The organism is Chryseobacterium takakiae, from assembly GCF_900129385.1.
Lineage (GTDB): Bacteria > Bacteroidota > Bacteroidia > Flavobacteriales > Weeksellaceae > Chryseobacterium > Chryseobacterium takakiae.
Genome location: NZ_FQVO01000004.1, coordinates 57,672 through 115,342, shown reverse-complemented (window position 1 = coordinate 115,342; position 57,671 = coordinate 57,672). Strand labels below are relative to the sequence as shown.

The window sequence follows — 57,671 nt, the reverse complement described above, 5'->3', positions numbered from 1 at the left end:
TTTATCCGTATAACCTACAAAATATTGAATTAGTGCATTTTTCCTTTTATTTAATTCATCACCAACACGTATAGTATATCTTTTACTATAAATTCTGTATAAACCAGAAAAACCATTTCTTTTTGCAACAGCACTGTTTACTAAAACTAAAATTTTGTCATTTTTTTTATTGTCTAAATGATCAAAAACCCAATTTTTAGTTTTTAAAATGGTTACAATTTTATCAAAATTTAAATTTTTTTGTAAATTAATTTCTCTATTATAGGCAGTTTTATTTTCATCTTCTACTTCTCGATTATTTCTATTAATTCTAGTTTTTATTGGCCTGTATTCACAATAGATAAATTTTACACTTCCTTGTAATTCAGTTTGAGCATGTTGTTTTATATTCGTTCTGAAGTTATTTAAAAGATTTACCACTGCTTTTGAAGATCGATAGTTTTCTTCCTTTTTTACAATGTGCAGCTTTTGATCATCAGAATTAATATAGTATTTTGTTAAATCGCCTACGCCATTATTGTAAATTTTTTGATGAGAATCACCATAAAATCCTATGACAATCTTAGCTTTATTATTTTCAAGTAATGAATCTATGAGTGCATTTATTGTTTCTGGTGCGGTATCTTGATATTCATCAATAAGTAAGTAGGGAAATTTTTGTGATAAAATATTTGTTAGTAAAGGGTAACTTTGAAACATCATTTTTGATAAAACAATAACATCATCGTGGTGAAGTTGCCCCTTTTCAAAATCTCTAAATGCTGTGTCGTTATAAACAACTGAATCGATTCCATTTAACCTTTCTACTAAATTCTCAATATATCTTGATTCTTTGCCTAAATCTATGTCTGCTTTATATCGAATCTCATTTAATTTACATAATTCAATTTTTAATTGTTTCTCGTAGGATTTTATGCATTCCCAAAGAAATTCGTGAATAGTAGAGACTAAAACTAGTGGGTGATTTTCAAGTCGTTCGATAATCTCATTTTTTGCAACATTAGTATAAGTAATACAAATAATCTTTTGATGGTTGTATTTTAAATCCTTACCCTTGTTCTCAATTAAATAATTCAGTGTTTGGATTAGAGTGTAAGTTTTCCCTGAACCAGCACCAGCTTCCAATACAAAGCTTTTTCCACTATCAATATTCTTTATAATTTGTTCGATTGCTGTCATATTATTCGTCTTTTGCTAACCATTCTAAACCTTCCTCAATATATTTTGGAACATCCCAGCTTAAATCTTCAATTCCAGATTTAAAGGTCATTAAATCAAAGGCAAATTGTGATTTTTCCTCTTTTTTTGGAGATAACTCATACAAATCCAATCCGTCTTCAAAATCTATTTTTTTTAGTAATTCGAATTTCGATTTTACTTCAACTTCTATCTCGAGATTTTCCGTATTTAAATCTTTAAATTTACCTTTGAAAAAAACTAAATTCCTATTAATAATAGCTTCTTCTAAACTTCTGGCTATATATAAATTTTCGGCATTTTCAGAAATCTGATAACATACCCGAATAAATTTTCCTTCAAACTTGTCCTTCACTTCTGTTGAAATTAAATCTGCAATCGTAGTTTTTTTAGGCAGCCAATTTTTCAAAGTAGCATTGGATGTTACAGAATCTGGAGTAGCCACTCTACAAGCCTTTCTGTTATTTTCTATTTGAACAGAATCAATATCTGTTATCACTAATGTTTTTACCTTTATAAAATTCAGTAATTCTTTGAACTTGTGAGTATATGCTCCACCAACCTCCAAAATAGAAATGTAATGTTTGTTTAAGTCAGGCGCGACTTTGTTAATCATTATTGGTAAAAGCATTTTCTCGGTTATACCTTCTACCATGATAACTTTGTCCGCAAAGAAAATATCACACTTGTGGAGATTAAGATATTGTTTCAAAAAGCGAAATGTTTCAGTATCACTCTTTTTATGTTTGAAGTTGTTAAAGTCATTGACCTCAAGATTTCCATTGATTTTATTAAAGTACCTGATTCTGTCAAAACCTTTATTGAGATCAATCCCAGCTTCCGCTATAATATGAGATGAATGTGTTGTAATTATAAGCTGGATATAGATACCATTTAACTTAGCATCATTAATTTTTTTTGTAATTTGCTTAATAAAAACCTGTTGCATTTGCGGATGCATGTGTGCTTCCGGTTCTTCAATTAAAATAGTTAGGAATTCAGATTTTTTTTCTTCGCTTGAATTTTTGAATCTTTCAATAAAGCTAGTCAGCTCCAAAACCATGAAAATAAGATTACTATAACCTAATCCATTATAACTTTCAGGTAAGTTAACATTATCATGTTTATAATAATATTTAATATTATTTTTGATTACAGCTTCTGAATTAAACTCTGAATCAATCTCAATCTGAGGTATTGTTATCGGTGTAGAAGCTCCAAAATGATTCAAATCGACAATAACATCATTAAGAACTTTCTCGTACTCATTTTTTAAGTCAACAGATACTTTTTTTAAAGTTTCTTCAAGTGTTTTAACGTCCTCTTTAGTTTTATCTCTCTCCCTATAATAATGGGAAAACCCAGTTGCTAATGTTTTATTTTTATCAGACTTAGTATCGTCTAAAGTTCTTGAAGCTTTTACATCTTCAAAGGAAACAATTTTTTCGATCTTCGATTTAAAATTTATCTCTATTTCTTTTTTAAAATCAGAATCTTTGTCAATAGCATAACATTTAAGTTGATAATATTTTTTAATATTTTCCTTTAACCAAGAAATCAAGTCAACTTCTTTTTTCTCTCTATTTAAAAATGATGAGTATATTCCCAGTGAATTTAGAGATTCGAAACTTACTAAAATAGTTGCATCGTTTCTCTTTTCATCTAAATCTGTGATAAATTCACTCAAGTTAATTAGGGAATCACTTTCTACATCATATTCAAATTCTATATATAATTGAACTTTTGGAGTTTGATTTTGAATTATTTTTTCAAAAAACTCTTTTCTTTTTTCGGAAATTTCATCGAAATTAATTTTATTTATGAAATCAATTACCCTTTTAAATTTGACGATTGTATTTAACGAGAAATCCTCAAAAGAGATTTCTTGGGAACTTTTTGTGAAAATATTTATAACTTCAAATAAAGAAGTTTTTCCGGTGTTATTTTTACCGACTATAAGAGTTATATCATCTTCAATGTTAACTGACAGATTTTCTAAAAGTCTGAAATTTTTGATTTGTAATTGTTTAATTCTCATCCGAGTTTATTAGTTTTTGATTGAAATATTTTTAGTTAGATTATATTTGGACATGAAATAATCAACTAGTAATTACTTTCTTTAAATTAGTTATTTCTTGATGTTAAAATATTAAGAATTTTAATTTTGCTGTTTTGTAAATTTATGTTAAAAATATATTAAGCTTAATCATAATTACTATATAAGTTATATCTTTGTTAAATGGTTAAATTTAGTACATTTTAATTCTGTATTGTTACTGTTTTCCGTAAATAATAAAAATAAAAAAGCACCACAATTTCTTGTTCAGTATTTCCCCTGAAATTTTAAGTACTGGTCTGAAATAGTTAAACAAAAAATCCCAACTCTCGTCAGGATTCTTAATATTTATTTCTTTTAAAGCCCAGCCATTTCAAAGAATTTAGACAATTTAATATTCTGGGCTTCACAAATTCTCATGATGGTAATTAAACTATTTTGATAATTTTCATCTTCCCAAATTCTTCTTCCCGTCTTTTCGTCAATATTATTTTCGTTAGCAAATTGACTGTTATTGTTCATAGGAACAATCCATTTATCCCGTATAAATTCAACGATCTTTCTATTTGCAATTTTCATAATCTGCTCATTACCATTTCATTTTTCAAAAAACTTTAGATACCACACAGGGTCATAATTATGGTAAAACCGTAATGGCGGTCTCTGTTTTGCTGTAAGTACTGCAACACCAATAAAAAAATATAATATGTTAGCAATGAATTTTCGCGGACCCTTCCGCGTACGGGCAGACCATAATATGCCCGAACCGAAAATAGAACATCCTGAAGACGCTATTGTGAAGGTATTGAGATCCTGCATCTGCGGTTCGGATCTGCATCTTTATCACGGACTGGTTCCCGATACTCGTACAGGAACGACTTTTGGTCATGAGTTTATCGGAGAAGTCGTTGAAATCGGCTCTTCCGTACAGAATCTGAAAGTGGGCGATAAAGTGATGGTCCCTTTTAACATTTCCTGTGGTAAGTGTGCCTTTTGCAAGCAGGAGCTGTACGGCAATTGCCATGAATCTAATCCGATGGCCACCGCAGTAGGCGGTATTTTTGGGTATTCCCACACCGCCGGAGGCTATCAGGGCGGACAGGCAGAATACGCCCGCGTTCCTTACGCAGATGTAGGCCCAACCGTCATTCCCGACTGGATGGATCCCGACGATGCCGTACTTCTTACCGATGTCGTACCGACAGGATATCAGGCGGCGGAAATGGCAGGAATTCAGAAAGGCGACACAGTAGTGGTTTTCGGAGCCGGGCCAATCGGTATTATGGCGGCTAAATCGGCATGGCTTTTCGGAGCAGGAAGAGTAATCGTGATCGACGAGCTGGAATACAGGCTTGATTTCGTGGCGAAATATGCCCAATGTGAAGCTTATAATTTTAACAGTATCGGCGATCCGGTGGTTTTTATAAAAACACAAACCGATTCTCTGGGTGCGGATGTCTGCATCGATGCGGTAGGCTGCGAGGCGAAAGGAAATCTTATGAATACGATCATGGGAACAAAGCTGCTTTTGCAGGGTGGTTCTACAACGGCGCTCCATTGGGCCATTAATTCTGTAAAAAAAGGAGGAATTGTTTCTATTGTGGGCGTTTACGGTCCTACGGATGCTTTGGTTCCGATAGGAAATGTAGTGAATAAAGGGATCACGATCCGTGCTAACCAGGCTGCGGTGAAACGCAACCTGCCAAAGCTGATTGAGCACGTAAAAAACGGAGTTCTCAATCCGAAAGCGATTATTACCCACCGTGTTCCGCTGGAAGAAGTAGCGGATGCATATCATATATTTTCAAGAAAGCTTGACGGATGTATCAAGACCGTGCTTATTCCGCCAACTGCTTAAAAGTTTTTTAACCCAAAAAATAGTACAACATGATTACAGACGAAACAAAGCCGTCCGATTTTAAAAAAAGCGAACAGGCAGATTATACGCATATCAAAGGTTGGGGAATCGATGCCGATCCTGAAAACGATCCCGTTTATCCCATGAAGAAACGTACCGACGAAGAACACGAGGGTTACACCTGGGAAAGGCCGGAAAAGCAGCCTGAAGATGTTGAAATTTTAAAATCCGTGGAGCGGCCCAATTTAACCGCAGCTTTTGGAACGGCGTCACCGCCGGAAGGCCTTAACGGAGAGATCAGAAAATTTGCTTTTAAATACAGTGAATCCAGCTATGGAAGATGGCTTCCGCTGGTATTGGCAGACCGTGTCGGCGCAATAGAAGGGATTATTGAAGACCTGAAAAAAGGTCATGTTCCCAATATTTTTGCCGAACGCGGCTGGGGAGCAGAATGGAAATACAACAGAAAGAATTTTCTGCTGAAGATCGCTGCTGCAGCGGCAGTAACGGCCATTACTATAAGCGTGATTTCGTCAAAGAAGAAAAACAAAAACTGATCTAAATGAGGCTGTCTGAAAAATTTCATTCTGAATGAAATTTAGTGAAGAATCTGATTATTGATTTTTAGAGATTCTTCATTGCTCTCAGAATGACAGAAGTTTAATTATCTGATTTTTCAGACAGCTTTATTTATTAACTGTAAAATCAAATTAATACTATTTCATCCATACCTGCAGGACATTATTGGGAACATTAATATGCACTGCTTAAAATAATTATGTTAAATAAATCAATGACTGAAAAGCAACTGAAAATCCGGCAACAGGCTTTTGCATTAACCGTCTGTACTGTTGTATTCATGGCTGTTTACAATCTGTGCACCTGGTATGCTACCTCTTTAAATGATCTTCCATCGTTTACCTTTGACTTTGAAAAATCAATTCCGTTCATCCCGCTGTCGATTATTCCGTACATGGCAAGCGGATTTTTTTTCTGCCTCGTATTTTTTTCATGTAAAAATAAACATCAGCTAAAAATATTAACGTGGAGGATGCTTTTTGTAACGATCATCGCCGGACTGTTTTTCGTTACGGTTCCTTTACGGTTTTCATTAACAAAACCAGATGTATCCAACAGCATCCTGAATCTTCCTTTTTCTTTTTTACAAACTTTTGATTCACCGTTTAACCAGTCGCCTTCGCTGCATATTGCTTTTGCCTTTATTTTCTGGTCGGTATTTAAAGATCTTACCAAATGGCGCACTTTTTTGCTGATCTGGCTGATCCTGTTGGGAATTTCTACATTAACGACCTTTCAGCATCATGTCATTGATCTATTAACCGGAGCCATTCTTGCACATGTCAGCTTTATCATCATCCCTTACCGGAAGAACGATCCGAAATACAGAAGCTGCTGGCTGGCCAATTACTATTTCATATCGGGATGGGTCTTCATTTTAGCGGCTTTATTGCTGGATAAATACTTTGGGTCTCAGGGATTAGTACTTTTCGTACCTGCCTGGGGAATGATGATGATCGGTTATTATTACCAGAAAAATACAGGTGTCATTTCTCCATTTGTGCTAACTGTGAAACAAAATATTCATCAATCTGAAAAAAACTAGTCGATCCATCTGACAATTTAATTTACATATAATAAAAAAGGTGAATCCATATGACTCACCTTTTTATACAGTAATCGTTTATTTATTATTCTTCAATAAACGCTAAGAGATCTTTATTAATGGTTTCGTGCTCGGTAGTCGGCATTCCGTGGGGGAAACCTGGATAAGTGATCAATTTTCCGTTCTTTAATAATTTAATGGATTTTAGTGCAGCGTTGGCAATAGGAACGATCTGGTCATCCTCACCGTGCATCACCAAAACCGGAATATCCACAGCTTTTAAATCTTCACTTAAATCGGTTTCTGAAAACGCTTTAATCCCGTCATAATGTGCAACGATTCCGCCCATTAATCCCTGTCTCCACCAGTTTCTCTGTACGCCGTCTTTTACATCGGCTCCTTCTCTGTTATATCCATAAAACGGAAAAGTAAGGTCATAGTAAAACTGGTTTCTGTTGTTCATGGTCTGATTTCTGATATCATCAAAAACCGACATCGGGACCCCATCCGGGTTATTTTCGCTCTGTACCATTACCGGAGGAATCGCGCTGATCAGTACTGCTTTTTTAGCTCTTCCGTTGGCATATTTGTTCACATAACGGATAACTTCACCACCGCCTGTTGAATGACCAATATGAACCACGTCTTTCAAATCTAAGAATTCTACCAGTTCTGCCGCATCAGAAGCATATTGCTCAATAGTATGGTTATAAATATTCTGGCTGGAACGTCCGTGGCCTCTTCTGTCGTGAGCGATCACCCGGTAACCTTTTTTAAGAAAGAAAATCACCTGGGCATCCCAATCATCTGATGATAATGGCCATCCGTGATGAAACATCAATACCGGGCCTTCACCTTGATCTTTGTAAAAAATTTCTGTTCCGTCTTTTAATGTAAGTGTACTCATAATTTAATTTTTAATGTGATTAATTTGTTTATTTTTTTGTTGTCTTAATTCTTTAGCAAATGTAAGAGGGTTTAAACCGTTTTTCGTTAATCTAGTTTAATATCGTACATCTGATGGTTTTTTTATTTTGTATTAACTGATGTAAAGCTACAAAGACCAATAAATGAATTGTTCTACTTTCTGTCGCAAAGGCAAAAACGGTCGTTGAAAAGACAAGATTGATCGTTGGAATCAAACTGCATTTTCCCTTACCAATCCGAGCAAATCTTCTGCACCGCCATTGAATTTATTCCCATTGATGAAAAATGAAGGCGTTCCGTTCACACCGCTGACAATACCGCTTTCAAAATCAGAATCTACTTTTTCTTCCAGTTCGGTTTTCTGAATATCTTCTTTGAATTGGGAAATGTTCAAACCTATTTTTTCGGCAAGCTGAAATAAGAAAATTTCATTCAGAGATTTCTGATTTTCATAAATGGCATCATGCATTTCCCAAAACTTTCCCTGAAGACTGGCAGCTTCAGCTGCAATGGCGGCAGGTCTGGCATATGGGTGCATTTCCGACAACGGAAAATTCCTGAAGACAAATGTTACCTGATCCCCGAATTCTTTCATTAATTCTTTAAGGACAGGATAAGCGGCTCCGCAATACGGACACTGATAATCGCCGTATTCTACAATCACAAGGTCGGCATTTTCATTACCTTGCATATGGTCAGTTTTACTGACTGATGGTTTTAGTGACATAGTTATTTTGTATTTAGGGTTTCTAAAGCTTCTAATATCCCGTCTGCACCGGGATTAATGGCAGTAGGAGAAAGGTAGCTCCATTCGATGATGCCTTCTTTGTTGATGACAAACAGTGCGCGCCTGCATTCTCCTTCTTCGTCATCATAGACTCCGTATTTTTTTGCGGTTTCTCCTTTCGCTTCAAAGTCTGCCAATAATGGGAAATGCAGGTTTCGGGATTCTGAAAAAGCCAGGTGACACCATTTGCTGTCCACAGAGATTCCGAAGATTTCGGCATCATATTTTTTGAAGAATTTCAGCATTTCGTTGTACAGGGCCATCTGGTCGCTGCAAACCGGGCTCCAGTCTGCGGGGTAAAAGGCGAGAATAACATTTTTTCCTTTAAATTCAGACAAAGTTATTTTCTGGTCTGGCGTCGCAAATAATGTAAAATCTGGGGCAACAGTTCCTTTTTGTAACATAATATTTAGTTTTTTTGGTTATTGAATTAAAATTAATCTACCACAAGTTAGCAATAAAACTACAGGTAAAAAGTATGGGCCGTTTTACCAATACATTAATTAAAATAGAAACCACCATAACACAGGATAGAATCCCATCCGGAATAACAAAAGATTTCGCCATCATAGGTACCGGTTCTCTTTTCTAATTGTGATTATTTATTTGCAGCTCTTAATTTCTATCATAAAGTTACTTCCAAATCGTGCATTTTTGAGACCTTATTCGGTGAACAGGCAAAATCAGTCGTTGGGTTTATGTATAATTACAAACAGGGTTGTTTTAAACCGGTAAATAAAAAATCACTGGATAACCAATGATTTAATAAATATATGTATTGTTAATTCTAAAAAGGCTGATTGTATTTTCCGGTCAATGCTTTATTTTCAATACTTTTTGCAAAGTTGGGCGTTTCTTCGTGGTTGTGTGCATCGGAAGCGGCTTGTCTGGAAGCGGCTGCACTTGCTAATTCAATGCCGTGTTCTTTCATATATTCGAACATTTCCGGCGTTGCGGTAGCATGAATTTCGTTGGTGTACAAAGTCGTGTTATCATCGATTTTTGAGGCCTTCAGTTCCCATAAAACCTGAACTTTCGTTCTTCCGTTTTTGGTAATGGAATCAGAAATTGATAGCATTCTGCAGTAATCGGGGCGATAGGCGGTGGCTACATAATGCTGAACCATCAAAGCATCTCCAATTGTTTCCACATTAAGCGAAACCGGCTCGCCGTCGAAAGTAGTAGAAATAGCCGCTCCGATATGCTGGGTTGAGCATCTCTGATATTCGGCATCCGGTAAGTTTAATAACCAGTCTGCGATGTTAACTTTTTCGAAGGGTGCATTGATAACAGCCGTTACACTTGAGTGAGACAATGCGTTTTCTGGTGTTTGTAGAATTTCCATAATGTTGGGTTTTAATTGTTGTGTTAATTTGTTGATGTAAAGCTACTGACAGCCTGATGGAAAATCAGTTGACGTTCGGTGAGCAGGCAGAAACTGTCGTTGGATAAGATCAAAAAAATTCAAAAGATAAAAGGGATGATATTTTTGGGCGAAAAAACAAAAAAATCACTGTGTTGTACAGTGATTTGTAGTGAATGGGTTAGATGATTGGTATTATTTAAAAAGCCATTTTCTGATCAGCTTTGTATAATTGGGCATAACAATGAAAACCATCAGGAAAACAATGGATGCGGAAATCAAAAGTCCGTCTGAGTAATGATTGGCAGGAATTTTTAATACTCTTAAAAAGGGGAGCAGCAGCAGCGGAACCACTAATGATAAAGGATAAATGGCTGACCAGGTTACCAAAAACTGTTTCCATCGTACGGGAACCTTTGTTTCGTTTTCGTTTTCAAAAAGAAAATCAAGGCCGGATTTTATTTTGTAATTATCATTTTTACGAAAGAGCGGACCGGCTTTTTCAATCAGTTTTTTTCTGTCATCGGAATCGATCCAGTTTTTGAGATTTTCAATCGTATCAAATCTGATGATCACCGTGTAAACGAAGGTCAGGCCAGAAATCGGTCTTATCATCTGCCAGTCAATAAAACCTTTAGAATGTCTGGTCAAAGGGACGATCTCATTCAGCCATTGTTCGTACTCTTGCTGTTTTCCATCCAGAATGTGATGCGAAATCACTACAGATGCACCCTGATTTTCCATAATGATAGTTTTCTTTAATGAATAGTTTGTAAAAATAATTCTGCTTCAGAAACTGCTTTTACAATAATCTCTTTTACTTCTTCTAAAGTCTGCTTTGAAGTTGGATTTTCTGCATTAGTCAATTCTAAGGTATTCAGTTTTTCCTCTAATAAAGGAAGTAATCCCATTATTGCGACACTTGATTTCAAGTCATGCGCTCTGAGTTTTACAATCTTAAAATCTGTATTTTCATAAGCCGATTCCATTTCCTTCAGATGAGCAGGAACTTTTTCTAAAAACTGCTTTGTGACAGTTCTTTCAAAATCTTGGTCACCACTGCTTACAGACTTCATATAATTGAGGTCAATATATTGATATGCAGTAATACTTTCTGGAGTTTTTGCTTTCTTATCATTTTTACCTTCTTTCAAACCGAAACCTGAAATCAATTTAAATAATTCATCTTCATTGACGGGTTTGGAAATATATTCGTTCATGCCACGGCTCAGACATTTTTCTCTTTCTCCAGCCAGAGCATGGGCGGTCATGGCGATGATTGGAAGATTGAGGTTCAATTCCTCGCGGATTTTTTGTGTTGCGGTATAACCGTCCATTTGTGGCATCTGAATATCCATTAAAACAAGATCACAGTCGTGATTTTTAAGATATTCTACTGCTTCCAGACCGTTGTTTGCGGTGTCAAAATCAATGTTCCATTGTGAAAGAAGATGTTTCAGCAGACTTTGATTGATTGCGTTATCATCTACAACCAGAACTTTCAATGGTGTATTGGATCTGTCTTTAAAGTACTGTGTATCATGTGTAGGAATTGCATGTATCTGTTCTTTTGCAATGGTATAAGGAATGAAAAAGTGAAAAATCGTCCCTTTTCCCTGCTCGCTTGTCACTTCAATATCTCCGTTTTGTAATTGAATTAAACTTTTCACAATCGATAAGCCAAGCCCGGTTCCGCCATAATTTCTTGTTATAGAATCTTCGCCCTGATTGAATCTTTCAAAAACTTCGCTGAGTTTTTCTTTATCGATTCCGATTCCTGTATCTGAAACTTTAAAACCGACTACGACCTCGTTTTCTGTTTGATGCTTATTATAGATCTCAATTGTAATGCGACCTTGATGTGTGAATTTAATGGCATTTCCGATGAGGTTGACCAGGATCTGGGTAAGTCTCGTGGCATCACCATTCAGCGTGTCCGGGATCGACGGATCTATTGTGCTGGAAATCGTTAATCCTTTTTCTTTTGCCCGTTCCACAAAAAAAGTTTCTACCGAATTCACCAATCCGTTGATGCTGAATAGTCCTTTGGTTATGCGCATCATTCCGGCTTCAATTTTTGATAAATCCAGAATATCATTAATAATGGCCATCAGATTTTCTCCTGAACGTTGAATGGATGATACAAATTCTTTTGAAGTTTCATCCAAAGGTCTTTTCTGTAAAAGGTTGGTAAAACCCAAAATTCCACTCAGAGGGGTTCTGATTTCGTGGCTCATATTAGCTAAAAAGTTTTCTTTGGTTTGTGCAGCAACCGAAGCTTTTTTTTCTGCAACATCCAATTCCTGAATCAGCAGTCTCTGACGTTTAAACTGGCGAAGAATATGATAGCCTACGATGGATCCGCTTAAAATCAGTAAAATCAATAATGAAATGTCATATAATCTTGCCTTTTGCCCCATTGTTTCAGTCTTTTTACTGAGTTCTACCATATGGAATTTACGGCTTTCATAGATTTTTGCCGTGATGGTTGTGATTTCATTTGATATTTTTCTCGCTCTCGGGTTGGCAATGGAGGTCTGATCATCCATATTTCCGAGTGTATGATAACGAAGCAACAATTTGTCTTTCGTTGTTTTCTTGTCCATTGCCAGAACACTCAATCTGTGAATTAATCTTTCTTCTTCCGCATCGGTATTGTCTTTGGAAAGGGAATCTAAAAAGTTTTCTATCTGGCTGATCTTTTGGTCGATCCCTTCAAGATGAGTGGTGTCATTGGTTGCAATGGAAGCCCGGATCCTGCTTTCAACCCCTAAAATATCACGGTCGATTTCACGCAAATGGTTGCTGGAGCGTAATTCTTCAAGAAGCTTATTGTTATTACGGATAAGTTCCTTCGTATTCTGTGCCGAATTGATCTGAACAGCGATCAGCAGAAGAGAACCTGCAATAAATGTGAGGATGATAAAATAGCTGAATCTCCTGTTGTCCATTACTGAGAATATTTTTTTCATAAGCCCGTTATGTTGACTTTAAAATTATTTTGTTGACCTCTGAACCGTTGCAGCCCGACTTGAACGGAGGTCTTTTTGTCATTGCAATTGCTGAATGGTTCAACAGATGGCTTCGTGAGCGTCGTTAGTGAACTTTCCGTTATGGCTGCAGTGACAAAAATCGGGAGCCCTTCGACTTCGCTCAGGATAAATGACAGGCGGATTAAGCTGCTCCAATAACTACTAAAATCTGCTTAATTTTAGAAAACATTCATTCTCGTATTGAGCGCTTTTCTGTAAGCATCTGCAACCGGGATAAATTTTCCGTTAATCATAATTCCGCCGTCCTGAAGTGTATCTATCTTGCCGACTGAAACGATGTATGAGCGATGAACCCTGATAAAATGATCTTTTGGAAGGCGCTCTTCCGCCGTTTTCATTTTGCCGTGGATGGCAAACATTTTTTCCCGGGTATAGAACTTTACATAATCGCCCATCGCTTCGGCATAAAAAATATCATCCAGTTTCAATCGCCTTGTGATATTGGAATCTCTTACGAAAAGGAATTCATCTTTTGTGACTTCAACATTTTCTTTTCTGCTTTCCAGAATCGCCTGCGCTTTGCTTACTGCCTGTAAAAACCTTGCCGGTGTTACGGGTTTCAGAATGTAATCTGCAATATTCAGTTCAAAAGCTTCCAGTGCATATTCCTTATTGGATGTTGTGAAGATGATGATGGTGCCTTTTCCTGAAAGATTTTTGGTAAGTTCTATCCCTGTCATTTCCGGCATTTCGATATCGAGAAAAATCAAATCGACGTGATTAGACTGCAAGTGGTTGTAAGCCTCAATGGCATTGGAAAACTCGCTGACAATTGTGAGACTGGGAATTTGTTTTGCCAAATGGGAGAGTGTGGTTCTTGCAATGTCGTTGTCATCGACGATGAGAGCTTTCATAGGGATATTGATTTATGGTTACACAAATATAATTATTCCTATTCTGTTTTTCAAATTATCTAAAGTAAGAACGGATCATCCATGCCATTTCTTCATGCGTTTCCATCAATCCCGTAATGAAGTCACTTGTGCCGTAATCTTTGAATTCTTCGGCAAAAGGAGTGATATTTCCTCTTAGAAATTCAATAATGCTTTCGTGGTCGCTTAAAAGGTCTTTCATATAGCCTGAACCGTCGTTGGTTCTGTCACTGTATTCTGTAAGATGGGTTAATTCTAGATAGATTTTCATGGTTGCAGGTGCATAATGTCCTATTTTTCTCATACGTTCTGCTACACTGTCGATCAGTTCATCCAGTTGTTTGTACTGTTCTTCGAAAAAGATATGGTTGGCGTGAAAATTATCACCGGTTACATTCCAGTGTGCATTTCTGGTTTTGATGTAAAGTACAGTTTCATCTGCTAATAATTTTGCCAATTGTTCTGCTACGGCTTCTGTGTTTTTTTCTGTAATTCCGATTTTTGTTTTCATAATAATAAGATTTTAAGTGGTTTGTTTTTACTGATGTAAAGTTCGATCGGAATACTGTTATTTGGAGATGGTTTTCGGTGAATGGGCAAAATGGATCGCTGAATCTGGTATTGAAGATTTTAAATGCCTAAAGAATAGCAGCAGTTCCCACTATCGATATGCAGATTACTTATTTATATGACTTAAGGAAAAATTGTTTAATTTAACTTGATAATAAAAATCAGAAATACATCTTAAAAGATAAATCATGGTAAAAGTTTTCCGAATTTTAAATATGGCTGCGCTAATTGTAACCATCGCTGTCAATTATCTGTCCAACACCGGATTTTTCAATAATGAAACAATGGCAAGTATTTCCGCAAGGTTCCAAAATTTATTTACTCCCGCAGGTTATGCTTTTTCTATCTGGGGACTGATTTATGTTGCCCTTCTCGGCTTTGTAATACACTATGGTCCGTTTACAAAAAATACGAACGCCAAACAAAAGACGGTTTTAAATATTGGCTGGTGGTTTGTTATTTCCTGTGCAGCAAATTGTTTGTGGATTGTGGCATGGCTTTATGAATATACGCTACTTACGATTCCGGTTATGATTGTGATTTTTATTTCGCTGATGAAGATCATATTAAATAACAAGGGAACAATAGAAGCCAAGAACTTGCAGACAGCCATCTTTCTTCGGTTACCTTTTTATATTTATTCAGGCTGGATCTCAGTAGCTTTGATTGCAAATGTTGCGGCCTATTTAAAAAAAATCGGATGGTCTGGTTTTGGCTTTTCAGAGACCCTCTGGACTATTGTTATGTTTATCGTTGCAGCGATTATTCACTTGTATATGGTTTGGAAACGAGATATGGCTTCATTCGCTTTGGTTGCTGTATGGGCGCTGGTAGCCATTGCAGTGGCCAATCAAAACGGTAATGAGACAGTTCATATTTCTGCCATTGTTACTGCAGTATTTCTTGCGTTAAATGCCGGGGCCAGAATACTTACTCATCAGAAGACCCGCTCAATAAATTAAAATTTTTGTATTTAAATAATTTTCATCAATGATAACCCATTTTGATCATCACTACATCACAGACTTGGAAGATCGAAAAAGAGCAGCCCTTGTCAATTCGTTAAGCGGTTTTAAAAGTCTTAATTTAATCGGAACCGTCAATCAAGAAGGACAAACCAACCTGGCGATCTTTAATTCTGTGGTACACATCGGAGCAAATCCCCCTCTGCTGGGCTTTATCTCCAGACCTGATTCCGTTGAAAAACATACTTTGGAAAATATAAGAAAAACAAGCTGTTACACAATTAATCACATTACCCAGGATATTTTTGAGCAGGCACATCAAACTTCTGCGAGATATCAAAGGGAGCAATCGGAATTTTACGCCACCGGGCTGACTGCCGATTATAAAAATAATTTTTCAGCACCGTTTGTCCATGAATCGAATATTCAGATGGGTATGAAGTTAAAAGAAATTATACGGGTTAAAACGAATAATACGCTCCTGGTGATTGGTGAAATTCAGGATTTGTATTTCCCTGCTGAAATTTGGGATGAAAGCGGAATTCTTGATATTGAAAAGGCAGGAAGTATCGCCGGTTCTTCTCTTGATGGCTATCATACCACTCAATTAATCAAAAGAATGAAATATGCAAAGCCTTAGTATTTGATTAAGGTTGTATCTTTAAAGATGAATTGTAAATTACTCATGGAGAATTTTGTCACATTTATTAAAAAACTAATTGAAATTGACGAAAGTGAACTTAATATTGTTCTTTCAAGATGTAGGAAAAAAGAGCTTTCTAAAGGAGATCTGGTGCTGAAAAAAGGGCAGGTTGCTCAACAGTATTTTTTTATCGTTTCCGGTGGGCTGCGTTTTTTTTACGATGGTATAAATGATGAAAGCACCACCTGGGTTGTTTTTAAAAATGAATTCCTAACTGAAATTTCAAGCTTAAATCCCCAGAAGCCCACCAGATTTAATATTATGGCAATTGAGGATACGGAACTCATTGTAATTGATAAAAAAGATATGGATTTTTTGTACGGTCACATTCCTGTGTGGCACGAGTTCGGAAGAAAGATCTGGGAAGAGACAACTGTTAGAATGATTGATCAGATTCTGAATTTTCAGACACTTACAGCCGAAGAGCGGTATCTCCAATTCGTAAATACACCTGAAGTCCTTCAGAAAATCCCCGTAAAACAATTAGCAGGCGTACTGGGAATAACACCCAATGCTCTGAGCAGGATAAGAAAAAATATTAAATAGTGTATTTACTACCAAATGGTAGATTTTTCCTGGAAATGACCTTTTACATTTGTATCAAATGAAATCATTATGAACGAAAATGTAAATGGTAAAGCAGAACTTTATTCTGATGCCGAATTGATTAAGAATTTTCCGGGTTTTGAAAATAAATACACCTCCGTGAACGGTATCGAACTGCATTATGTAGAAGGTGGGCAGGGCGAGCCTCTGCTTTGTTTACCTGGCTGGCCACAAACATGGTACTCTTTAAAGCCTGTCGCTTTGAAATTGGCGGAAAAATATCGTGTTATTATCGTTGATCTCCGGGGGATGGGCACTTCAGAAAAACCTGAATCGGGTTATGATAAAAAAACAATGGCTACTGATATTTATGAGCTTGTCCTGTCTCTAGGTCTGGAGAAAGTAAGTTTGATGGGCCACGATATCGGAGGAATGGTTGCGATGAGTTTCGCTTTTAATTTTCCCGAATCAACCGAAAAATTGATTGTTCTCGACGGCTCACATCCAAGTGAAGGAATGTATCAAATGCCGTTAATTCCTTCGCCCGGAAAATTCAATGAAAAAATGGATGGTGAAATGCCTTATGCGTGGTGGATGGGATTCAATCAGGTTAAAGGTTTGCCGGAACAGTTGTTAGAAGGGCGTTTTCATCTGCTGCAGGATTGGCTTTTTAACTATGTGATGATTGATGAGAGCAAGATGACAGAATTTGAAAGATCGGTCTATGCACATGCTTATAACGACAAGGAAAGCATCAGAGCATCCAACGCATGGTATCAAAACTTTAATCAGGATATTGAGGATTTAAAACATTATCAGAAATTACAGATGCCGGTTTTGGGAATTGGCAGTTATATCAGCTACAATTATATGAATTATGGGCTGCCTTTTGTTGCCAATGATCTGGAGGTTTTCGGAATAATGAACAGCGGACATTATTTATTTGAAGAAAAACCTCAGGAAGTACTTGATATCGTGTTCAAATTTTTAGACTCAAAAAAACAAGAAAAATGAAAAAAACAATTTTGGTAGCCGGAGCAACAGGTAATCTGGGCCTTAAAATATGCAGAGAATTGGTAATGCGCGGTGCAGAAGTAAAGGCAATTGTAAGAAGTTCCATCAATCCTGATAAGGAATTAGCTCTTGAAAAAATGGGAGTTAAAATTAAAATGATCAGCTTCGATGATCATAAAGCCCTATATAATGAATGCCTGAATGTTGACTGTGTAGTTTCTGCTGTGGCAGGTTTGGGTAATGTTATTATTGATCTTCAAAAGAAAATTTTAGACGCAGCACTGGAAGCTGGCGTTCCAAGATTTATTCCATCTGACTTTTGTACCGATTATAATTACCTTAAAGAAGGTGAAAATAGAAATTTTGACTTTAGAAGAGCATTTAAAAAATATATTGATCAAAAGCAAATTCAGACATCTTCTGTTTTTAATGGATGTTTTGCAGATATACTGATGTACAATACACCAATTTTAAATATGAAGGAGAAGAGTATCGGATATTGGGGCGATAGGGAAGATTGGAAACTGGATTTCACCACCATGGATAATACTGCCGCTTTTACTGCAGAAGTTGCTTTGGATGAAACAGCACCTAGAAATCTTCAGATAGCTGGTTTCCAGATAAGTCCCAGGATGATTTTTAACTATATAAAAGAAATTACCGATGAAGATTACAAACTGCATAACATAACAACATTGGAAAATTTTGCGGCATCTATCAGAAAGCAGCGGGCTGAAAATCCGGACAGTGAAAACGAACTGTATGCAAAATTCCAGCAAAGTCAGTATATGTACTCAATGTTTACAACTCAGCATTCAACAATACATAATAATCGCTATCAGGGGATTCTTTGGACGGATGCCAGGAGCTTTTTAAAAACTTTTGTAAAGTAAAAATTGAAAAATAAGTTCTTTATCTACTTCAAAACTGCTCAGTGAAAATCGATTATTACTTAGTCGTTATGATTGACAACCGTGGGCGCTTTACCAAATTTCTTTTTGAAGTCCTGGGGAAAATGAGAGAGGCTTTCAAATCCAAGAGCAAGGTATATTGAAGAAGGTCTTTTATTTTAGCTTCAATTAAATGACGTGCTTCATTCAGTCTTTATCCTGAAGCCACTATAAAAGGGTACTCTTGAATCCGGGACTAAAATAAAGGAATTATTATACGTGTTATGATTTTTTCTGACAGTCTATAAGCATTTGACTTGCGTAATCTTGCCGGCACATCCTCAGCGATGTTGCCGTTTCTGTTATAAAATATGCTGTAAATCTGACTACAACATTTACCAATTGAACTACTTCTTACATAACAATAATCAGGAATTTTGTAATTGAAAATAAGTCAGTCTTATAATCAATAATAAAAAAAATATGCAAAAAAGAAAATTAGGAACCGGCGGACTAGAAGTTTCCGCATTGGGATTCGGCTGTATGGGATTGAATTTCCTGGACGGAAGAGGACTTGAGAAAAAAGAAGCCATATCCTTATTACACAATGCTGTTGAGAGAGGGATCACCTTTTTTGATACAGCAGAGGCTTATGGGCCTTATACCAACGAAGAGCTCGTAGGCGAAGCTTTACGACCATTTAGAAAAGATGTGGTCATTGCCACGAAATTTGGCTGCAAAGATGCCAGCCCGATAATAGGTCTGGACAGCAGGCCTGAAACAATAAGAGCAGTCACCGAAGCATCTTTGAAAAGATTGCAAACAGATTATATAGACTTGCTTTATCAGCATAGGGTTGATCCTAATGTGCCGATAGAAGAGGTCGCAGGAACGGTAAAAGACCTGATACAAGAGGGAAAAGTAAAATATTTTGGGTTATCAGAAGCGAGCGCAAAAACGATTCGTCTTGCACACTCCATTCAGCCTGTATCGGCATTGCAGAGTGAATATTCATTATTCTGGCGTGAACCGGAACATGAGATCATACCAACATTAGAAGAATTAGGAATTGGTTTTGTTCCGTTCAGTCCTTTGGGTAAAGGTTTCCTTACCGGGATCATCAATACAAAATTGGAGACTGTAGATCGCAGGAATATTCTTCCGCGTTTCACCGAAGAAAACATTAAAGCCAATTTGGTTTTGGTACATGCACTTTCTGAAATTGCTCAAGAAAAAGGTATAACGACAGGTCAACTGGCATTAGCCTGGCTTTTAGCGCAAAAATCCTGGATAGCGCCTATCCCGGGAACGACAAAATTGCATCGTTTGGAGGAGAATATTGCCAGCACAGATGTTTTATTAACAGCTGATGAATTGGTAACCATTGACAAAACAGTCCGTGGAATTACCCTGGTGGGTGATCGTTACCCTGAATTTTTGGAACAGCAGATCGACAAATAAAATAATAAGCAATGCAAAATATTAAAGGAAAGGTAATTGTCATTACCGGTGCGAGCAGTGGGATTGGGAAAACCATAGCTATGGAATTGGCAAAACATGGAGCAAAGGTAGTGTTGGGAGCCAGGCGGGCGAAGCAATTGAAACAATTGTCAGAAGACATAAAAAGCAGAGGTGGTGAAGCGTCTTTTACTACCATTGATGTGAAGAATAAAGCTGATTTACTTCGGTTGGCGGATAAAGCCGTTGAGCAGTACGGAAAATTAGATGTAATGGTAAACAACGCAGGTATCAGTCAGTTAAGCCGCATTGATGATCTGGATATTGAAGGTTGGGAAGAAATGATCGATATCAATCTAAAGGGCGTTCTGTACGGAATGGCTGCTGCAATTCCGGTTTTTAAACAACAGCAGGCGGGACATATTATCAATATTATTTCTACAGCAGGATTAAAAATTACGCCTATGATGGGTGTTTATGCAGCCACTAAAAATGCCGTACGTACTATTGCGGAAGCATTTCGGCAGGAATCAGACGGGAAGATACGGATTACGGGAATTTCACCGGGATTCGTGAAAACAGATTTTGCAGGCAGCATCAGAAATGAAGAAATGCGAACGATCATTCAAAAAGAAATGGATCAACTGGCTTTAGATCCTGCGGCCATTGCAAGCGCAGTGGTATATGCGGTCAGTCAGCCGGATGATGTTGAAGTCGGTGAAATTGTGATTCGCCCGTCAAAGCAAAATTAATTATATTCGTAAAAGATATGCAAACACCATCTGAGATCCATACTATTAAAAGTATTTCGCAACTGATGCGGTTACTGGAACTTCCTGCTCCATTGCATCCTATGATTGCATTGATCGATTACCGGAATGTACCGATGGAAAAGTTTCCAAAAGGACAGAAAATAAGTCTGGATTTTTATAAAATTTCTTTCAAGACAACATTTAAAGGACAGATAAAATACGGCCAGGGTTTTTATGATTTTGAAGAAGGCGGCCTTGCATTCTTAAAGCCAAAACAGGTCGCTTTTTCACCAGAGGATACAGAAAATTATGAAGGTATGGCGCTGTATTTTCATCCGGATTTCGTACGCAGTTATCCATTGGGAAAGACCATCAATCAGTACGGCTTTTTTTCTTATGATGTTTCGGAAGCTTTATTTTTATCGGCAAAAGAAAAGGAAATTATAGCCGGTTTATTTAATTCAATAGCTCATGAGCTGAACAATAATATCGACAGTTTCAGTCAGGATGTTCTGGTGTCACAATTAGAATTGTTATTAAATTACAGCAATCGTTTCTACAACCGGCAGTTCATTACCCGAAAGGCAATCAATCACGATATTATTACTGCCTTAGACGAGCTCTTAAATTCTTATTTTGATGAGGGAGATAGTTTGAAGAACGGATTACCGTCCGTGAAATACATCAGTTCTGAATTAAAGCTTTCACAGCGTTATCTGAGTGATATGCTGCGTTCGTTAACGGGTCTTAATACACAGCAGTATATTCAGGATGTGATTGTAGAAAAGGCAAAAGAGAAATTATCGACCACCAATCTCTCGGTTTCGGAAATTGCTTATGAGCTCGGCTTTGAACATTCACAATCATTCAATAAACTTTTCAAAACCAAAACCAAGGTTTCACCGCTAGAGTTCAGACAGTCGTTTAATTAAGGACTTCAGTAAAAAGTAGTATTTGAAGATTATTAATATTGTCAGATATATATATCAGCTAAGATCTCTCTTACTATCAGGTGCTACTCTGAACAGTATTTTCTTTCAGAATCGTGATGCAAGCACTAACTGTTAAGAATTCATCGGTACGGATTTTGTCTGTGATCATACAGTACCTGAATAATAATGATATTTAGGTATGATCATCATTAAATCACAAAATAACATTATGAAAAAAGCATCATTGAAAACCATTGCAGAAAAAATGAAAAACTTAGACTTCTGTATGATGGTAACACAGGACGGAAGGCAGATTTCTCATTCAAGACCGATGAGCAATAACGGGAAAGTAGAGTATGACGGCGACTCATGGTTCTTTACCTATGAGGATAGCAATAAAGTCGATCAGATTAAGAACAATCACCATGTCAATCTTATTTACCAGACGGATGATATGTTATTTATAGAATGTACCGGCAATGGCGAAATTATAAAGGATAAAGATGTGCTGAAAGATAAGTGGGTAGAGGGTCTGGAACAATGGTTTCCGGAAGGGATCGATACTCCCGGAATTTGCTTAATCAAAGTTGCTGCGAACCAGGTCAGGTTCTGGCACAAGGAAGAAGAAGGCGAGTACAAGGCTTAGTGCCTTAAAGAAATTCATAAGGTTATTTATGGATCGTTTCAAGAAAAAAGTCCCGGCAATCGTCGGGATTTACTTTTGTTGTCTTGTATATTTAAAGTTGCATGAAGCCGGAAGAGATATTGATTTTTAGAACATTGCCTGATAAAATTTAAGTATAAATTTAAAAAAATAAAAAGCATGTATTGTAAATTGATCTATAATTATATCTAAAATAAAATGGTATTTTGTCTTTAACTAAAATTTGTAATTTTTAATAAATATTTAACACTGATTAAAAAAAGATTAAAAAGCAAACAGCCTATCTTTGTATGTGTCACATTTTGATCGTGTGGAATTTCAAATTTCTGTAGATAATGGTATTTAGGTCATCCGTATTTATATACATTCTTACAATCTTTACTCTTGTTAATTCGAAATGGACCAAAATGTCTATTACGAATATTTTGACGACCCAACATTCTGCACAGAAAGGCTTTAATGTTTGTTCCAAATCTTATAAAAATGTAAAAGCGCTGCCCGTTTGCGGTAAAAATTTCTCTAAATTTTTAAGCTCTGTGGATATTGATGGATATTATGAAAGTTCCACAAACGAGCGTTTTGAAACCTGTGAGGTGTTTCCTCCTGCTTCTACTAAACCCATTTATAGCTTCTTTACTTCTTATCTGCATCTACTGCAGCTTTTCTGAAAATTACTAAATGTTATTGTTTAATCAAGTTTAGTAATCAAAAATTTTCAATGAAAACAAAAAATCTCATATGGTGCAGTCTTGCATTGATATGCACATGGTCATGTAGTAAAAACCAGCAGAATAAAAATAAAAGCCATAAGGAAGTCCCCGTATATGTTGTAAAACAGAAAGATACTTTAGTCACCAACCAGTTTGTGACCGACATCCAGGCTAAAAGAAATGTTGAAATACGTTCCCGGTTGAGTGGTATTATTCAGAAAATATACGTCAACGAAGGTCAGTTTGTAAAGAAAGGGCAGGCATTATTTAAGATCAATGATGCAGAACTTCAGGTTGAATTGCTGAAGGCAACTGCAGGCCTGAAACAAGCTACGGCCGACGTTCGTATTGCAGAGGTAGAGCTAAAGCAGGTTAAAAGTCTGCACGATAAAAAATTTGTTGCCGATAATGAATTGGAGCTTGCTAAAGCCAAACTTTCTTCTGCACGGGCAAAATATGCATTCGCAGATGCCGAGAAAAAAGCAGTGTTGCAAAAGATCAATTTTTCAACTGTCACAGCTCCTTTTGACGGTGTTCTTGATATTATCCCGCATAAAGACGGCAGTCTTGTTACCAACGGAACATTGCTGACTACCTTATCGCAGCTCGACGAAGTGTACGCTTATTTTTCGATTCCGGAAAATCAGTATTTTGAACTGTTGGCTCATGACAAATTGGGAAAACACCAGAAAATTGAACTAACACTGCCTAATGGTGCAGCGTATAAGTTTAGCGGTTCTTTAAAGTCGGCCGAAAGTGAAATAGACCGGGCAACGGGTTCCATTCGCTATAAAGTTCTGTTTCCCAATCCTAATCATTTGATCAAACACGGTGCATCCGGAAAACTTTCCATTTCGGAAGTTCAGAATAATGCCATGATGATCCCTCAGAAAGCAACATTTTCCATTCAGGATAAAACCTACATTTTCAAGGTGGATAAGAACAACAAAGTGAAGATGACCAACATTAAGGTAGGAACGGCTCTGAAAGATTCATACCTCGTGGAAAGCGGCCTCAAAAAAGGAGATTTGATTATTTACGAAGGCACACAATCGGTGAAAGACGGAGATCAGATCAAAATCAAAAACAGACTTTAATTCTTAAATAATCAATCATGGTAGAAATGTTTATAAAGCGAAAGGTTCTTTCGTTGGTGATTTCCATTGTCTTTGTTTTGGTAGGAATTATGGCCTTAATGAAGATGCCGATCACCCAATTTCCAGATATCGTTCCGCCTTCGGTAACGGTGACGGCTAAATATACCGGAGCGAATGCAGAAGTTTCTGCAGATGCAGTCGCACTGCCTTTGGAACGTGCCATCAATGGCGTTCCGGGAATGACGTATATGTCCACAGTGACTTCCAATGACGGTTTGACGTTGATCCAGGTATTCTTCGAGGTGGGAACGGATCCCGATCTGGCAGCCGTCAATGTTCAGAACAGGGTTACTACGATCCTTGACGAATTGCCCGAAGAGGTAATCAGAGCTGGAGTGACCACGGAAAAAGAGGTGAACAGTATGTTGATGTATCTCAACATCACCAGTACAGACCCCAGTCAGGATGAGCAGTTTATTTACAACTTTACAGACATCAATGTTCTTCAGGAACTGAAACGTCTGGATGGAGTAGGCCGTGCGGAAATTATGGGGCAGAAAGAATACTCAATGCGGGTCTGGCTTGACCCTCAGAAAATGGCAGCCTACAATATTTCGGCGGATGAGGTGGTGAATTCCCTTCAGAAACAGAATATTTCCGCAGCACCCGGAAAAGTAGGAGAATCTTCCGGAAGAAAGGCCGGTCAGCTGCAATATGTTGTAAAATACAAAGGTAAATTTTTTGAGCCGAAGCAGTACGAAGAAATTCCGGTCAGAGCCGATGAAGAGGGAACTATTTTAAAGCTGAAAGACATTGCAAAAGTGGAATTTGGGGCAATGACGTACGGAATGGTTTCAAAGACCGACGGGAGGCCTTCCGCATCAATTATGCTGAAGCAGAGACCAGGCTCAAATGCTTCGGAAGTCATCCAGAATGTAAAGGATAAAATGGCTGAGCTGAAAATGAATTCTTTTCCTCCGGGAATGGATTACAATATGGCGTATGATGTTTCGAGATTCCTCGACGCTTCTATTAGTGCGGTATTGCATACTTTATTGGAAGCCTTTATTCTGGTAGCGATTGTCGTATTTCTTTTCCTTCAGGATTGGCGTTCTACATTGATTCCTGTTTTGGCAGTTCCTGTAGCATTGGTCGGAACGTTTGCCTTTATGGATATGCTTGATTTCTCCGTAAATTTATTAACGCTTTTTGCATTGGTTTTAGCCATCGGAATTGTCGTTGATAATGCAATTGTCGTCGTCGAGGCAGTCCACGTTAAAATGGAAGAAGGTTTTCCGCCTTACCAGGCTACGGTTATTGCGACAAAAGAAATTGCAGGAGCAGTTGTGGCGATTACGTTGGTCATGTCTGCGGTATTTATTCCGGTGGCATTCCTGGATGGTCCGGTTGGGGTGTTTTATAGGCAGTTTTCCTTAACGCTGGCGATAAGTATTGTGATCTCCGGTATCAATGCATTGACATTGACTCCGGCTTTATGTGCTTTGATCTTAAAACCTCATAATCACGATAAAAAGAGAGGCTTTATTGATAAATTCTTCAATAAATTCAATAACTTACTTGAAAAAGTTACTGCCGGATATGTAAAAATTTTATCAAAATTTGCTACAAGAACGATGGTTACTTTCGGACTCCTGTTCTTATTTGTTTTCCTGATCGGGTTAACTTCGAAATTTTTGCCTTCAGGCTTTATTCCGATGGAAGACCAGGGAATGGCCTACGTGAGTGTCACAACTCCTCAAGGTGCAACCGTAGAGCGTACGGAAAAAGTCCTGGATGAAATTACGGCGATTGCCAAAAAAATTGATGGGGTAGAAAACGTAACGACCTTAGCGGGATATAGTGTAGTGACGGAAATAGCAGGCTCATCATACGGTATGGCGATGATTAATCTCAGAGACTGGAAAGAAAGAAATAAGTCTGTTGATGATTTTATTAAAGAACTTACTGAAAAAACAAAAGGAATCTCTGATGCCGAAATTGAAGTCTTTGCACCACCTACCGTTCCGGGATTCGGTAATACAAGTGGTTTTGAACTTCGTCTTCTCGACAGAACGGGCGGAACCATTGAAAATATGGATAAGATCACCAAAGATTTTGTCAAAAAACTGAATGAAGCACCCGAACTGAAAAACAGCTTTACAAGTTTTGATGCCACTTTCCCGCAGTACATGATCAATATCGATTATGATATGGCCGCCAAGAAAGGAATCTCGGTGGATAATGCGATGTCAACTTTGCAGACGATGTTAGGTTCTTATTATGCCACCAATTTTATCCGATTCAGGCAGATGTACAAAGTAATGGTTCAGGCAAGTCCGGAATACCGTGAAACTCCTGAAAGCATCCTGAATTTATACTTAAAAAATGACAAAGGGGAAATGGTTCCTTTTTCAACCTTTATAACAATTGAAAGAGTTTACGGACCGGAAGTTTTAACCCGTTATAATATGTACATGTCTGCAATGATTAATGGTGAACCTTCCGATGGATACAGTTCCGGAGATGCCATTGCAGCGGTTGAAAAAGTCGCTGAACAAAGCCTTCCGAAAGGTTTTGAAATCGAATGGTCGGGAATGACAAGGGAAGAGATTTTATCGGGTAATCAGACCGCTTATATCTTCATTGTCTGTCTGGTTTTCGTCTATCTTTTATTGGCTGCTCAATATGAAAGTTTCCTTTTACCAATGCCGGTTTTATTGAGTTTACCAACCGGGATTTTCGGCTCTTATATTGCGTTGCTGGTTTGTGGATTGGACAACAATATCTACGCACAGGTCGCCTTGGTCATGTTGATCGGATTGCTGGCTAAAAATGCCATCCTGATTGTAGAATTTGCTGTTGCCAGTCATAAAGAAGGCAATGCTATTATCCCCGCAGCAATTGAAGGCGCAAAACAGCGTCTCCGTCCGATCCTGATGACATCCTTTGCATTTATTGCAGGATTGATTCCGCTTTGTATCGCTTCCGGAGCAGGAGCTATTGGAAACCGTTCGATAGGAACCGCAGCCGCAGGCGGAATGTTCATCGGAACCGTTTTCGGCCTGATTGTTATTCCGGGATTATACATTTTTTTTGCAACCTTAGAAAATAGAAAGAAGAATGAAACCAAATAAATTAAGATTTGCAGTCTGGAGTACAGCCGTATTGGCAGTAACGTCTTGCGCCGTCCCAAAAGTAACCGCTATAAAAGAAGTAAAAGAAACCCCGGAATTACAAACTTCGGAAGCCATTTCTACCGCCGGAAATTTTACCGGAATTGATCTGAAGACCTATTTCACAGACCAGAATCTTTTGAAACTTTTTGAACAGGTAAAAGAGGCGAATCCGGATTTTAAAATTGCGCAACAACGTGTGGAAATGGCCAACAGTTTTCTGAAACGTTCAAGGACGGAGCTGCTTCCGTCCCTGGATGTCGGAGCAACTATCTCGGGCGACCGTTACGGAAAATATACAATGGAGGGCGTTGGGAACTATGATACCAACCTTTCCTCAAACATCACCGAACAGCAGAAGATCAATACGGATTTTACACCGAATTATTGGATGGGTGCAAGAAGCAGCTGGGAAATCGATGCCTGGGGAAAGCTGAAAAACAAAAGGCTTTCTGCTCAGAATAAATTTCTGGCTTCGGAAGAAGGTTTAAAACTGATCCAGATTGATCTGTTTACCGATATTGCCAATCTGTACTATGATCTGATTGCTTTAGACAAGCGCCTGAAAATTTATCAGGACAATTACAATTTGCAGAAAAGAGCTTTTGAAATCATCAAAGCGCAGCGTGAAGTCGGGAAGGTGACAGAGCTTGCTGTTCAGCAGTTTAAGGCTCAAAACAACAACTGGCTGGCGGAAATCGAACACATAAAAGTCGAAATTGTAACGGTAAAACAAGCTATTGCAACTTTGACAGGAGTCTACGGCGGTGAAATTGAAAGAGGTTCGACACTTTTGCCAACCAATTTTGAGATTTTGAATAAGAATATCAATGTGGATGCAGTCATTCATTCGAGGCCGGATGTGATTTCTAATTACTATACATTGCAGGCTTCACATGCTGATGCAAAAGCAGCAAGAGCCGCATTTTATCCCAGGATTGATCTGGGCGCCACCTTCGGATTAAATTCTTTTTCAGCGGAAACATTTTTTAAGCCGGCTTCTTTGGCAGGGCAGCTTTTGGGCGGATTGATGGTTCCTGTTTTCAACAAAGGACAATTGAGATATGAATTCAATATTGCCAACAGTGAGCAGGAAATCGCTTTTTTAAATTATCAGAAAAGTGTAACCACGGCTTTTAACGAACTTCAGTCTATTTTGAAACAGACCAAAATATTTCATCGCGTTCTGGATTTGAAAGAGCAAGAAGTAGGGTTTCTCGATAAAGGAATTGAAGTTTCCAATGATTTGTATATTACAGGCTACGCCAATTATTTTGAATTGATCAATGCTCAAAGAAGCAAGCTTCAGGCAGAACTGGATCTGCTTAGATTCCAGCATGAGAATACAAGGAATAATGTATTGCTGTTTAAAGCTTTAGGAGGAAGACTGCAATAAGCTTTTAAATTTCTCATATTTGAATCCGATGATATTATGGACATTTTTAAGCATGAATTAATCACTTGCTATCGGTTGATTATAAATTTCAGATTCAGTGCAGACGAACCAATTAAATTTTTTGCAAATTCCTTATCCTCTGAATGACTAATCGGGCAGGATTTGTTGTTTCAATACAGATCAATTGCCCATTTAAAATGAAAATAAGTCTTATTAGTTTGGAAAGCCACAGCTAATGTAATTCTTAAAATGAGTTTGGCAGTTTTGGAAGAAATGCTTCATCATTTTCGGAAGTTGGCAGCAAAGCTTAACTATTATACATGCAATATCTATATTTCCGGTGGCACATGCTTTGCGTGTCTTAAGGCATGACACCAACCAATATTTCACAAAGTACAGAACATGCCTTGGAAGTGCGTGATGCTTTCAGGGAATTTATAGATGATAAGCTATTTCCTTGTGTAGCAGCCAAGGCTGCTCTTACGAGAGATCAGATGCATATATTCGTTGCCGGCCATTTGGCCTGCCCAAAAGATGATCAGGATATCCTTGATTTTATTTATAAATTTGTTGATACATACAGAGCAGCAGATAATGATTTTCACACCGTATGTGTAATTTTCCCCGATACGCATCGTGTCGATGAGAAGACTTTCGACAGGCTTCTTTGGGAAAGATTGCAGGCATTGTCTGATCTGGATGCACAGAAATATCCTTATGATTCCCGTGTAGATTCAAACCCTTCATCTCCAAATTTTAGTTTTAGTCTGAAAGAAGAAGCTTTTTTTATTATCGGACTTTCACCGGCGAGCAGCAGGGATTCAAGGAAATTCCGTTATCCGGCAATTGTCTTTAATCCGCATGAGCAATTTGAAGAATTGAGATCTTTAAATAGATATGATAAAATGAAAAATATTGTTCGTAAAAGAGATGTGGCGCTTAGCGGTTCTATTAATCCGATGCTCTGTGATTTCGGTGATGACTCAGAAGTGTACCAATACAGCGGCATGCGGTATGATAAAAAATGGGAATGTCCTTATAAATATAAAAACTAATGAATACAATACAACCAAGAAGCGGCACCGGATTTATATTAAGAAAAGGTGAAAAACTTAAAATTACCGACATCAAAGGAGAGCAGGTATCAGATTTTATATGCTTTAATCTTAATGATAAGAGGGAATATCTTTCCTCCGGAAGGACTATTGATTATGCTGAAACTATATTTCTCACTAAAGGTAATCCGTTCTATTCCAACAGAAGCAATATTATGTTTCATATTATAGAGGACACCGTGGGTAGGCATGATTTTCTCTTGACTCCCTGTAGTGCTGACACTTTCCGCATAATTTATGGCGATGAACATCCTCACCGCGGATGTTTTGGTAATCTTTGTGAAGCACTTGAGCCGTTTGGTATTAAACCCGATGAGATTCCTATATGCTTTAATGTTTTTATGAATGTTGCTGTGAATGGTGAGAGCGGTAAGATTAGTGTACTTCCGCCTAAGAGTGCAGCTGGAGATTATATAATAATTGAAGCAGAAATGGACCTTATTGTAGGGATGACAGCTTGTTCAGCGGAAATGTCTAATAATTATGCTTTCAAACCAATTGGCTACTCCATAATATAGTGAAGATATTAAATACTTGGATCAATATTAATGCATAACTGTAAAAAGTAAAAAAATTAGTCAATGATGCATGGTTTTAAAAAGTTATTGAAGAAATTAAACTAAAGAAGATTTGATTTCATAACCAGAAATTAATAAAAAAGTAAATAAAAAAAGGCGCTAACTGAAGACAGTTGGCGCTCTTTCAAAAGAAAAGATTGCAGTTGGAAATCCAAAAATAACCAGCTGCACGTAGGTGCAGCTGGTACTAAGAGTTATTTTTGCAGTACATCTTTTATTCCTTCAAGGCCTTCGCTGAACTGGGCCAACAAAGCAATCACCTGGGTCATCCGGTCATTTTCGCCCAAACCCTTTATGGTTTTGTTTTTAATGAATGTCTTTTTGATCTCTTCCCAGCGGAAATTTTCATCTTCTGAAATGAGATTCATTAATTCTTTTAGCTTCAGCATGTTTGCTTCAGCTCCATTGGTTAAAGTCTGAGATTCGTTCTGATAGTGATTTAAAACTATCTGAGTGACTTCTTCATCCTTCAGAATGGGCTGGATTTGGGAAATAAGCTTATTCATATTCCGGTAAGAACCCTGCAGCTTAAAAGCCGGCTCATTTCTGTATTCATCTGACATGGCAGCGGAAGCGATATATTGTTTGTTGACTTTCAGAACAACATCTCTTACTTTCAATGTATTTTCAAGCACTTTTCTAAAATCTGAAATTTCGTTTGAACTGAAATTACCTGCCAGATCCACATTTGCGGAACCGGATATGATGCCTTCGTACAGATGGTAAAGATTTTCCATTCCTGACTGGGTCAGCCGGGTAAGATAATCGTTTGACATCAAAGCATTTTCAATTAAGCTTATATCAAATAATTCTTTTTTACTGCCCGAAATTTCACCTAAATTGTAAGTGTCGGAACGGTTGGCCAGCATGTCGGGAATCCTGAATTTTTCACCACTTTCCGTGTATGGATTTCCGGCCATGACAAGACAAAAACGTTTAGACCTTAAATCATAGGTTTTACTTTCACCATTATAAATTCCTTCAATTTTTCTCTGTCCGTCTGCCAGTGAAATGAATTTCTGTAAAAATTCCGGATTACAATGCTGGATGTCATCAAGGTATAACATCACATTGTCACCCATTTCAAAAGCAAGATTAAGCTTCTCGAGTTCCTGTTTTGCGCCCGCATTTTTTGCTTCGTGCGGATCGGTAGAGACAATATCGTGGCCGATTGACGGACCGTTGATTTTCATGAAAACCAGCCCCATTCTATCTGCCATGTATTCCATCAATGTCGTTTTACCATAACCCGGCGGCGAAACCAAAAGCAACATCCCCATTCTGTCGGTACGCTTGTCATTTCCGACAGTACCTAATTGCTTGGCTAAATTGGCTCCTATTAAAGGAAAATAAACATCATTAATCAATCTGTTTCTCACAAAAGAACTTAAAACCTGAGATTTGAAAGTGTCTATTTTCAAAGCTTTTTTCTTGTCGTTTACCCATTTTGCCTTCATCTCCTGAAGCTTTTTGTACTTAGGAACCACGGTTTCATTAAAATGAGATAAACGGGAGGTAAATTCATAATAATTTAATACATAATCAGCATCTTTTTCCAGTGACTTCAATCCTTTCAGGATCGTTTCATAAGTGATGTGATGAATATTTTTAGCATCAAAACTTTGCGTTATAAAAAATACGGCTGCTTCTTTTTTAATATCATCTTCAACATATGATTCTGAATTAAACAGGAACGCACTTAAAGCACTTTCTGCAATAGAAAAACAGGCTGCAGGATACTGTTTCAGCGCATTCTGCTGGTCGATAAACTCTAGATCTTTTCCTTTTTCCTTTAAATCTTTTAAAAATGATTCATACAATAAGCCTGCTTTTTCTGAAACCAAAAATGCCGATTTATTTTCTCTTTTCAAATAAATGGCAGAATTCAAACCATTAACCTCAGCAAAAAGATGATTGTTCTGAGCGAATAATCGTATTTCATTGGACAGTTCCTGATTGAGATATTGGAACCCTTTGTCTGTTGCAAACGATTTTGAAATTAGATCAACTGCTTTAAACTGCTTCTGGTAATAGTCTTTTTTTTGTTCATCCAGGAAATACCAGAACAGCTGCGCCAAAGCTCTTTCTTGCGGTGTAAACCGCATTAGTCCCAATTCATTATGCATCTGTTGCAATTTTGAAACAATCATCAATGCATCTTCATCATGAATTCCTTTTACCAAACCTTCTCCAAAATGTTCCGTCATGAATTGCTGGATGGCAATTCGGTTTTGTTCTTCTGTATTGATATTTTTATTTTGTGAAAAAACATTCCACGCTAAATATTCGAAACGTTTTACATTTTGATTTTCCGAAATATATTCCTGATTCCAAACTTCTTTAAAATCTGAAATGGCTTCAAAATTTAACGGTTCATAAAATGCAGTTCCTGTTAAATGATAATAATACTGTGCATTTCTCATCACCAAAGTCAGGTCTAATTTCTGACGGTTCACTGCAAATTTATAATCGCCCAAAGCAATTATATGATCTCCGTCTGCATAGATTTCCTTTTTATCTTTTAGTTTTCTGACCGACTCCTGCTGTGAGGTTTTTAACAAAGTCTGGATTTCTTCCGCTTTTGCAGAATCTTCCATTACCATGAGCTGCCTCGAAATATCACGTACTTTCTCCACCATTAAATCGGTTGCAAAATAGCCGTTGATTTCATTTTCAGAGTCGAATGACTCGGATTTTGTCTGAACTGATTTTAAAATCCGTTGTGCAGAATCATATAAACTCTGCGTACGCTTGTTTCTGGATTCGGTTAGCTGAACTCTTTTATTTTGAAAATGACCGTAAACTTCCTCTCTTTTTTCTTCTATTTTCCGGATAAATTCTTCAAAATCAACAAACTTTGTTGCCATTTCTTCCAGCAAAATGGAAAGTTTGGTCAGATATTCATCGCATTTTTCAGGGGTCTGAGACAATTCAAGGAAATTAATTACCGACTGATCAAACAAGGTCATCTGCGCCTGAAAATCTGCAGACAGCTCTTTTCCGGAAATTTCTCTTTTCCTTTTTGAAAGTTCTAATCGCTCCTGATTTAATCTGGCAAAAATCACCGAAATATTTTCAATAATCTGCGTAGATTGTGAAGTGTCTTCAATTTTTAAATTATTGACAATATCCACCAAAAGCTCGAGCTGTCCCGACAAATTATTGATTTCTTCCTCAATCGTTTTTGCATCAATTGCCTTTTGCAAATTGATAATCTTTTCAGAAATCTGTTGTGCTCTGTTTTGATAAGGAAACAACGCATCGTCCTGAAGCAGGAAGTTCACACAGGCGTTGGAAAGTTCTTCTGATCTTTCAGCCAATGATTTTTCCAAAGAATCAAGAATTGCAATATCAGCATATTTCAAATCTCTTGCTCCTGTAATTTCGCCACGCAAAGCCCTGATTTGGGAAAGCATATCAATATATTCCGTCAGTTGAGAATAGTTGATTCTTTTGGTTTCTTCTAAAATTTTCTCACAGGCAGCCTTGATTTTTTCAACTGCTAGACCTGTATTTTTCTTTTGTTCAACAACCTTTTCATATTCATTGATGGCAGAATGAGCGATGTTTCGGATTTCTTTTAATGGCTGGTCAAGATTTTCAACCTCATCATCACCCAAAAAATAATAAGCATCTAAAATAGTCGTGGAAAGTTTAACAATATCATCATACAATCCGCTGTAAGAATCTTTTTTGTTTAAAAGCGTAATCAGTTCCTGACTTTCCGCCATCACTCTTACAATATCTTTATTCCCGATTTTGTAAAGAAGCGTATCTGATTTTTCTCTATTCGGCAATAATTCTTTAGAATACGGAGTCTGCCAGATTTGCGCTAAATGATGTTTGGTTGTCTCAATACTTTCTCTTAAATAGATCAATTTTCCGTCATTTAAAACAGAATATCCGCTGCATCGAATCGGTGTTTCAATGGTTTGGGTAATGATATTATATGAAATCAGTTGATAATTATTGGTTTTATCATCGTAGAAAACATACATGAAATTTTCACCATTCGGCTCCTGAATGGTTTTCAGGTAGTGAAGTCTGTTGACATCCTGAGAAATCACTTTCAAACCTCCCGTCTGCAAAGCATAGCCGTTCGAGAACAAAACCCCCTGATTTTCCGGAAGTAAAACCGCTGAATGTTTTAAAGTGTCAACTCTTGAAACGGTTTTTTCTTTATGATTATAAATGAAATATCTTTCTGTTTCCTGATATGGCTTGATTTTAAATAAAACCAGATTATCAAGATCACAGAAGTGAATTTCTGCATCATCAAGGTTCTGATCTTTATGAACAACATCTTCGGAGTAAATCCCTTTTCCGATATCGGTATTATCTTCAATTTTTATGGTTAAATCGCCCCCGATAGATTCCACAAAAACTTTATCTGCCAAAGAAATGTGCGGAAACTTTCCGCTTCGCTGCATATCTCTGGTCGCTTTCGTCCATGCAAAACCATGTTGCGGAGGATATGTCACTTCAGAAGCACTTCTGGAATCAATGTATGTTAATTCATTTTCTTTAATCAACCATTTAAATGCCTTGATATCGGAAGTGCTTTCAGACAATTGGAAAACCATATACAGATAGTTTTCGGTAAAGTGAAAGCGTACGAAAAAAGTGTTTCTGTAGTACTTATACAGGTTTTTGAATTCTTCAATAAAAGTAGCATCCGAAATAAGAGAACAATCTTGCGGCTCGAATCGGTTGTTATTAATGATATAGATTGAAAATACATCTGTGATGTTGATTTCCGTTTGTAAACCCAGATGCGCATTGGAACCGAAGATCAAAGTGTTTTTCAGCGAAAAAATATCTTTGGCTACACAGTTGTGTTCCGTAGAAATCCTTTCGTTGGCAATAAGCGAAAAATCTACTCCGCCGAAAATTTCTTTACGGTTTTCGTTGAGCTGCTGAAGCTTCTGAATAAGGTTGTTTTTCTGCTCATTCAGACGGCTTTGTATGATTTCGTATGTCCCTGAATTTAATTGTTCTGACATAGGTTTTTATATGTTTGGTAACTGATGACAGATCTTTGATCTTAATCATCATTATGTTATGAAATATATTCTTTTCGTTGGCAAAGGTTTTAAACTTGGCAAAGTTTTAATAATGCCTTTTATTTTGAACGGATTAAAACAACCCGTTTCTATTGAATTACTTATTCAATAAAAATACTATTAGAAAAAACTCTCAAAGGATTAATAAAATCAGACAATGAGAGTTTATCATATATAAGGATGGTTATTGTTTTTATTGTACCGGTTTGTTATCTATTCCCAGGCTTTTTGCCATGTCCAATGCCCGGTCGAGCAGCCCTCTTTCCTGCTGGTTGGCAACGCTGTTCAGTTTAAAAATAAGACTTGCGATGCTCATATTTTTAATATCTTCGGAAGAGATGTTGTATTTATCAACCATTCCCATTACTTTCCCGATGATATTTTCGCCGTCGCCCAAAAGGTTTTCCTTAACCAATGTTGCATTTTCGCTGTGGCTGATAAATTTATCCAAGCCTTTACCCGCAGAAACCTGACGAATAACATTATCGAAGAATGTATTGTCTCCGCCTATAATATCAATTTTTGCAGATTTGAAGGCTTCAGCGAGAACGCCGGCCTGTGCCTGTGCAATATCTTTCTGTATAGCAATATGAGCCAGTTCCACTTCTTTTTCTTTAGCCAGGGTCAGTCTGAATTCTTCATGGTCTTTACCTGCATCATTCAGTTTCTTCATGGCTTCGGCTTTCTCAGTGATTCCGGCGGCTTCTGCCAATGCTTTTTCTTTGATGACTTCTGCCTGTGCAATTCCTTCTTTTTTAATAGCGTCTGCTTTTTTCTCAATAACAACCGCTTCTACAATTCCCTGTCTTTCTGCGGCATCTGCTTTTGCATGAAGAACCTGAGCTTCAGATAATCCCACCGTTGCTTCTTCTTTCGCTTTCGCATCAGCGATGATTTTACGGGCTTCAGCTTCTTTTTCGGCGGCATCTCTCTTAGCCTGCGCTTCTATTACATATTTCTGGGCATCTTTTTCTGCCGCCAATTTTCTGGCTTCTGCTGCTCTTGTTTCTTCAATCAGTTTCTTTTCAGCTTCCTGTGTCGCCAGGGTAATTTCAACCTGCTTATTTCGGTCGGCTGTTTTGAAAGCTTCAAGGTCCTTAATTCCCTGTTGTTCTTCCACAACGGTTTTTTCCATGGTCAGACGCTCACGGATTGCATCCTGGATGTTTTTCTTTTCCAGCTCGATCGCTTTTTCTTTTTCAATCTGAGCCAGAGAAACAATTCTTTCTCTTTCGGTTGCTTCCAGCATTCTGTCCTTTTGTACTCTTTCAGTCTCCACCAAATCAGCACGTTCTTTATTTTTAGCGGCAATTACTACCTGTCTCAGCTTATTTTCCTCAGCGATCTGAAGTTTTTCTTCCGTTGCAATACGAACGGTTTCGTATTTCAGTCTTTCTTCTTCATTTACTTTTAGTATTTCAGCATTTTCGCGGGCTTTAATATTGGCCACTTCTCTTTTTTGAGATTCTTCTTTTTCAGCCAGCTGTTTTTCAAGTTCCAAAATTGCTTCACGGGCCTCAACGTTCTGTTTTGTGATCGTTTTTTCCTCGTCTCTGCGAACCTGATTGGCTTTAATATTTTGTGTTGCCGTTAATTCAGTTATTTTCTTGATACCCTCAGAATCCAGAATGTTATCTTTGTCTAAGCTGTCGATGGAAGTCTGCTCCAGGTAGTCAATCGCACAGTCATCCAGAACGTAGCCATTAAGGTCTGTTCCGATAATATCAAGGATTTCCTGGCGGAATTCGCTTCTTGCTTCGTACAGTTCGATGAATTCAAATTTTTTACCAACCGTTTTTAACGCTTCCGAAAATTTAGCTTCAAACAGTTCTCTTAAGGTATGAATATCCGAAGCTCTCTGGCAGCCGATTGTCTGGCCAACATTCACAATATCATCAACCGATTTGTTAACCCTGATAAAGAAAGCCACCTGAATGTCTGCCCTCATATTGTCTTTACAGATCAGGCCTGCTTTGCCTTCTCTGGCTATTTCCAATTTTTTCACGGAAATGTCCATAGATTCCATCCTGTGAATGATAGGAATTACGATTCCTGCATTAAAAAATACCTTTGTTCCTCCGTATCCGGTTCTGAGAATAACGATTCCCTGTACTGTTTTTTTGTACATAGACAGAATCCAGAATATTAATCCAACTGAAGCTACTACAGCAACAATTATCCCTGCAATTAGTGGTAAATTCATAGTTTTAAAGTTTAATTATTTGAAATGTGTTTTTTTATTAATTATGTATATAAAACATGTTCACAATGACTGATCACCATTGGAAAGAGTAGTCTAAAATATGATTTAAAAGCGTATTTCTGTGGCTACATAGAAGTATTTTCTGTTAGGGTCTTCGTCTACAATAAATACGGTTTCTCCGTATTCTATTTTCTCCCCGTCTTTGCTTTTGACCATCAGAGTCATAGGATCGCTGCCGATAAAAACTTCGAGAATTCCGATTTTGTTTCCGTAAATCGTAGATTTCAGTCTTCCCGTACGGCCCAGAAAATCATGCGGCCTTTCTCCTTTATGATTGATTTCCCTGAAAAAAGGATTCAATGGTTTTAAAAGCAGTTTTGTTAATAAGATACTTCCCAGAAATATCGGAAAAACCAACACCGCAGATACCCAAACCTGAATGGAAGCAAATACTTCGAGATAAAACGAACCCAGCCAGGTAAAAAAGAGCGATATCGTCAGGAAATATGTAACCGGGACAATATCAAGATCCAGGAATGTTAAAAACTGAATCCAGGGAGAAGGGTTTTCCGGAACATGAACCTGACCATCCGGAGCATCTATGTCCACATCCATATCAGCATCAAAACCGACATCAATATCCAAACCTGTAACAATAGTGAAAAGCCAATATAGAACAGCCAGAATCAGCAGTATGCTCAAAACGGTGTTCACCGGTGAAAAAGCTGTCTGCAAAAATTCCTGAAAGGTCATATTAGTCTTTTTTAAGTGTTTCTTTTAATTTTTGTAATGCTTCTTCAGCCTGCCTGTCATTATTTTTTATGATCGCATCAATCTCATCATCAATTGTTTTCCCGGTATCTGAAACCTCAGAGTAGGCTTCTGCGAGTGCTTCCTGCTGTTCTGCTCTTTCTTTTAGTTTTTCGAGCATCGTTACTGTGCTTCCTGTATCCATAAGGGTCATTTTTTTATTAATATCCCTTGTGGCTTCACTGATCTGGACTCTTGCCTTCAAGGTCTGCAGCTCATTTTCCCATTTTGATATGCCGGATCTCAGAGTATTGATTTTAGCCTGCATTTTTTCACATTCCCCATGCATTTTTTCATACTCTTTTTCGATGTGTAAAGCATTTTCCTGAGCAATACCCTGCTTTTTCAGTGCTTCTTTTGCCAGTCGGTCTGCTTCTGCTGCCTCAAGTTCTCTGTTTTCAGCTTTCTGGACTAAAATTACCGCTTTGTTGTAATAATCATTCGCGGTCTGTTTTTCTGTTTCCGATTCATTTTTCTTTCGTATAGACAGAGCTTTCAGCTGGGCGAGTGCCTCAACGCTTTTGGCCAGTTGTTCTTTCATTTCCCTGATTCCTTGTTCGGTCATATTAATGGGATCTTCGAAACCTTCGATCACTGAATGGATCTCGGCTTTTCCTATTTTGAATAATCTTGCGAAAATGTTCATAATAATTTTTTTGTGATTTATTTACTCATTTCGATCATTTCATTGTTGAATTCGCCCACAAGAATTCCTAATGAGTTAATGGAGGCAATGACTTCATTTTGCGCCATATTATCAGTAGGTAGGGTATCGCGGAAAATAACCCTCTTGCCGGTATTGTCCAGCGCGAATGCTCCGTGCACAATATCCCTGTTTTTTCGTAACAGTGAACGGTAAATGGCTTCCGAAGGGTTTTTTATTTCAAAAAGAAACTGTTCCATAATAAGTATAGAGTCTGAAATAATCAGAATCATATTCTTTATTCCGCTGGATTCTTTTTCAATGATTAGAATTCTCTGAGTTTCATCTTCCAAGGTGATGTTGAACTCATAATCTAACAACCATTCTTTAACCGTTCTAAATATTTGATTTCTCATGATCGTAAGTTTGCTTCAAATTGTTAGACAAATATAGAGCAAATTTTTAAAATTGCAAATATTTTTAGCATTATTTTATTTTAATTCTTATATTTGCTAAAAAAATAGGCTTATGAGTTTTTTTGGAACCAATATTAAGAAAATAAGGCAGGTTAAAGGCTTAAGTCAAAAGGCTTTTGCTGATTTATTTGATCTGAATAGGGGAGTTATAAGCTCTTATGAAGAAGGAAGGGCTGAGCCTAAGATTGAAACCATTTTAAAGGTTGCTAATTACTTTAACCTTAATCTGGATAAGCTGTTAACGGAAATATTACAGGTTAATCAGTTGGTAAGTATCTCTGATATTGACCATCTGATGTTTGAATCGGATAAAACTGATGAAAAGTCGGCTCCTGTCAATCGTTATAGGAATGGGAATATCGTTCAGGATAAAATTTTGCAAAAATTATTAGCACAAATTGATTTGATATATGAATATAAAAGTAAACCGGATGCACAGAATTTTTATCAGGAAGGCGATTTGCTGTTCCTAATGGAAACATCAATTTATTCAGAAGCAAGGGTCTTCCTGGATCTTGAAGGATATCTCCAATTCGAAGGGGATAATAAAAATGGAAATCTGCCATTTTACAGAATCGTAGGACATATTTCAATAAGTGGAAAAAATACGATTGCGGATATTCTCTCCAGGCTCGATAGATTGGAAAGAAAGATTTGTGAAATGTGACCAATATTTGAAAATTTTAATTGCATAAGAAATAATATTTTCCCGAATGACCTTCCCAGTGCCATTGCTGCAGATAATCCAGAATAGTTTCCTCCAATGATAATAACATCAAACTGATTGGATGTGTTTTTCATATTACTTAATGTTTGTGATTCCTAAAATTGATGATATGTGCTATAATCAATCCGGCAGCTCCAATAAAAATTAGTTCCGAATGGACATGAAAAATCAGGTCCAGCCCGATGGAAATGGCGATTATCCCGATTGAAGCCCAGAAGAGAATTTTGAGCCATCTGGATTCAAGCTTTTTTGTTATTCTAAACACGACTGATGTGCCAACGATAAGAAATAATAAATCTATAAGCGGATTATGCGAGATTCCGAGCGGAACAATAATCAGTAAAGGAAAAAGAATGCAATGCACTAAACATAGAACCGCCGCGGAAATTCCAATATAGTCTAAGATTTTTGTTTTCATAATTCTTATTGTAACTTTGTTGCAAAAGTAATAATAACTTTCAATAAAGCAACAATGTTGCATTAAAAAGATGAAACAAACACGAAATACACAAGCCAAAACGGAGATTTTAAAACTTATCAATGAATCAAACACTGCGCTATCTCATTCTGATATTCAGGTGAAACTTGGAGATCTTTGTAACCGCGTTACAATCTACAGGGTTCTTGAAAGGTTGGAGGAAGAAGGGAAAATCCATAAGATCGTTAATGTGGATGGTGTCATTAATTTTGCCAGATGCGAAGGCTGTTCTGGTGGAAAGCATGATCATAACCACCTACATTTTTATTGTGAAAAGTGTAAATCTGTGACATGCATTGAAAATGTAGTTCCCAAAATTAAAATCCCGCAGAATTTTGTTGTTAAACAATATAATTTTGTGATAAGCGGCCAATGTGATAAATGCACCATCTAGACATTTAGCATCTATTCCGGTAATTGTTTACTTTCAATTATCATACTCTTAATATTTACACCTGTTACCGTCTGAATCAAACTGACTTTTCGTTGAATTTCTAATTTTTAACTTTTTTCATCACGGTAGTAGCAGAAAGGCCGTGCATAATGATAGATAAGAGAATGGTCAGGGAAATGATCGCCCAAAGCTGATCCTGATGCTCAAAATTATATTCACTGAATCCAAATGAAAGGTAAAATACGGAACCCAATCCTTTAATCCCGAAAAAGCCGATAACCCACTTCTCTTTATTTTTTATTTTAGCAGTTTTCAAAGCAAGATAAGCAGTAATAGGGCGTACCACTAACAAAAATAATAACACAAATACAATCATTTTTGTATCAATAGGTTTTAAAATGCCCATAACAAGTGTTCCTCCGAACAAAATCATCAGCAGGCTTAGCAGTAGCCTTTCGGCCTGATCAGTAAATGAATGCAGTTCCTTGTGATACTTATGATCCTTTTCATAATGTCTTAAGGTGATACTGCAGATAAAAACCGCTAAAAAACCGTAACCATGAGCAAACTCAGTAATGCCATAGACCAACAGTGTTGCGGCAATCGCCAGAAAACCGTCCCTGGTGGATAAAAAATCGCTTTTGTCGGATAGGCGAAACAGCAGAAAGCCTATAGCTTTACCACTTATCCAGCCGATCAGTATACCCGCGATCAGCCTGTAGATTAGATCAAACGCAAACCATTCCAGTAAGCTCGTCTGCTCTCCTGAAATCATCAAGCCTAAACAAATTGCCAGCCACGTAAACGGGAATGCAACGCCGTCATTAAGGCCGGCCTCGGACGTTAAGGTAAATTTCACTTCAGATTCTGCTTTATCGTTCGGCGGACCAACCTGCACATCAGCAGCAAGAACAGGGTCGGTAGGAGCGAGTGCCGCACCAAGCAGTGTTGCCGAAGCTATGCCCAAGCTTAAAAAATAATATCCCATACATGCAGCAGCTGCAATACATGCCAGCATTGTAATACCGATTAGTTTCAACGGAGACGACCATGCGTTCAATGAAAAGGGACGGTCAATCTTTATTCCTGATCCCATCAATGAGATAATAACAATTAACTCGGTAAGGTGTAGGGTCAGGCTTTCATTATTCTTCGGAAGAGGGTCGGGGAGATACTCAGGAATGGTGAGATAAAGAACAACTCCTGCGATGATATAAAATACCGAATATGATATTCCTGTTTTTTTGGAAAATTCGGGCATCCATGCCATCAAAAAAGTGGCTGCGCCAATAAGTGTTAAAATAAGTAAATAATGATCCATAGATTTGAGAATTATCCTGCTTCCAGCTATTACATATCTTCTTGCTCAGATTGTTCATCTGGTAAAGTATTCAATTGCTACCTGCAGTCACGCAAATATCCCGCCACAATGATCTCCGAGGCTTGCGGGCACAGAAATTGTCTGTCAGCTATAATCGTTAAACATTAATCAGGTATCTAATTGTATTTGCAGGAACTTAAAAATAATTGTAAGTACTGCTTGTTTTAAAAAAATTGTCATGCAGGAATTAAATATATCCTGCCATGCGTGAAAGGTTTTAGTGTTTTTACGTAAATTTAGAAAACAAACTCACCAAATATGAAAATCAGAACTACTCTGAAAAAAGGAATCACATTGCCAAGTCTTATCTTTATTATCGGGATATGTATGCTCTCGGCAATATTTCCGCAACTTACCGAAAATCTTTTAAACGTCGTTAAAAATTTTATTTTCGTTAATCTGAATTGGGTATATGTATGGTCGGTTACTTTGTTTGTTATATTTCTCGTATACATTATGGCAAGCAAATACGGCAATATCAGGCTCGGCAGAAATGACAGCAAACCAGATTATAATTTTTTTTCGTGGCTTTCCATGCTGTTTGCCGCCGGCATGGGTATAGGCTTGATGTATTTCAGCGTTGCCGAACCGATGCAGCACTATTCAAACGAAGTATTTGCCTATAAGACTCCTGTTCAGAGAGCCCAGAATGCGCAGCTTTATACCTTTTTTCATTGGGGAATTCATGCCTGGGCAATCTACGGCGTTGTGGGGCTTGCGCTCGCTTATTTCTCGTATCGGTACCGGCTTCCATTATCTTTGAGAAGCTGTTTTTACCCACTTTTAAAAGACAAGATCAAAGGCGGTTGGGGAAATGTTATTGATATTTTTGCTTTATGCAGTACCTTTTTCGGAATTACTACTACGCTGGGATTCGGGGTTGTTCAGATCAATTCAGGCCTTGTCACACTTAATATACTTCCTGAAAATGCATTCGTTTATCAGGTGCTTATCGTTGCTGTACTGGTCTCCTTAGCAATACTTTCTGCAGTAACAGGACTGGACAAAGGCGTGAAGATATTGAGTAATATTAATATTATCGCAGTGGTCATACTGCTGCTTTTTGTATTGGCAGTAGGTCCAACGGTTTACTTGATAGGAAGCTTTACCGAAGGTATCGGAACGTACATAAATAGTTTTTTCAGCCTTACATTTAATACGCACGTGTATGAAGACAATACCCAGAAATGGTTTTATGACTGGACTATCCTCTATTGGGCATGGTGGATTTCCTGGTCGCCTTACGTAGGCCTGTTCATTGCAAGGATCTCCAAAGGAAGGACTATCAGGGAATTTGTTGCGGCCGTACTGATTCTTCCAACACTGTTTAATTTTATTTGGATGTCCGTTTTCGGAAACAGTGCGATATGGCTTGACATGAATGCTGCACACGGCTACCTCAGCGAAATGGCTAATGATCCCGATAGTCTGATGTTTCAGTTTTTAGAATATCTTCCGTTTACAAAGCTGGCAAGTTTCCTGGTGATAGCCATTATCCTCATCTTTTTTGTGACCTCTGCGGACAGCGGTATCTTTGTAATGAACAGCATTGCTACGAAGAATGCCCGGGTATCGCCCAGATGGCAAACCATCGGATGGGGGACGCTTCTTGCCGTTCTTGCACTCATGCTGCTCAATGCCGGAGGACTGAAGGCATTACAGAGCATGACCCTTATTACGGCGCTGCCGTTCTCCATTATCATGATGCTGTTTATCGTAAGTCTTGCTAAAGCGTTGGTGATCGATAAGAATTACTATGAGAAAGATTTTGCATCAACAACAGTTCCCTGGTCAGGAGAACATTGGAAAGAGAGATTGAAGCAGATCATCTCATTTAATGATTCCGCCTCGACAGAATTATACATAAAAACGACAGTTCAACAGGCTTTCGAAGAGCTGGTAAGTGAATTTGCTATTAATGGTGTAGATGCCAAAGTTAATGCTGACAACAGTCCGCAAAGTATGGAAATTGAGATCAGGTATGATCTCGTGAACAACTTTATTTACGGTGTAAAGGCTGAGAGCAAGATAATTGCAGAATACCTTCTGACTGAGGAGAATCTACCTAGTGCTGAGGATCAGGTTATCTATTATCCGAGGTCTTATTTTGGTGATAACAGAGAGGGCTATGATGTAAAGCTGTTTACCAAAAATGAACTTATTTCGGATGTGCTGAAGCATTACGAACGTTTCATCGAAATCATTGGCGAGCAAAAGAATACCATCTTTGTCAGCAGTGATGCTAATCACCGATTTAAATAGATTTAATAAAGGGTTCGAGAAAGCGAAACATGGCGATATCGGGCATTAATGAAAAAGGAATAAATGATAGTCTTCTGTGATCACTAACTAAAAGAAGTAATATAACAGCCTGTACATTGCCTTCAGGTTATGAATCTATTTTACATCCGTTTTTATTATACTGATGTTTTTTTCATTAATTCTTTTTTGAAGCCATCTTGCAAGCTGATCCTGATCGATCCCATCACCCGAATACAATAAGGTAAACATAAGTTGCGCACTGTCGGTTTGGGGAAATTTTTCAATCTTTCCATACGAAACATTATTGATCTTCGGATATAGGATCTCTATTTCCTTTAGAAGTGTTGAGTCGGATGTTCTGTAAGTGTCCAGCTCCTGCCGGAGCTTAGAAATGGTAATATCTTTCTCGGAGATATTGCTGTCAAACTTATTGATCTCGCTTAGGATTTCTGATTTGATATCGGTATCGTTCTGACGGATGGTCAGGCGTGTACCGGCAAGGCCGTTGTCTGCAAGCATTTTATTAAAGGAATTAATTTCCTTGTCTGTAAACTTTTTGTTGAGAAAAGCCAGATCAATCGTTCTTGGGTTGGAATTGTAGTTTATCTTTTTGTAAATGACTGTATAGCCGTTATTTTCAAATTCCTTCTGGACAAACTGCTCAGCCGTTTTTGTAAACTTTTTTTCATTGTAAAGGTTATACGCCAGGTAAAAGCTCGGCACGATCATGACGATGATAAGTATAGTGATTCCATACCTGATCCTTTTCTCATACTTGTTGTCGATGATAGAGGACGGATATTGAAGAAATTTTACAACAAAAAACGTTGCAATACAGATAAAGAAGCAGTTAATTGTATAAAGATAAAAAGCGCCGAAAAAGTATGAAAAATTAAAAGTTGCCAATCCAAAACCTGCTGTACATAGAGGCGGCATCAAAGCGGTCGCAATGGCAACCCCCGGAATGGGATTTCCTTTTTCTACCCGTGTGATGGCAATGACCCCGACTAATCCTCCGAAGAAAGCGATCAATACATCATAGATGTTAGGTGCTGTCCTTGCTAAAAGCTCAGACTGAACATCCTTGAATGGGCTTACATAGAAATAGATGGCTGAAACGGTCAGACTGACAAATGTGGCAATCAGAAGATTCTTGAAAGACTTTTTAAGCAATGAAAAATTATACGTCCCAAGGGCAAATCCGGCACCAACTATTGGCCCCATCAGCGGCGAAATCAACATCGCACCGATAATCACTGCTGTGGAGTTGACGTTGAGACCGATGGAAGCAATAATGATCGCACACGCTAATATCCAGAGATTGGATCCCCTGAAAGATATATTAGCTGTAACATTAGCTAATACTTTATCCTTTTGCTCCTCACCATTATGCAGGTTGATAAAATTGAAAATATTATTGATCATTTGGGCTATATTTCTATTTAGGATTAAATGCAACAGTGAATAGGTTAACCCTATATCTTTGCCTCTTTCTTTAAAATCAAATAACCAATGATACCGCCGATCAGGGACGCTGCAAAAATTCCGATTTTAGCCTGCGTCTGATATTCCTCATGAGTAAAAGCAAGGGAAGTGATAAAAAGCGACATGGTAAAACCTATGGATGCTAAAAAACCAAGTCCAAGCAGGTTTTTGAAGGTCATGCCTTCCGGTACGCTGGTAATTTTAAGTTTAATAAAAACGTAGCTAAAGCCGACAACACCCAACACTTTTCCGAGAATGAGCCCCAGTGCTGTGCCAATTGCGATATTGTTGTTAAAAAGGCTGTCTATATCAATGTTGAGTGATACACCGGCGTTCGCGATGGCGAAGATAGGGATGATCAAAAAAGATACCGCGGGATGCATGGCATGCTCAAGGCGCTGTAATGGAGGCGTTGCTTCAAGTGTCGCTTCATTCATCTTTTCCAGTTCATGAAGCTGCTCATTGGTGAGCGTAGGGGTATCTTCACTGGGATCGATATTTCTGAACCGGTCTAGATAAACATTAATTTTAGAGATAAAGACATTCTCTTTGATCTTTACATCTGCCGGAATAGTAAAAGCAGCGAGAACAGCAGCAATTGTGGCATGAACTCCTGACAGCAGGAACATCGTCCATACACCGCATATACCAAGCAGCGCATAGAAAATAATGGAACGGATTCCTGAACGATTTCCCAGGTACATGACAACCAGAATTACCAGGCCGATTGCGATATGAATGATGCTGATGTCGGAGGTGTAAAAAAATGCGATCACCAGTACTGCTCCCAAATCGTCAACAATAGCCAGGGCAGTAAGGAAAACCTTAAGTGCAAGCGGAATACGGCTGCCAAGAAGATATAGGACACCCAGCGCAAATGCAATATCGGTGGCCATCGGAATGCCCCAGCCTTTATGGGGCTCACCGCCGGGATTAAAAAGAAGATATATCAAAGCAGGCATGACCATACCGCCAACAGCGGCAATGATTGGCAAAAGTGCTTTTCTTGGATTGGATAATTCTCCTCCAATAATTTCCCGCTTCAGCTCCAGCCCTACTACGAAGAAAAATATGGACATCAGTCCGTCGTTGATCCAGTGATGGATATCATATTCAAAGTAGGTCTGATCGTTCCATATGAAACCGAAAGACTGTCCCAGAAACTCATGATAAGCGTGGGAGAGCGGCGTATTGGCAAGAATCAATGCGATAATCACACTGATCCCTAACAAAAGACCTCCTGATTTTTCCTGCTGGATAAAACGCTGCATCGGCTGCACGAGTTTGTCAATTGGTTTTTTGATATTTTCTTCTTGCATGGTTTACTTCTTAATCCAGTAAATTTAATGATTCTATTTTTTAGGAACAGATTTTAAATATACCAAATGTCGTAAAGTTCATTGTTTATCAGAATAAACTTCTGACCGATTGCGACTAAGAAATAAAATTTCTATTATTATAAAGTATTTTTTGGTCTGACCATACATGGTATTTCAGAAAGCGCATAGTCGCCCTGGTCATCTTCGTATTCCACCTGGCCATCATGTTGCCGCTCATTATCTCGTATGTTTATAGCAATAACGGTCTCTCCGTTCTTATTGATAAATTTCATCTGCCTGCAAAGCGCGGAAGTATTATAACCGCGATATTTTTCGGTTTTTCAGCAGCTATGCTTGGAATTTCCGGATTTGAGAGTTCATCCAATTTTGTGGAGGAACAGAAGAGGGGGGCGTCTTTTCAAAAACCCTTCGAAACATGTGGATCGCAGTTTCCCTGCTCAATCCTCTGATCACTTTCCTAGTGATTTGCATTATCTCTGTTTCGTCCGTCGAATTTCAGAGCAGCAGAAAATGTTAAACTTTTTCAACAAAAAAAAGGATTTAAGAAACTGGAAGAAGAGCGAAGTATTCGAACTAGTGTAAGTGCTCACGTTATTCATTGAAAGATACCTCATTAAGAGCAAAGAGATAAAAAATTTAATAAGTGTAAAAAATACAAATAAAAAAACACTACTTTTATGAAATTAAAGAACTGTGATTAAGTCAGCTGCTCAATCATAATTAATTGTGAATCTTGCTAAGGCTAAATCATGTCAGAGCTAAAAAATTAAAACAAATAATAATGTTCAGAATTTATCAGTTGATACTTGCCTGTCTATTCTATCTATTGCACACTAATTTGATTGCTGCTCAGCAAACTTCAGGGATCACAGAAAATATCACTTCAGATGATAAAGGTTTTCCTATTGTTTCAAAAGAGGGAAAAGTTGCCGATTTACTTTATGACCCATCAGAAAATATTGCCGTCATTCGTGCTGCAAAAGATTTACAGACCGACATTCAGAAAGTGACTGGAAAGCTACCCAATTTAGCAACGACAGAAACTTCCGCAGAATTTGAAATCATTATCGGAACGGTTGGAGCCAATAAGCAGATTGATCAACTGATTTCCTCAAAGAAAATCCATGCTAAAGATTTGAAAGGAAAATGGGAAAGTTTTGTCATAACAACTATAGATAATTCAAATTCTAAAAAGCAACTCGTCATCGCAGGAAGTGACAGACGGGGAACCATTTACGGAATTTACGAAATCTCAAAACAGCTTGGTGTTTCGCCTTGGCATTGGTGGAATGATGTTCCTGTTCAGAAACGTTCTTCCGCGTATGTCATTCCGGGATATTTTGCTTCGGGCGAGCCAAAAGTGAAATACCGCGGCATTTTCATTAATGATGAGGAACCTGCTTTCGGAACCTGGGCAAGAACGAAATTCGGAGGTATTAATAGCAAAATGTATGCGAATATGTTTGAACTTCTGCTGCGTCTCAGAGCCAATTATCTTTGGCCTGCGATGTGGGGAAAGGCTTTTAACGAAGACGACCCGCTCAATCCAAAAATTGCCGATGAATATGGAATTGTAATGGGAACTTCACACCACGAACCGATGATGCGCGCTCAAAAAGAATGGGGAAATCACCGCAAAGAATACGGAAACGGAGAATGGAATTATCATACGAACAAAGATGCGCTTCTGAAGTTCTGGGAAGACGGATTCCGTCGTAATAAAAAGTATGACAATCTCGTAACAATGGGAATGCGCGGTGACGGCGACGAACCGATGAGCGATTTGGGAAGTGCTGAAGCCAATTTTAAACAGTTGGAGCAGATTATGAATGACCAAAGAAAAGTCATTGAAAAAGTAACAGGAAAACCTGCAAAGAAAACTCCTCAGCTTTGGGCTTTGTACAGTGAAGTTTTGGAATATTACGACCAGGGAATGAAAGTTCCGGACGATGTCATTATTTTGCTTTGCGATGATAATTGGGGAAATGTGCGACGACTTCCCGAACTAAATTCCAAAAAGCATCCGGGCGGTTACGGAATGTACTATCACGTCGATTTGCACGGTGCTCCGAGAGCCTATCAATGGCTGAATATGACGCAGATTCCGCATATGTGGGAACAGTTGCAGTTGACGTACAGTTACGGCGTTGATAAAATCTGGATTCTGAATGTCGGAGATTTAAAACCCAACGAATATCCAATGGATTTCTTCCTGAATATGGCTTGGAATCCGACTTCTTTCACACAGGATAATCTCAAAAATTATTCAGCGAAATTTGCAGAAGAACATTTTGGAAAGGCCAATTCGAAAGAAATTGCAGAAATCATTAATCTTTACTGTAAATACAATTCAAGAGTTTCGGCAGAAATGCTGAATGATAAAACCTACAATCTTCAAAGCGGTGAATTTTTGCAGGTAAGGGATTCATATTTAGCTTTGGAAACAAGAGCTTTGAGACAATTCATCAATTTAGATGAGGCTTACAAAGATACCTACAAACAGATTGTTTTGCATCCCGTTCGTGCGATGGCAAATCTTTACGATATGTATTACGCCGTTGCAATGAATCATAAACTGGCAGACGAAAAAGACCTGAAAGCGAATGAGTGGGCAGATTATGCCGATGAATGTTTTGCGAGAGACGCATCATATACCAAAAATTACAACCTCAATATTTCCAATGGAAAATGGAACCATATGATGGACCAGACCCACATCGGCTACAAATCCTGGGACGAACCGAAAGAAGGAAATATAAAACCAGCCGTTTACAGAATCACAAAAGAAGAAGCCAATACAGGTGGTTATATTTTTGAAGAAAAGAATGGGGTTGTTGCAATGGAAGCAGAACATTTCTTTGAGGTTAAAACTTCAGCAGATACAAAATGGACCGTAATTCCTGACTTAGGGAGGATACTTTCTGGGATTGCATTGATGCCTTATACGGAAAAAACCACTGGTTCAGCGATAACCTATCAATTTAATCTGAAAAATAAATCTCCTGAGGTGAAAATTCATTTCATTTTTGATTCCACGCTTCCGTTTAAAAAAGGCGGACACCGTGTAAAGGCTTATCTTGATAAAAATAACTCAAAAACCATCGGCCTTAATCAGGATTTGACCTGGGCAAATAATTACACCAAAATGTATCCTGCGGCAGCAGCAAGAATTGTCGAGAAAGTTGAAGAATTCACTGTTCCGGCAAATCTAAATGGTAATTATTCTTTAACGATAGAACCTCTTGACCCTGGAATTGTACTACACAAAATCATCGTAGACAACGGAGGCTATGAAGAAACATACTTAAAAATGAATGAAAGTCCATATAAAAGGTAAATTATGAAAACACTTAAAAATAATCTTATAGTATTGTTTTTTATTTTTGCTGCAAATTTTAATTTTGCGCAAGCTGACAAGCAAAAGAATACTACTACAAAAGAATTCCGCTATACCAACCCCATTACAAGAGATTCCGCCATTTCAATGCGAGATCATTTTATTATTAAGGAAGGCGATACCTGGTATTGTGTGGGAACTTCCAATCCTGTCTGGGAAGGCAAAAATCCCGGAGTCAGGATGTTGGTTTCAAAAGATATGGTAAATTGGAAACAGCATTCTTTTTTAATTGATGCAAAGAAGCTTCCTCCAAACACACCTTATAACGGAAGATTCTGGGCTCCCGAAATTCATAAAATAAAAGGAAAATTCTATATGACCGTAAATAGCGGGCAGGTTACGAAAGAAGATCCTAAAGGAATGGCGACACACAGCATTTGGCTATTTTCGGCTGATAAAGTGACAGGCCCGTACAAAGTGCTTAATGGTCCGCTTACTCCACAATATAATAATGATGCCACTTTGTTCGAGGATGAGGACGGACAGGTCTATCTCTATTGCAGCGGAAATGGACTGTTTCAGGCTAAAATTGATTTAAAAACAGGAAAATTAACCACGCCTATTCAAAAATTCCTAGATAAAAAACAGCCAGGCTGGCCGGAATGGATGGTTGGGGGAATAGAAGGTCCTTTCGTCATTAAAAAAGAAGGAACCTATTTTATGTTCTTCTCTACATGGACAAGAGGGTATGAAGTGGCTTTGCTGAAATCAAAAAATCCTCTGGGACCTTGGGAACTCGCTTCTCCGGAACCTATTTTTGGAACCCGGAAGAAAGGTTATAGACAACAAATGGCAAAAGATGGAGGCTATGAAAATCTGCAGTTTACCGATACCGAAGATCCTTATCAGGAAACGGGACACAATGCATTATTCATCGGTCCGGACGGAAATCTATGGAATTCCTGTCATTACTTTATGTACGAAAAACGACCATATCCTTACAGTCAAACCTTCGAAGCTTGGGAACTGGGTCCGCAAATGGGTATCGAACCCGTCAAGTACGAAAATGGTATGTTCTATATCAGCGGTCCTACGTGGACTGAGCAAGTTGTCAGATATTAGCTTTATCAGATTATATACCTGTAAACGGACTTACGGCAGAGCGAGAACAGGATTCTCCTCGTGGCGTTTTATGAACCAGATAAGGAGCTGGAAACAAAAAAAGTCGCAGACTTAAGTGCTGCCGGTCCGTAATATGTGCCGACTTTCTCAGCGGATTCTGTCCGATTCTTTAAGTGGTTGCTAATTTGGTAAACCGGATACACATCTGCAATGTTTTATTCTAGCAAATATATACGAATTTAGCTTGTCACACCAGATTATTAAATACAGTTATTGTGCAATTATACTGATGTTAATGATCTTATTCTGTTGATCAATTGAAGCAATAAGTGTTCAGAAGGGTAATCAAAAAAGATTACCCTCTTACCCTAAATAATTGTTTTACTACCCGCAGAGCTCGCATGGCTGAATTGGGCATAATACAACAATATTATTTTCACATACTACACAAGCGCCATTCCATAAACCTGTAGCACCATTTGTAGCACACCCACAACCAAGACACATAGCTCCCCCTTTAATTGTTCTTAAATTCTGTCTTGATAGTTTTTTTAAATTTTTCATAAAAATTATTTTTTTTTGGTTTTTTCCTACTCTCTTATAGCTTTTCGGATAACGCTTTTAATTAGATTCAAATATAAAAAGTAATTCTGACATTGATGAATTATTTTTCACATTTAATTGCCTAATCCAGTTGATTTTAACGAGTCTGTAATATTCTCCTTAAAGCTACCAATTCATTTCCTTCATCCACAACTTTCCCTTTATCAAGAACAATAATTTTATCGGCATGTTTTACAGTTGATAATCTGTGAGCAATTACAATGGCTGTCTTTCCTCTGGAAAACTGTTCAAGATTTTCCATAATTACCTTTTCATTATTTGCATCTAAAGCAGAAGTTGCTTCATCAAAGAAAATATATTCTGGGGATTTATAAACAGCTCTTGCGATGAACAGTCTTTGTTTTTGTCCACCACTTACACCGACTCCCTCGTTTCCTATTTTTGTATTATAGCTTAAAGGTAATCTTCAATAAACTCTTGATATTGGCAATTTCTACAGCTTTTCTAAGTTTTGATTTATCTACATAATCTTCACCAACTGCGATATTTGAACAATTGGAACAGGAACTTCAGCAAATGGTTTCGGATAGCAAGGAACTTGACATTAGAACAAAAATAGAAATGCACTTGACGGGATGGAAACCCTTGCAAACCATTATCAGCAGGGCGATCTACAAACAAAAAGGAGGGTTGGGTGTTTAGTATTTCCCCAAAAAGTCGAATTTGACGGAAAAAGTTTTCAAACACCTAAAATGAATATTGTTCCTCAGTGTATTTGTCAATATAACAACGGATTAGGAAATAAAAAAACCGACACCGAAGAGTGAAATCTTCAAATGTCGGTCTTGTGACCTCGACAGGATTCAAACCTGTAACCTTCTGAGCCGTAATCAGATGCGCTATTCAGTTGCGCCACGAGGCCGTTGTTTAATGGTTTGCAAATATAACACTTTTTTGCTTTCTTTGAAAGATGAAACCAAGAATTTTACTATTAATCGCTTTTTTAACGCTAACGGCTTGTAAAAGAGAACAAAAAAAATCTGCTTCAGAACCTGTTTTAATTTCAAATCATGTACAGTATACCGAAGAAAACGGAATTTTGAATATCCAGTCGGGAAATTTTAGCTATACTTTTAAAGAAAACCAGCTCCCATTTAAAAAAATTATACTGCTGAATGCTAGTATGGCCGGATACATCACCGAAATCGGTGCTGAAAATCTAATAGTTGGCGCTGCAAGCCCGGAGTATATCTATTCCGAAAATATTCAAAAATTATTGAAAGACGGGAAAATACAAAACGTAGGAAATGAGCAGAAATATGACGTGGAAAAAATCATTTCTTTAAAACCGGATGCCATTTTTACCAATCATATCGCAAGTTTCGATAATACGTACAAACTACTAAAAGATAATGGGATACAGGTGATTTTCTTAGATGAATACCTGGAGCAGAATCCGCTTGAGAAAACGGCATATATCAAGCTTTTCGGGAAGCTTTTCGGGAAAAGTGACAAAGCAATTGCCAAATATGATGAAATTATTAAAAATTATAAGGATTTAAAACAGCTGGCTTCAAAAGCTAAAGAAAAACCTACAGTTCTCGCAAACGAAATGTATGGTGACATCTGGTACCTTCCCGGTGGAAAGACATCACTGGCACATTTTATTTCAGATGCCAATGCCAATTATATTTTGAAAAATAATACGGAAGAAAAAGCGGTTACCATGAGTTTTGAAGAGGTTTTTGCAAAAGCAGGTCAGGTTCAGTACTGGATCAATGCAGGAAATCATCCTTCGAAAAAAGAAATGCTGACGATGAATCCCGTTTACAGCAAATTACCTGTTTTTAATGATGGGAAAATATATGTAATTACCGGAAAAGAAAAAGCAAAAGCCAATGATTTTTTCGAAAGCGGCGTGGTAAGATCAGATCTTGTCCTAAAAGATTATATTAAAATTTTCCATCCTGAGCTTTTGCCGGATTATCAGCTTACCTATATGAAAGAGTTGCAATAACTCAGACTATTTGCTTATTTTTGACTCTTCATTTTTAAATTATGTGGAAAACAATCAAACGCATCATATTTATCATCCTTATTCTGAACGTAGTATTTATTGTTTGGGGAAGATTTTTTAATCCTCCCATCACCATTACCCAGATAGGAGGAATATTGAAATACGGAAAACTGCAGCGGGACTACATTTCTTATGAAGAAATGGGAAACAATGTAAAAAAAGCGGTTATTGCTTCCGAAGACCAAAAATTTTTCTCTCACAACGGCTTCGATTACACTGCCATTGAAAAGGCAATGAAGCACAATGAAAAAGGGAAAAAAATAAGGGGAGGAAGTACCATTTCCCAGCAGACCGCAAAAAATATATTTCTATGGCAGGGGAGAAGCTGGTTTAGAAAGGGGCTTGAAGCTGTTTATACTTTTATTATCGAAAAAGTCTGGAGCAAAGACATTATCCTTGAAAGATACCTTAATTCCATCGAAATGGGACAGGGCGTTTTCGGAGTTGAGGCTGCTTCACAATACTATTTCGGGAAATCTTCAAAAGACCTTACGGTATCCGAAGCGGCCTGGATAGCAGCTGTTTTGCCCAATCCTAAAAAATATGATCCTAAAAATCCTTCAGCCTATTTAAGAAAGAAACACAATTGGATCATGAGACAAATGAGGAATGTGCGTTTGAAATAGTATCTTTGCACCAATGAAACTCTTTAAATCCGGTAATAATTTCGAGTCTGTTCTTAAAAAATATTTTTCCTTTAAGAATGAGACAACTGCTCTTGAACCCTTTTCGGAATTTCTGGAAAGTACTAAAAGTGCGGATTTTACAGATGTTATCAATTTTCTGAGAAACAATACGCCAATCGCAGAAAATTTCAAAAACTATATTCATAACATTTTCAGGGATAAAACCTTTAATCTGTCTTTAACAGAAGCAAATATTCTTTCTGAAAATGCTTTTATTCCTGAACTTAAGAAAAGAATCCTTAATAAGGTGCTCCCTCCGGTCGTGAATGAACAGACGATCTGGTACATGATCGACAATGTAAGTTTCACACCGAAAAAAGATCTTGAATTTCTTCAGAATCTTCCGGAAAATGAGATTGATGAACTCTTTAAAATACTGGGATTATCGGATTTTATCATAAAACCACAGGTAAAAAAAGAGCTGCTTTTCTCTATGAATATTCTTTCATGGCGGGTAACAGGTTCGGCAATGGAAGTTGAAGTAGTAAGGATGGCTCCCCAATATCGTAATTTTGACAACCCTTTTCTCGCTTTGCAGAATGAGCTTGAGGAGCTGGCGGCAGAGTTTGAGAAAAATCCTGAATTGCAGCTGCATTCTAAAGACAGCAGGTATAAGCAGATAAAAATTTACATCGAACAGTGTCTCGAATTTGTAAATATTTCATTTAAAAACTCATCGAAATACGGAATTTCCGGAAAGATTAACCAGTCTTTGCTAAAGATCCGCCAGCAGGTACAACGAATTTATGAAACCATACAGCTTTTGGTAATTGATGAGGAGAAATATGTTTTAATCAATTCCAAGCAGTTGGTTTTTAATATTTTAAGCTATAAATCTCACAGGAATAATATCTCAGAGCTCATTAATGACAGCACAAGGCTGATTTCGCATCTCATTACCAATCATACGGCTGAAACAGGTGCGCACTACATTACCTCAACCCGCAAAGAATATATGACGATGTTCTACAAAGCCAGCGGCGGCGGAATTATTGTAGGAGCCCTCTGTGTATTGAAAATGCTTTACGGATATGTTCCGGGAAGTGATTTTTCACACGCATTCCTGTATTCCATGAACTATGCGATGGGTTTTGTGATGATTTATCTCATGGGCTTTACGCTCGCTACAAAACAGCCGGCCATGACGGCGGCTACCATGACGAAAGTGTTGTCTGAAGAAGGAAATATTAAAACGGACAGTAAAGAATTTGCCCACCTGGTTTCCAAACTATTCCGAAGCCAGTTTATTGCTTTTGTAGGAAATGTTCTTTTATCTTTCCCTATCGCATTAATTATTATCTATGGCCTCGATGTTTTTTTCTCACAGAATCTCGCGGTTGAAAGGTCTGATAAGCTTCTGAAAGATCTTGATCCTTTTAAATCCAAAGCCGTACTGCATGCATGTATTGCCGGATTTTACCTTTTTATTTCAGGAATCATTTCAGGGAACATCGGCAACAATTCCGTGTTTTATCAGATACCGGAGAGAATCGCGAAAAATCTTTCGATAAGAAGAGTATTCGGAAAGAACTTTGCAAAAGGTTTATCAAAATATTATGCTAAAAACTGGCCGGGTATTGTATCAAATTTCTGGTTCGGCGTATTTCTGGGAGCAACGGCTCCGGTAGGATTGTTTTTAGGACTTGACCTGGATATCAGGCATATTACTTTCGCAGCGGGAAATTTTGCACTGGGGCTCTATGGAAAAGATTTTACCATAGATTCTTATACCTTCTGCATCTCACTATTTACTGTTTTCCTGATCGGTTTTTTTAATTTTGCGGTCAGCTTTAGTTTATCTATGTTTCTGGCATTCCGATCAAGGAAGCTTAATTTCGGGCAGGTAAGTGAAATTTATAAAGGAATTTTCAAATATTTCCTGAAAAATCCGCTGAGGTTTTTTATTCCTTTACGCTCCGGTCTTGATAAAAGAACGGACGACCTTATGAACAGCAGGATTGCTACGAAATCTGAAGATCATTAAATTTATCAGCACCGAACTTATCCTGGAATTTCTTCAGATAAAAGCTTTTACGCATCTGAAAATCGTTTTTCAATAGCGGTGAGTGGATTTTGATAATTACTGTTTTATCTTCAATATTTACACTTTTAATTTCCCGGAAAAGGCTTCCATCAAGATATTCCTCTAAGAAATCCTTAATTTCAAAAGCAATCAGTTTATCTTCAAAACCATAGATTCTTGCAAAAGACTTCACAAGCTCGGATGACTGATATTCTCTTTTTTTATTCTTTTTCATGATAAATTTCCTTGAATCAAGCGAATTATAATTCGAAAATAATACTTTCCTCATTAATTTTCTTC

The 57,671-nt window shown here is 37.7% G+C and carries 50 protein-coding genes, 1 tRNA gene and 2 pseudogenes (2 of these 53 cut by a window edge); 27 read left to right on the top strand and 26 right to left on the bottom strand.

The genetic code is table 11. The features are described 5' to 3' along the window. From BUA76_RS07155 to BUA76_RS07145, 3 genes are all read right to left on the bottom strand, one after another. Positions 1-1,179, bottom strand: partial view of a UvrD-helicase domain-containing protein gene (locus BUA76_RS07155; protein WP_072884116.1) — the 5' portion only. 705 nt of this gene lie to the left of the window's left edge; 1,179 of the gene's 1,884 nt are visible here — the first part of the coding sequence; its start codon is at positions 1,177-1,179; its stop codon lies off the left edge, out of view. Position 1,180: 1 nt separating this feature from the next. After that, positions 1,181-3,235: an AAA family ATPase gene (locus BUA76_RS07150; protein ID WP_072884115.1), complete on the bottom strand. Its 2,055-nt coding sequence runs from the start codon at positions 3,233-3,235 to the stop codon at positions 1,181-1,183. A gap of 375 nt (positions 3,236-3,610) precedes the next feature. Further along, positions 3,611-3,832: a hypothetical protein gene (locus tag BUA76_RS07145; protein WP_072884114.1), complete on the bottom strand. Its 222-nt coding sequence runs from the start codon at positions 3,830-3,832 to the stop codon at positions 3,611-3,613. A 136-nt stretch (positions 3,833-3,968) separates the two neighbouring features. Here BUA76_RS07145 and BUA76_RS07140 point away from each other — a divergent pair, with 136 nt between their 5' ends. From BUA76_RS07140 to BUA76_RS07130, 3 genes are all read left to right on the top strand, one after another. Then, the gene (locus BUA76_RS07140) at positions 3,969-5,111 is read left to right on the top strand and encodes a zinc-dependent alcohol dehydrogenase (RefSeq protein ID WP_228408471.1); all 1,143 of its coding nucleotides are present in this window, start codon (positions 3,969-3,971) and stop codon (positions 5,109-5,111) included. 29 nt (positions 5,112-5,140) lie between these two features. Continuing rightward, the gene (locus tag BUA76_RS07135; RefSeq protein WP_072884112.1) at positions 5,141-5,668 is read left to right on the top strand and encodes a hypothetical protein; all 528 of its coding nucleotides are present in this window, start codon (positions 5,141-5,143) and stop codon (positions 5,666-5,668) included. Positions 5,669-5,904: 236 nt separating this feature from the next. Beyond that, entirely contained in the window at positions 5,905-6,735 is an 831-nt protein-coding gene (locus BUA76_RS07130; protein WP_228408470.1) for a phosphatase PAP2 family protein, read from the top strand. An 85-nt stretch (positions 6,736-6,820) separates the two neighbouring features. Here the strand turns inward: BUA76_RS07130 and BUA76_RS07125 are convergent, their stop codons facing one another. The 8 genes from BUA76_RS07125 to BUA76_RS07090 form a co-directional block, all read right to left on the bottom strand. Continuing rightward, on the bottom strand, positions 6,821-7,642 hold the full coding sequence (locus BUA76_RS07125) for an alpha/beta fold hydrolase (protein ID WP_072884110.1): 822 nt from the start codon (positions 7,640-7,642) through the stop codon (positions 6,821-6,823). Between the two features lie 231 nt (positions 7,643-7,873). Continuing rightward, positions 7,874-8,353: a DsbA family protein gene (locus BUA76_RS07120; RefSeq protein WP_228408469.1), complete on the bottom strand. Its 480-nt coding sequence runs from the start codon at positions 8,351-8,353 to the stop codon at positions 7,874-7,876. Positions 8,354-8,391: 38 nt separating this feature from the next. Next, positions 8,392-8,853 (bottom strand): redoxin domain-containing protein, encoded by a 462-nt coding sequence (locus BUA76_RS07115; RefSeq protein WP_072884108.1) that lies wholly within the window; start codon positions 8,851-8,853, stop codon positions 8,392-8,394. A 383-nt stretch (positions 8,854-9,236) separates the two neighbouring features. Next, entirely contained in the window at positions 9,237-9,794 is a 558-nt protein-coding gene (locus BUA76_RS07110) for a hypothetical protein (RefSeq protein ID WP_072884107.1), read from the bottom strand. A gap of 213 nt (positions 9,795-10,007) precedes the next feature. After that, on the bottom strand, positions 10,008-10,556 hold the full coding sequence (locus BUA76_RS07105) for a putative antibiotic biosynthesis monooxygenase (RefSeq protein WP_072884106.1): 549 nt from the start codon (positions 10,554-10,556) through the stop codon (positions 10,008-10,010). Between the two features lie 14 nt (positions 10,557-10,570). Beyond that, positions 10,571-12,784: a hybrid sensor histidine kinase/response regulator gene (locus tag BUA76_RS07100; RefSeq protein WP_072884105.1), complete on the bottom strand. Its 2,214-nt coding sequence runs from the start codon at positions 12,782-12,784 to the stop codon at positions 10,571-10,573. Positions 12,785-13,023: 239 nt separating this feature from the next. After that, the gene (locus BUA76_RS07095) at positions 13,024-13,719 is read right to left on the bottom strand and encodes a LytR/AlgR family response regulator transcription factor (RefSeq protein ID WP_072884103.1); all 696 of its coding nucleotides are present in this window, start codon (positions 13,717-13,719) and stop codon (positions 13,024-13,026) included. 55 nt (positions 13,720-13,774) lie between these two features. Next, positions 13,775-14,248 (bottom strand): Dps family protein, encoded by a 474-nt coding sequence (locus tag BUA76_RS07090; protein WP_072884102.1) that lies wholly within the window; start codon positions 14,246-14,248, stop codon positions 13,775-13,777. A 247-nt stretch (positions 14,249-14,495) separates the two neighbouring features. On the opposite strand from BUA76_RS07090, the gene BUA76_RS07085 reads away from it, so the two are divergent. From BUA76_RS07085 to BUA76_RS07015, 15 genes are all read left to right on the top strand, one after another. Beyond that, on the top strand, positions 14,496-15,269 hold the full coding sequence (locus BUA76_RS07085) for a hypothetical protein (RefSeq protein WP_072884101.1): 774 nt from the start codon (positions 14,496-14,498) through the stop codon (positions 15,267-15,269). A 28-nt stretch (positions 15,270-15,297) separates the two neighbouring features. After that, on the top strand, positions 15,298-15,912 hold the full coding sequence (locus BUA76_RS07080) for a flavin reductase family protein (protein WP_072884100.1): 615 nt from the start codon (positions 15,298-15,300) through the stop codon (positions 15,910-15,912). A 45-nt stretch (positions 15,913-15,957) separates the two neighbouring features. Continuing rightward, positions 15,958-16,521 carry a Crp/Fnr family transcriptional regulator gene (locus BUA76_RS07075; protein ID WP_072884099.1) on the top strand — a complete coding sequence of 188 codons (564 nt, stop codon included), beginning with the start codon at positions 15,958-15,960 and terminating at the stop codon, positions 16,519-16,521. Positions 16,522-16,590: 69 nt separating this feature from the next. Next, positions 16,591-17,535 carry an alpha/beta hydrolase gene (locus tag BUA76_RS07070; RefSeq protein WP_072884098.1) on the top strand — a complete coding sequence of 315 codons (945 nt, stop codon included), beginning with the start codon at positions 16,591-16,593 and terminating at the stop codon, positions 17,533-17,535. After that, entirely contained in the window at positions 17,532-18,428 is an 897-nt protein-coding gene (locus BUA76_RS07065) for an NmrA family NAD(P)-binding protein (protein ID WP_072884097.1), read from the top strand. Before BUA76_RS07070 ends, BUA76_RS07065 begins: the two co-directional genes overlap by 4 nt. Positions 18,429-18,908: 480 nt before the next feature. Further along, positions 18,909-19,886, top strand: a complete 978-nt coding sequence (locus BUA76_RS07060) for an aldo/keto reductase (RefSeq protein ID WP_072884096.1) — start codon at positions 18,909-18,911, stop codon at positions 19,884-19,886. An 11-nt stretch (positions 19,887-19,897) separates the two neighbouring features. After that, positions 19,898-20,635 carry an SDR family oxidoreductase gene (locus BUA76_RS07055; RefSeq protein WP_072884095.1) on the top strand — a complete coding sequence of 246 codons (738 nt, stop codon included), beginning with the start codon at positions 19,898-19,900 and terminating at the stop codon, positions 20,633-20,635. Between the two features lie 17 nt (positions 20,636-20,652). Next, positions 20,653-21,567 (top strand): helix-turn-helix domain-containing protein, encoded by a 915-nt coding sequence (locus BUA76_RS07050; RefSeq protein WP_072884094.1) that lies wholly within the window; start codon positions 20,653-20,655, stop codon positions 21,565-21,567. Positions 21,568-21,796: 229 nt separating this feature from the next. Then, on the top strand, positions 21,797-22,213 hold the full coding sequence (locus BUA76_RS07045; RefSeq protein ID WP_072884256.1) for a pyridoxamine 5'-phosphate oxidase family protein: 417 nt from the start codon (positions 21,797-21,799) through the stop codon (positions 22,211-22,213). Positions 22,214-22,638: 425 nt separating this feature from the next. Beyond that, the gene (locus tag BUA76_RS07040) at positions 22,639-22,899 is read left to right on the top strand and encodes a hypothetical protein (protein WP_072884093.1); all 261 of its coding nucleotides are present in this window, start codon (positions 22,639-22,641) and stop codon (positions 22,897-22,899) included. A 50-nt stretch (positions 22,900-22,949) separates the two neighbouring features. After that, a complete protein-coding gene (locus tag BUA76_RS07035) occupies positions 22,950-24,038 on the top strand; it encodes an efflux RND transporter periplasmic adaptor subunit (RefSeq protein ID WP_072884092.1) in 1,089 nt (362 codons plus the stop codon). Positions 24,039-24,055: 17 nt separating this feature from the next. Continuing rightward, positions 24,056-27,172 carry an efflux RND transporter permease subunit gene (locus BUA76_RS07030; protein ID WP_072884091.1) on the top strand — a complete coding sequence of 1,039 codons (3,117 nt, stop codon included), beginning with the start codon at positions 24,056-24,058 and terminating at the stop codon, positions 27,170-27,172. Beyond that, positions 27,159-28,607, top strand: a complete 1,449-nt coding sequence (locus BUA76_RS07025; protein WP_072884090.1) for a TolC family protein — start codon at positions 27,159-27,161, stop codon at positions 28,605-28,607. The genes BUA76_RS07030 and BUA76_RS07025 overlap by 14 nt, the downstream gene beginning before the upstream one ends. 368 nt (positions 28,608-28,975) lie before the next feature. Then, the gene (gntA, locus tag BUA76_RS07020; RefSeq protein ID WP_072884089.1) at positions 28,976-29,662 is read left to right on the top strand and encodes a guanitoxin biosynthesis heme-dependent pre-guanitoxin N-hydroxylase GntA; all 687 of its coding nucleotides are present in this window, start codon (positions 28,976-28,978) and stop codon (positions 29,660-29,662) included. After that, a complete protein-coding gene (locus tag BUA76_RS07015; protein ID WP_072884088.1) occupies positions 29,662-30,240 on the top strand; it encodes a DUF1989 domain-containing protein in 579 nt (192 codons plus the stop codon). The genes gntA and BUA76_RS07015 overlap by 1 nt, the downstream gene beginning before the upstream one ends. 254 nt (positions 30,241-30,494) lie before the next feature. Here the strand turns inward: BUA76_RS07015 and BUA76_RS07010 are convergent, their stop codons facing one another. From BUA76_RS07010 to BUA76_RS06990, 5 genes are all read right to left on the bottom strand, one after another. Continuing rightward, positions 30,495-35,303, bottom strand: a complete 4,809-nt coding sequence (locus BUA76_RS07010; protein ID WP_072884087.1) for a DNA repair ATPase — start codon at positions 35,301-35,303, stop codon at positions 30,495-30,497. Between the two features lie 253 nt (positions 35,304-35,556). After that, entirely contained in the window at positions 35,557-37,566 is a 2,010-nt protein-coding gene (locus BUA76_RS07005; RefSeq protein ID WP_072884086.1) for a flotillin family protein, read from the bottom strand. 105 nt (positions 37,567-37,671) lie between these two features. Then, on the bottom strand, positions 37,672-38,319 hold the full coding sequence (locus BUA76_RS07000; protein WP_072884085.1) for a hypothetical protein: 648 nt from the start codon (positions 38,317-38,319) through the stop codon (positions 37,672-37,674). A 1-nt stretch (position 38,320) separates the two neighbouring features. After that, the gene (locus tag BUA76_RS06995; protein WP_072884084.1) at positions 38,321-39,022 is read right to left on the bottom strand and encodes a PspA/IM30 family protein; all 702 of its coding nucleotides are present in this window, start codon (positions 39,020-39,022) and stop codon (positions 38,321-38,323) included. A 17-nt stretch (positions 39,023-39,039) separates the two neighbouring features. Then, positions 39,040-39,435 carry a YbjN domain-containing protein gene (locus BUA76_RS06990; RefSeq protein WP_072884083.1) on the bottom strand — a complete coding sequence of 132 codons (396 nt, stop codon included), beginning with the start codon at positions 39,433-39,435 and terminating at the stop codon, positions 39,040-39,042. A 112-nt stretch (positions 39,436-39,547) separates the two neighbouring features. On the opposite strand from BUA76_RS06990, the gene BUA76_RS19030 reads away from it, so the two are divergent. Then, positions 39,548-40,162, top strand: a complete 615-nt coding sequence (locus BUA76_RS19030) for a helix-turn-helix domain-containing protein (RefSeq protein WP_083573179.1) — start codon at positions 39,548-39,550, stop codon at positions 40,160-40,162. A 26-nt stretch (positions 40,163-40,188) separates the two neighbouring features. Here the strand turns inward: BUA76_RS19030 and BUA76_RS19535 are convergent. Further along, positions 40,189-40,296: pseudogene (locus BUA76_RS19535) on the bottom strand (NAD(P)/FAD-dependent oxidoreductase); the annotation flags it as partial. 5 nt (positions 40,297-40,301) lie between these two features. Continuing rightward, a complete protein-coding gene (locus BUA76_RS06980) occupies positions 40,302-40,640 on the bottom strand; it encodes a MerC domain-containing protein (protein WP_072884082.1) in 339 nt (112 codons plus the stop codon). Positions 40,641-40,710: 70 nt separating this feature from the next. On the opposite strand from BUA76_RS06980, the gene BUA76_RS06975 reads away from it, so the two are divergent. After that, positions 40,711-41,094: a Fur family transcriptional regulator gene (locus BUA76_RS06975; RefSeq protein WP_072884081.1), complete on the top strand. Its 384-nt coding sequence runs from the start codon at positions 40,711-40,713 to the stop codon at positions 41,092-41,094. A 100-nt stretch (positions 41,095-41,194) separates the two neighbouring features. Here the strand turns inward: BUA76_RS06975 and BUA76_RS06970 are convergent, their stop codons facing one another. Next, on the bottom strand, positions 41,195-42,364 hold the full coding sequence (locus BUA76_RS06970; protein ID WP_178337312.1) for a cation:proton antiporter: 1,170 nt from the start codon (positions 42,362-42,364) through the stop codon (positions 41,195-41,197). A 369-nt stretch (positions 42,365-42,733) separates the two neighbouring features. On the opposite strand from BUA76_RS06970, the gene BUA76_RS06965 reads away from it, so the two are divergent. After that, entirely contained in the window at positions 42,734-44,737 is a 2,004-nt protein-coding gene (locus BUA76_RS06965) for a BCCT family transporter (protein ID WP_072884079.1), read from the top strand. Between the two features lie 135 nt (positions 44,738-44,872). Here BUA76_RS06965 and BUA76_RS06960 read toward each other — a convergent pair whose 3' ends face one another. Together BUA76_RS06960 and nhaA are read right to left on the bottom strand one after the other, a co-directional pair. Beyond that, positions 44,873-46,162 carry a DUF389 domain-containing protein gene (locus BUA76_RS06960; protein ID WP_072884078.1) on the bottom strand — a complete coding sequence of 430 codons (1,290 nt, stop codon included), beginning with the start codon at positions 46,160-46,162 and terminating at the stop codon, positions 44,873-44,875. A 50-nt stretch (positions 46,163-46,212) separates the two neighbouring features. Then, positions 46,213-47,541, bottom strand: a complete 1,329-nt coding sequence (nhaA, locus tag BUA76_RS06955) for a Na+/H+ antiporter NhaA (protein ID WP_072884077.1) — start codon at positions 47,539-47,541, stop codon at positions 46,213-46,215. A gap of 802 nt (positions 47,542-48,343) precedes the next feature. On the opposite strand from nhaA, the gene BUA76_RS06950 reads away from it, so the two are divergent. Together BUA76_RS06950 and BUA76_RS06945 are read left to right on the top strand one after the other, a co-directional pair. Further along, the gene (locus BUA76_RS06950) at positions 48,344-50,899 is read left to right on the top strand and encodes a glycosyl hydrolase 115 family protein (protein ID WP_072884076.1); all 2,556 of its coding nucleotides are present in this window, start codon (positions 48,344-48,346) and stop codon (positions 50,897-50,899) included. A gap of 3 nt (positions 50,900-50,902) precedes the next feature. Further along, entirely contained in the window at positions 50,903-52,021 is a 1,119-nt protein-coding gene (locus BUA76_RS06945) for a glycoside hydrolase family 43 protein (protein WP_072884075.1), read from the top strand. Between the two features lie 384 nt (positions 52,022-52,405). Here BUA76_RS06945 and BUA76_RS19570 read toward each other — a convergent pair whose 3' ends face one another. Continuing rightward, positions 52,406-52,585 carry a bacteriocin-like protein gene (locus BUA76_RS19570; RefSeq protein ID WP_449390463.1) on the bottom strand — a complete coding sequence of 60 codons (180 nt, stop codon included), beginning with the start codon at positions 52,583-52,585 and terminating at the stop codon, positions 52,406-52,408. 57 nt (positions 52,586-52,642) lie between these two features. Continuing rightward, a pseudogene (locus BUA76_RS06940) lies at positions 52,643-53,136 on the bottom strand (ATP-binding cassette domain-containing protein); the annotation flags it as partial. A gap of 4 nt (positions 53,137-53,140) precedes the next feature. Between BUA76_RS06940 and BUA76_RS19195 the strand changes: the two are divergent. Then, complete coding sequence (locus tag BUA76_RS19195) at positions 53,141-53,287, top strand: hypothetical protein (RefSeq protein WP_178337311.1); 147 nt, start codon at positions 53,141-53,143, stop codon at positions 53,285-53,287. Positions 53,288-53,433: 146 nt separating this feature from the next. Here BUA76_RS19195 and BUA76_RS06930 read toward each other — a convergent pair. After that, positions 53,434-53,507 (bottom strand) — tRNA-Arg (locus BUA76_RS06930). 48 nt (positions 53,508-53,555) lie between these two features. Between BUA76_RS06930 and BUA76_RS06925 the strand changes: the two genes are divergently transcribed. The 3 genes from BUA76_RS06925 to BUA76_RS06915 are packed head-to-tail and all read left to right on the top strand — an operon-like array spanning position 53,556 to position 57,332. Continuing rightward, on the top strand, positions 53,556-54,602 hold the full coding sequence (locus tag BUA76_RS06925; RefSeq protein WP_072884073.1) for an ABC transporter substrate-binding protein: 1,047 nt from the start codon (positions 53,556-53,558) through the stop codon (positions 54,600-54,602). Between the two features lie 41 nt (positions 54,603-54,643). Then, positions 54,644-55,288, top strand: a complete 645-nt coding sequence (gene mtgA, locus BUA76_RS06920; protein WP_072884072.1) for a monofunctional biosynthetic peptidoglycan transglycosylase — start codon at positions 54,644-54,646, stop codon at positions 55,286-55,288. A 13-nt stretch (positions 55,289-55,301) separates the two neighbouring features. Further along, entirely contained in the window at positions 55,302-57,332 is a 2,031-nt protein-coding gene (locus BUA76_RS06915) for a recombinase (RefSeq protein WP_072884071.1), read from the top strand. Here BUA76_RS06915 and BUA76_RS06910 read toward each other — a convergent pair. Continuing rightward, positions 57,310-57,606, bottom strand: coding sequence for a hypothetical protein (locus tag BUA76_RS06910; protein ID WP_072884070.1), 297 nt, complete (start codon positions 57,604-57,606; stop codon positions 57,310-57,312). The two genes, BUA76_RS06915 and BUA76_RS06910, sit on opposite strands and share 23 nt — an antisense overlap. A 25-nt stretch (positions 57,607-57,631) precedes the next feature. Next, on the bottom strand, positions 57,632-57,671 hold the 3' portion of the coding sequence (gene recF, locus BUA76_RS06905; RefSeq protein ID WP_072884069.1) for a DNA replication/repair protein RecF. It continues 1,040 nt past the right edge of the window; the window shows 40 of its 1,080 coding nt (coding positions 1,041-1,080); the start codon falls outside the window, past its right edge; it ends in the stop codon at positions 57,632-57,634.

Coding starts and splice junctions, on each gene's coding strand:
- BUA76_RS19030 (WP_083573179.1), top strand. CDS start 39,548: ATGAGTTTTTTTGGAACCAATATTAAGAAAATAAGGCAGGTTAAAGGC.
- BUA76_RS06945 (WP_072884075.1), top strand. CDS start 50,903: ATGAAAACACTTAAAAATAATCTTATAGTATTGTTTTTTATTTTTGCT.
- BUA76_RS06980 (WP_072884082.1), bottom strand. CDS start 40,640: ATGAAAACAAAAATCTTAGACTATATTGGAATTTCCGCGGCGGTTCTA.
- BUA76_RS06925 (WP_072884073.1), top strand. CDS start 53,556: ATGAAACCAAGAATTTTACTATTAATCGCTTTTTTAACGCTAACGGCT.
- BUA76_RS07015 (WP_072884088.1), top strand. CDS start 29,662: ATGAATACAATACAACCAAGAAGCGGCACCGGATTTATATTAAGAAAA.
- BUA76_RS06950 (WP_072884076.1), top strand. CDS start 48,344: ATGTTCAGAATTTATCAGTTGATACTTGCCTGTCTATTCTATCTATTG.
- BUA76_RS07125 (WP_072884110.1), bottom strand. CDS start 7,642: ATGAGTACACTTACATTAAAAGACGGAACAGAAATTTTTTACAAAGAT.
- gntA (WP_072884089.1), top strand. CDS start 28,976: ATGACACCAACCAATATTTCACAAAGTACAGAACATGCCTTGGAAGTG.
- BUA76_RS19570 (WP_449390463.1), bottom strand. CDS start 52,585: ATGAAAAATTTAAAAAAACTATCAAGACAGAATTTAAGAACAATTAAA.
- nhaA (WP_072884077.1), bottom strand. CDS start 47,541: ATGCAAGAAGAAAATATCAAAAAACCAATTGACAAACTCGTGCAGCCG.
- BUA76_RS07105 (WP_072884106.1), bottom strand. CDS start 10,556: ATGGAAAATCAGGGTGCATCTGTAGTGATTTCGCATCACATTCTGGAT.
- BUA76_RS07070 (WP_072884098.1), top strand. CDS start 16,591: ATGAACGAAAATGTAAATGGTAAAGCAGAACTTTATTCTGATGCCGAA.
- BUA76_RS07060 (WP_072884096.1), top strand. CDS start 18,909: ATGCAAAAAAGAAAATTAGGAACCGGCGGACTAGAAGTTTCCGCATTG.
- BUA76_RS06990 (WP_072884083.1), bottom strand. CDS start 39,435: ATGAGAAATCAAATATTTAGAACGGTTAAAGAATGGTTGTTAGATTAT.
- BUA76_RS07065 (WP_072884097.1), top strand. CDS start 17,532: ATGAAAAAAACAATTTTGGTAGCCGGAGCAACAGGTAATCTGGGCCTT.
- BUA76_RS07110 (WP_072884107.1), bottom strand. CDS start 9,794: ATGGAAATTCTACAAACACCAGAAAACGCATTGTCTCACTCAAGTGTA.
- BUA76_RS07130 (WP_228408470.1), top strand. CDS start 5,905: ATGACTGAAAAGCAACTGAAAATCCGGCAACAGGCTTTTGCATTAACC.
- BUA76_RS07035 (WP_072884092.1), top strand. CDS start 22,950: ATGAAAACAAAAAATCTCATATGGTGCAGTCTTGCATTGATATGCACA.
- BUA76_RS06960 (WP_072884078.1), bottom strand. CDS start 46,162: ATGATCAATAATATTTTCAATTTTATCAACCTGCATAATGGTGAGGAG.
- BUA76_RS06975 (WP_072884081.1), top strand. CDS start 40,711: ATGAAACAAACACGAAATACACAAGCCAAAACGGAGATTTTAAAACTT.
- BUA76_RS07030 (WP_072884091.1), top strand. CDS start 24,056: ATGGTAGAAATGTTTATAAAGCGAAAGGTTCTTTCGTTGGTGATTTCC.
- BUA76_RS07100 (WP_072884105.1), bottom strand. CDS start 12,784: ATGAAAAAAATATTCTCAGTAATGGACAACAGGAGATTCAGCTATTTT.
- BUA76_RS07010 (WP_072884087.1), bottom strand. CDS start 35,303: ATGTCAGAACAATTAAATTCAGGGACATACGAAATCATACAAAGCCGT.
- BUA76_RS07080 (WP_072884100.1), top strand. CDS start 15,298: ATGATAACCCATTTTGATCATCACTACATCACAGACTTGGAAGATCGA.
- BUA76_RS06970 (WP_178337312.1), bottom strand. CDS start 42,364: ATGGCATGGATGCCCGAATTTTCCAAAAAAACAGGAATATCATATTCG.
- mtgA (WP_072884072.1), top strand. CDS start 54,644: ATGTGGAAAACAATCAAACGCATCATATTTATCATCCTTATTCTGAAC.
- BUA76_RS07090 (WP_072884102.1), bottom strand. CDS start 14,248: ATGAAAACAAAAATCGGAATTACAGAAAAAAACACAGAAGCCGTAGCA.
- BUA76_RS07095 (WP_072884103.1), bottom strand. CDS start 13,719: ATGAAAGCTCTCATCGTCGATGACAACGACATTGCAAGAACCACACTC.
- BUA76_RS07150 (WP_072884115.1), bottom strand. CDS start 3,235: ATGAGAATTAAACAATTACAAATCAAAAATTTCAGACTTTTAGAAAAT.
- BUA76_RS07050 (WP_072884094.1), top strand. CDS start 20,653: ATGCAAACACCATCTGAGATCCATACTATTAAAAGTATTTCGCAACTG.
- BUA76_RS07140 (WP_228408471.1), top strand. CDS start 3,969: ATGAATTTTCGCGGACCCTTCCGCGTACGGGCAGACCATAATATGCCC.
- BUA76_RS07120 (WP_228408469.1), bottom strand. CDS start 8,353: ATGCAAGGTAATGAAAATGCCGACCTTGTGATTGTAGAATACGGCGAT.
- BUA76_RS07055 (WP_072884095.1), top strand. CDS start 19,898: ATGCAAAATATTAAAGGAAAGGTAATTGTCATTACCGGTGCGAGCAGT.
- BUA76_RS07040 (WP_072884093.1), top strand. CDS start 22,639: ATGTCTATTACGAATATTTTGACGACCCAACATTCTGCACAGAAAGGC.
- BUA76_RS07045 (WP_072884256.1), top strand. CDS start 21,797: ATGAAAAAAGCATCATTGAAAACCATTGCAGAAAAAATGAAAAACTTA.
- BUA76_RS07005 (WP_072884086.1), bottom strand. CDS start 37,566: ATGAATTTACCACTAATTGCAGGGATAATTGTTGCTGTAGTAGCTTCA.
- BUA76_RS06910 (WP_072884070.1), bottom strand. CDS start 57,606: ATGAAAAAGAATAAAAAAAGAGAATATCAGTCATCCGAGCTTGTGAAG.
- BUA76_RS07085 (WP_072884101.1), top strand. CDS start 14,496: ATGGTAAAAGTTTTCCGAATTTTAAATATGGCTGCGCTAATTGTAACC.
- BUA76_RS07075 (WP_072884099.1), top strand. CDS start 15,958: ATGGAGAATTTTGTCACATTTATTAAAAAACTAATTGAAATTGACGAA.
- BUA76_RS07115 (WP_072884108.1), bottom strand. CDS start 8,853: ATGTTACAAAAAGGAACTGTTGCCCCAGATTTTACATTATTTGCGACG.
- BUA76_RS07135 (WP_072884112.1), top strand. CDS start 5,141: ATGATTACAGACGAAACAAAGCCGTCCGATTTTAAAAAAAGCGAACAG.
- BUA76_RS07000 (WP_072884085.1), bottom strand. CDS start 38,319: ATGACCTTTCAGGAATTTTTGCAGACAGCTTTTTCACCGGTGAACACC.
- BUA76_RS07025 (WP_072884090.1), top strand. CDS start 27,159: ATGAAACCAAATAAATTAAGATTTGCAGTCTGGAGTACAGCCGTATTG.
- BUA76_RS06965 (WP_072884079.1), top strand. CDS start 42,734: ATGAAAATCAGAACTACTCTGAAAAAAGGAATCACATTGCCAAGTCTT.
- BUA76_RS06915 (WP_072884071.1), top strand. CDS start 55,302: ATGAAACTCTTTAAATCCGGTAATAATTTCGAGTCTGTTCTTAAAAAA.
- BUA76_RS07145 (WP_072884114.1), bottom strand. CDS start 3,832: ATGAAAATTGCAAATAGAAAGATCGTTGAATTTATACGGGATAAATGG.
- BUA76_RS06995 (WP_072884084.1), bottom strand. CDS start 39,022: ATGAACATTTTCGCAAGATTATTCAAAATAGGAAAAGCCGAGATCCAT.